This is a genomic window from Mesorhizobium sp. WSM4810 (genome assembly GCF_055811235.1).
Map to the genome: position 1 here is coordinate 194,862 of NZ_JBVVQV010000006.1, position 51,512 is coordinate 246,373.

The 51,512-nt window shown below is 63.9% G+C and carries 47 protein-coding genes, 1 tRNA gene and 1 pseudogene; 25 read left to right on the top strand and 24 right to left on the bottom strand.

Features of this window, described 5'->3' with window-relative positions:
• Nucleotides 1-973 (bottom strand): saccharopine dehydrogenase family protein (locus AC0L3O_RS11860; RefSeq protein WP_473615649.1); only part of this gene is annotated, 973 nt, incomplete at its 3' end.
• A gap of 126 nt (nt 974-1,099) precedes the next feature.
• On the opposite strand from AC0L3O_RS11860, the gene AC0L3O_RS11865 reads away from it, so the two are divergent.
• Together AC0L3O_RS11865 and AC0L3O_RS11870 are read left to right on the top strand one after the other, a co-directional pair.
• Nucleotides 1,100-1,528, top strand: coding sequence for an Lrp/AsnC family transcriptional regulator (locus tag AC0L3O_RS11865; RefSeq protein ID WP_473615650.1), 429 nt, complete (start codon nt 1,100-1,102; stop codon nt 1,526-1,528).
• 236 nt (nt 1,529-1,764) lie between these two features.
• Nucleotides 1,765-2,994 carry an amidohydrolase/deacetylase family metallohydrolase gene (locus AC0L3O_RS11870; protein WP_473530395.1) on the top strand — a complete coding sequence of 410 codons (1,230 nt, stop codon included), beginning with the start codon at nt 1,765-1,767 and terminating at the stop codon, nt 2,992-2,994.
• 175 nt (nt 2,995-3,169) lie between these two features.
• Here the strand turns inward: AC0L3O_RS11870 and AC0L3O_RS11875 are convergent, their stop codons facing one another.
• The 7 genes from AC0L3O_RS11875 to AC0L3O_RS11905 form a co-directional block, all read right to left on the bottom strand.
• The gene (locus tag AC0L3O_RS11875) at nt 3,170-4,939 is read right to left on the bottom strand and encodes a flavin-containing monooxygenase (RefSeq protein WP_473615652.1); all 1,770 of its coding nucleotides are present in this window, start codon (nt 4,937-4,939) and stop codon (nt 3,170-3,172) included.
• Between the two features lie 201 nt (nt 4,940-5,140).
• Nucleotides 5,141-6,085: a MurR/RpiR family transcriptional regulator gene (locus AC0L3O_RS11880; RefSeq protein WP_473530393.1), complete on the bottom strand. Its 945-nt coding sequence runs from the start codon at nt 6,083-6,085 to the stop codon at nt 5,141-5,143.
• 362 nt (nt 6,086-6,447) lie between these two features.
• Nucleotides 6,448-8,481: an aldo/keto reductase gene (locus AC0L3O_RS11885; protein ID WP_473615653.1), complete on the bottom strand. Its 2,034-nt coding sequence runs from the start codon at nt 8,479-8,481 to the stop codon at nt 6,448-6,450.
• A gap of 124 nt (nt 8,482-8,605) precedes the next feature.
• On the bottom strand, nt 8,606-9,691 hold the full coding sequence (locus AC0L3O_RS11890) for an ABC transporter ATP-binding protein (RefSeq protein WP_473615654.1): 1,086 nt from the start codon (nt 9,689-9,691) through the stop codon (nt 8,606-8,608).
• Between the two features lie 7 nt (nt 9,692-9,698).
• Nucleotides 9,699-10,565, bottom strand: coding sequence for a carbohydrate ABC transporter permease (locus AC0L3O_RS11895; protein WP_023802708.1), 867 nt, complete (start codon nt 10,563-10,565; stop codon nt 9,699-9,701).
• Entirely contained in the window at nt 10,562-11,422 is an 861-nt protein-coding gene (locus AC0L3O_RS11900; RefSeq protein WP_023802709.1) for a carbohydrate ABC transporter permease, read from the bottom strand. Before AC0L3O_RS11900 ends, AC0L3O_RS11895 begins: the two co-directional genes overlap by 4 nt.
• A gap of 189 nt (nt 11,423-11,611) precedes the next feature.
• Entirely contained in the window at nt 11,612-12,883 is a 1,272-nt protein-coding gene (locus AC0L3O_RS11905; protein ID WP_287377750.1) for an ABC transporter substrate-binding protein, read from the bottom strand.
• A 106-nt stretch (nt 12,884-12,989) separates the two neighbouring features.
• Here AC0L3O_RS11905 and AC0L3O_RS11910 point away from each other — a divergent pair, with 106 nt between their 5' ends.
• Nucleotides 12,990-13,859: a helix-turn-helix domain-containing protein gene (locus AC0L3O_RS11910; RefSeq protein WP_473530389.1), complete on the top strand. Its 870-nt coding sequence runs from the start codon at nt 12,990-12,992 to the stop codon at nt 13,857-13,859.
• A gap of 340 nt (nt 13,860-14,199) precedes the next feature.
• Here the strand turns inward: AC0L3O_RS11910 and AC0L3O_RS11915 are convergent, their stop codons facing one another.
• The 3 genes from AC0L3O_RS11915 to AC0L3O_RS11925 form a co-directional block, all read right to left on the bottom strand.
• Entirely contained in the window at nt 14,200-14,346 is a 147-nt protein-coding gene (locus AC0L3O_RS11915) for a hypothetical protein (RefSeq protein WP_287256380.1), read from the bottom strand.
• A gap of 704 nt (nt 14,347-15,050) precedes the next feature.
• Nucleotides 15,051-15,911, bottom strand: a complete 861-nt coding sequence (locus AC0L3O_RS11920; protein WP_473615656.1) for a DUF2182 domain-containing protein — start codon at nt 15,909-15,911, stop codon at nt 15,051-15,053.
• A gap of 8 nt (nt 15,912-15,919) precedes the next feature.
• Nucleotides 15,920-16,558, bottom strand: a complete 639-nt coding sequence (locus AC0L3O_RS11925; protein ID WP_473615657.1) for a DUF1326 domain-containing protein — start codon at nt 16,556-16,558, stop codon at nt 15,920-15,922.
• A 455-nt stretch (nt 16,559-17,013) separates the two neighbouring features.
• Here AC0L3O_RS11925 and AC0L3O_RS11930 point away from each other — a divergent pair.
• Nucleotides 17,014-17,073 (top strand): annotated as a pseudogene (locus AC0L3O_RS11930) (twin-arginine translocation signal domain-containing protein); the annotation flags it as partial.
• A 626-nt stretch (nt 17,074-17,699) separates the two neighbouring features.
• Nucleotides 17,700-18,983, top strand: coding sequence for a cystathionine gamma-synthase family protein (locus AC0L3O_RS11935; RefSeq protein WP_473615658.1), 1,284 nt, complete (start codon nt 17,700-17,702; stop codon nt 18,981-18,983).
• 205 nt (nt 18,984-19,188) lie between these two features.
• Here AC0L3O_RS11935 and AC0L3O_RS11940 read toward each other — a convergent pair.
• A tRNA-Gly gene (locus tag AC0L3O_RS11940) sits at nt 19,189-19,263 on the bottom strand.
• A 249-nt stretch (nt 19,264-19,512) separates the two neighbouring features.
• Between AC0L3O_RS11940 and AC0L3O_RS11945 the strand changes: the two genes are divergently transcribed.
• The 4 genes from AC0L3O_RS11945 (at nt 19,513) to AC0L3O_RS11960 (ending at nt 22,444) form a co-directional block, all read left to right on the top strand.
• Complete coding sequence (locus tag AC0L3O_RS11945; protein ID WP_023802712.1) at nt 19,513-20,010, top strand: prolyl-tRNA synthetase associated domain-containing protein; 498 nt, start codon at nt 19,513-19,515, stop codon at nt 20,008-20,010.
• 92 nt (nt 20,011-20,102) lie between these two features.
• Nucleotides 20,103-21,101, top strand: a complete 999-nt coding sequence (gene trxA / locus AC0L3O_RS11950; RefSeq protein ID WP_473615660.1) for a thioredoxin — start codon at nt 20,103-20,105, stop codon at nt 21,099-21,101.
• Nucleotides 21,102-21,266: 165 nt separating this feature from the next.
• Nucleotides 21,267-21,938: an LON peptidase substrate-binding domain-containing protein gene (locus AC0L3O_RS11955; RefSeq protein ID WP_128187761.1), complete on the top strand. Its 672-nt coding sequence runs from the start codon at nt 21,267-21,269 to the stop codon at nt 21,936-21,938.
• A gap of 266 nt (nt 21,939-22,204) precedes the next feature.
• Nucleotides 22,205-22,444, top strand: a complete 240-nt coding sequence (locus tag AC0L3O_RS11960; RefSeq protein WP_419695252.1) for a Trm112 family protein — start codon at nt 22,205-22,207, stop codon at nt 22,442-22,444.
• 37 nt (nt 22,445-22,481) lie between these two features.
• On the opposite strand, the gene AC0L3O_RS11965 is transcribed toward AC0L3O_RS11960, so the two are convergent.
• From AC0L3O_RS11965 to AC0L3O_RS11975, 3 genes are read right to left on the bottom strand one after another with little or no spacing between them, the layout of a single operon-like run.
• On the bottom strand, nt 22,482-25,760 hold the full coding sequence (locus AC0L3O_RS11965; protein ID WP_473615661.1) for an error-prone DNA polymerase: 3,279 nt from the start codon (nt 25,758-25,760) through the stop codon (nt 22,482-22,484).
• A complete protein-coding gene (locus AC0L3O_RS11970) occupies nt 25,757-27,226 on the bottom strand; it encodes a DUF6504 family protein (RefSeq protein ID WP_473615662.1) in 1,470 nt (489 codons plus the stop codon). The genes AC0L3O_RS11965 and AC0L3O_RS11970 overlap by 4 nt, the downstream gene beginning before the upstream one ends.
• Nucleotides 27,168-28,235 carry an ImuA family protein gene (locus tag AC0L3O_RS11975; protein ID WP_473615663.1) on the bottom strand — a complete coding sequence of 356 codons (1,068 nt, stop codon included), beginning with the start codon at nt 28,233-28,235 and terminating at the stop codon, nt 27,168-27,170. Before AC0L3O_RS11975 ends, AC0L3O_RS11970 begins: the two co-directional genes overlap by 59 nt.
• A 185-nt stretch (nt 28,236-28,420) precedes the next feature.
• Here AC0L3O_RS11975 and AC0L3O_RS11980 point away from each other — a divergent pair, with 185 nt between their 5' ends.
• Nucleotides 28,421-28,843 carry a metallopeptidase family protein gene (locus tag AC0L3O_RS11980; RefSeq protein ID WP_023802719.1) on the top strand — a complete coding sequence of 141 codons (423 nt, stop codon included), beginning with the start codon at nt 28,421-28,423 and terminating at the stop codon, nt 28,841-28,843.
• 227 nt (nt 28,844-29,070) lie between these two features.
• Here AC0L3O_RS11980 and AC0L3O_RS11985 read toward each other — a convergent pair whose 3' ends face one another.
• Nucleotides 29,071-29,277 carry a DUF1737 domain-containing protein gene (locus AC0L3O_RS11985; RefSeq protein WP_023804277.1) on the bottom strand — a complete coding sequence of 69 codons (207 nt, stop codon included), beginning with the start codon at nt 29,275-29,277 and terminating at the stop codon, nt 29,071-29,073.
• Between the two features lie 25 nt (nt 29,278-29,302).
• Entirely contained in the window at nt 29,303-30,187 is an 885-nt protein-coding gene (locus tag AC0L3O_RS11990; RefSeq protein ID WP_473615665.1) for an HpcH/HpaI aldolase/citrate lyase family protein, read from the bottom strand.
• A 562-nt stretch (nt 30,188-30,749) separates the two neighbouring features.
• Here AC0L3O_RS11990 and AC0L3O_RS11995 point away from each other — a divergent pair.
• From AC0L3O_RS11995 to AC0L3O_RS12010, 4 genes are all read left to right on the top strand, one after another.
• Nucleotides 30,750-32,327, top strand: a complete 1,578-nt coding sequence (locus AC0L3O_RS11995; RefSeq protein ID WP_473615666.1) for a DUF4153 domain-containing protein — start codon at nt 30,750-30,752, stop codon at nt 32,325-32,327.
• Nucleotides 32,309-33,004: a response regulator transcription factor gene (locus AC0L3O_RS12000; RefSeq protein WP_128245785.1), complete on the top strand. Its 696-nt coding sequence runs from the start codon at nt 32,309-32,311 to the stop codon at nt 33,002-33,004. Before AC0L3O_RS11995 ends, AC0L3O_RS12000 begins: the two co-directional genes overlap by 19 nt.
• Nucleotides 33,005-33,063: 59 nt before the next feature.
• A complete protein-coding gene (locus AC0L3O_RS12005; protein WP_288141995.1) occupies nt 33,064-34,560 on the top strand; it encodes an ATP-binding protein in 1,497 nt (498 codons plus the stop codon).
• Nucleotides 34,561-34,626: 66 nt separating this feature from the next.
• Complete coding sequence (locus AC0L3O_RS12010; RefSeq protein WP_128245786.1) at nt 34,627-35,793, top strand: NAD(P)/FAD-dependent oxidoreductase; 1,167 nt, start codon at nt 34,627-34,629, stop codon at nt 35,791-35,793.
• A gap of 42 nt (nt 35,794-35,835) precedes the next feature.
• Here the strand turns inward: AC0L3O_RS12010 and AC0L3O_RS12015 are convergent, their stop codons facing one another.
• Nucleotides 35,836-36,261 carry a GNAT family N-acetyltransferase gene (locus AC0L3O_RS12015; RefSeq protein ID WP_023803775.1) on the bottom strand — a complete coding sequence of 142 codons (426 nt, stop codon included), beginning with the start codon at nt 36,259-36,261 and terminating at the stop codon, nt 35,836-35,838.
• Nucleotides 36,262-36,413: 152 nt separating this feature from the next.
• Between AC0L3O_RS12015 and leuD the strand changes: the two genes are divergently transcribed.
• Together leuD and AC0L3O_RS12025 are read left to right on the top strand one after the other, a co-directional pair.
• Nucleotides 36,414-37,019 (top strand): 3-isopropylmalate dehydratase small subunit, encoded by a 606-nt coding sequence (gene leuD, locus AC0L3O_RS12020; protein ID WP_023803774.1) that lies wholly within the window; start codon nt 36,414-36,416, stop codon nt 37,017-37,019.
• Nucleotides 37,020-37,080: 61 nt separating this feature from the next.
• Nucleotides 37,081-38,010 carry a hypothetical protein gene (locus AC0L3O_RS12025; protein WP_473536344.1) on the top strand — a complete coding sequence of 310 codons (930 nt, stop codon included), beginning with the start codon at nt 37,081-37,083 and terminating at the stop codon, nt 38,008-38,010.
• A 116-nt stretch (nt 38,011-38,126) separates the two neighbouring features.
• Here the strand turns inward: AC0L3O_RS12025 and AC0L3O_RS12030 are convergent, their stop codons facing one another.
• A complete protein-coding gene (locus AC0L3O_RS12030) occupies nt 38,127-38,921 on the bottom strand; it encodes a lytic murein transglycosylase (protein WP_023803772.1) in 795 nt (264 codons plus the stop codon).
• A gap of 265 nt (nt 38,922-39,186) precedes the next feature.
• Between AC0L3O_RS12030 and AC0L3O_RS12035 the strand changes: the two genes are divergently transcribed.
• The 7 genes from AC0L3O_RS12035 to rpsP all read left to right on the top strand — a co-directional run bounded on the left by AC0L3O_RS12035 (nt 39,187) and on the right by rpsP (nt 46,253).
• Nucleotides 39,187-40,434: a flavin monoamine oxidase family protein gene (locus tag AC0L3O_RS12035; protein WP_473530378.1), complete on the top strand. Its 1,248-nt coding sequence runs from the start codon at nt 39,187-39,189 to the stop codon at nt 40,432-40,434.
• Between the two features lie 115 nt (nt 40,435-40,549).
• Nucleotides 40,550-41,644: a zinc-binding metallopeptidase family protein gene (locus AC0L3O_RS12040; protein ID WP_128245790.1), complete on the top strand. Its 1,095-nt coding sequence runs from the start codon at nt 40,550-40,552 to the stop codon at nt 41,642-41,644.
• A gap of 63 nt (nt 41,645-41,707) precedes the next feature.
• The gene (locus tag AC0L3O_RS12045; RefSeq protein WP_473615667.1) at nt 41,708-42,307 is read left to right on the top strand and encodes a DUF1236 domain-containing protein; all 600 of its coding nucleotides are present in this window, start codon (nt 41,708-41,710) and stop codon (nt 42,305-42,307) included.
• Between the two features lie 251 nt (nt 42,308-42,558).
• Nucleotides 42,559-43,521, top strand: coding sequence for a CPBP family intramembrane glutamic endopeptidase (locus AC0L3O_RS12050; RefSeq protein ID WP_128245792.1), 963 nt, complete (start codon nt 42,559-42,561; stop codon nt 43,519-43,521).
• Between the two features lie 323 nt (nt 43,522-43,844).
• Nucleotides 43,845-45,473 carry a signal recognition particle protein gene (gene ffh, locus AC0L3O_RS12055; RefSeq protein ID WP_128245793.1) on the top strand — a complete coding sequence of 543 codons (1,629 nt, stop codon included), beginning with the start codon at nt 43,845-43,847 and terminating at the stop codon, nt 45,471-45,473.
• 7 nt (nt 45,474-45,480) lie between these two features.
• Entirely contained in the window at nt 45,481-45,807 is a 327-nt protein-coding gene (locus AC0L3O_RS12060) for a chorismate mutase (protein ID WP_095495656.1), read from the top strand.
• Nucleotides 45,808-45,851: 44 nt separating this feature from the next.
• Nucleotides 45,852-46,253, top strand: a complete 402-nt coding sequence (rpsP, locus tag AC0L3O_RS12065; RefSeq protein ID WP_027153676.1) for a 30S ribosomal protein S16 — start codon at nt 45,852-45,854, stop codon at nt 46,251-46,253.
• Between the two features lie 76 nt (nt 46,254-46,329).
• Here rpsP and AC0L3O_RS12070 read toward each other — a convergent pair whose 3' ends face one another.
• From AC0L3O_RS12070 to AC0L3O_RS12080, 3 genes are all read right to left on the bottom strand, one after another.
• On the bottom strand, nt 46,330-46,593 hold the full coding sequence (locus tag AC0L3O_RS12070; RefSeq protein WP_128245794.1) for a YMGG-like glycine zipper-containing protein: 264 nt from the start codon (nt 46,591-46,593) through the stop codon (nt 46,330-46,332).
• A gap of 152 nt (nt 46,594-46,745) precedes the next feature.
• Nucleotides 46,746-47,156, bottom strand: coding sequence for a DoxX family protein (locus AC0L3O_RS12075; protein WP_027153678.1), 411 nt, complete (start codon nt 47,154-47,156; stop codon nt 46,746-46,748).
• A 124-nt stretch (nt 47,157-47,280) separates the two neighbouring features.
• Nucleotides 47,281-48,186 carry a bestrophin family protein gene (locus tag AC0L3O_RS12080; protein WP_128245795.1) on the bottom strand — a complete coding sequence of 302 codons (906 nt, stop codon included), beginning with the start codon at nt 48,184-48,186 and terminating at the stop codon, nt 47,281-47,283.
• Between the two features lie 156 nt (nt 48,187-48,342).
• Between AC0L3O_RS12080 and AC0L3O_RS12085 the strand changes: the two genes are divergently transcribed.
• Nucleotides 48,343-48,747, top strand: a complete 405-nt coding sequence (locus tag AC0L3O_RS12085) for an ACT domain-containing protein (protein WP_027153679.1) — start codon at nt 48,343-48,345, stop codon at nt 48,745-48,747.
• Between the two features lie 260 nt (nt 48,748-49,007).
• Here AC0L3O_RS12085 and AC0L3O_RS12090 read toward each other — a convergent pair whose 3' ends face one another.
• Both AC0L3O_RS12090 and AC0L3O_RS12095 read right to left on the bottom strand, forming a co-directional pair.
• Entirely contained in the window at nt 49,008-50,042 is a 1,035-nt protein-coding gene (locus AC0L3O_RS12090; protein ID WP_473615669.1) for an aspartate-semialdehyde dehydrogenase, read from the bottom strand.
• Nucleotides 50,043-50,148: 106 nt separating this feature from the next.
• The gene (locus AC0L3O_RS12095) at nt 50,149-50,298 is read right to left on the bottom strand and encodes a hypothetical protein (protein WP_287057073.1); all 150 of its coding nucleotides are present in this window, start codon (nt 50,296-50,298) and stop codon (nt 50,149-50,151) included.
• A gap of 199 nt (nt 50,299-50,497) precedes the next feature.
• Between AC0L3O_RS12095 and AC0L3O_RS12100 the strand changes: the two genes are divergently transcribed.
• A partial coding sequence (locus tag AC0L3O_RS12100; RefSeq protein WP_473615671.1) for a DEAD/DEAH box helicase occupies nt 50,498-51,512 on the top strand: 1,015 nt, incomplete at its 3' end.

Sequence of the window (51,512 nt, forward strand, 5' to 3'; positions counted from 1 at the left end):
TGCCCCCCCCGGCGGTGTGGGGGGTGGGGGTTGTTTGTTGGTGGGGGGGGCGCTCGTGGCGGCGGCGGGGGTTGTTTTTTTTTTTGTGGGTTTTGTTGCCCTGCCGCGGGGGGGCGGGCGGGCGCCCCCTGACGGTGACGAAGACGATGACCACGTCCTGCAGCGTCGCCGGCAGGGCGCTCTCAAAAATGTCTTTCAGCAGGTCGCGGCGGTGGCGCAGGCCGAGATCGTTGAGCAACGCCTTCATGATCGCGGCGTGGCCGGGGTAGCGGATGGTACGATAGTTCAGCGTGCGCACCTTGCCCTTCAGGGTTTCGGCCAGCGTGCCGAGCCCGCCCGAGGTGTTGAACGCCTCGTAGGTGACGCCGTCGAGCGAGAATTCCTCGCGCTCCTCCAGCGGCGGTACCTCGATCAGTTCGCCTTCGACGATCGCCTCGCAAGGCTCGCAATATTCGTTGATGACGCCGTCCGTGCTCCAGGTCAGATTGTAGTTCAGCGCATTCGACGGGTATTGCGGCAGTGCGCCGACCCGCATGCGCACGCTCTCCAGCGTGTCGAAGCGGCTGGCGAGATCATTGGCGACGATCGAGATGAAGCCCGGCGCCAGCCCGCATTGCGGGATGAAGGCGCTGTCGGCGGTACGCGCCAATTGCCTGACGCGCCGGGTCGCGACGACGTCCTCGGTCAGGTCGAGATAATGCACACCGGCGCTGGCCGCCGCCTCGGCGATGCGCGTGGTCAGGTGGAAGGGCGCGGCGCTGAGCACCGCGAACTTGCCGGCCAGGGCCGCTTCGAGCGTGCCGGCGGCTTCGATGTCGAGTTCCAGCGTCTCGACCGTTTCAGGCAGTTCGGCCGCGCCGAGCTGTGCGGCCAAGCGGTCGACGAGGGTTATGTGATAGTCGCCGGTGGAAGCCAGCATCTCGGCGATGGTCGAGCCGATCTTGCCGGCGCCGACAATTATGATGTCCTTCATGACAGTCCCCTCGCCTTGCCTTTCACAGAGCGGACAGAATTCGCAGCTTGCCTGTCGAAAGGAAAGTGTTGAACTGTTCAAAACGAAGTGCCAAATTGGACAGTATGCCGATGAGGTTCGTCGAAAGTGCTTAGCAACGCGGAACAGGCCCTGCTCTCCCTGCTGCGCGCGAATGCGCGCGCCTCGACGGCCGAACTGGCGCGGCGGCTCGGCGTGTCGCGGACGACGGTGCAGAGCCGGATCGAGCGGCTGGAACAGCGCGGCATCATCACCGGCTATGGCGTCCGACTTTCACCCGACTACGAACAGGGACTGGTGCGGGCGCATGTCCTGCTCACCGTCACGCCCAAGCTTGCCGACAAGGTGGTGCGCAGCCTGCAGGCGCTGCCGCCGGTGCGGACGCTGCATTCGGTGAGCGGCAATTTCGACATGATCGTCGTCGTCGACGCGCCGTCGATCAAGAACCTCGACACGCTTCTCGATGAGATCGGCGCGATGGACGGGGTCGAGCGGACATCGTCGTCGATCATCCTGTCGACGCGGATCGACCGGTGAGTGCTGCCCGCGTTGGCGCGGCCCAGAAACGCTGGCGGGACAGCACCCCCCTCTGCCCTGCCGGGCATCTCCCCCTCAAGGGGGGAGATCGGCAATTTTTGGCGCTACGCTTACGCTTGCGACGCTCCTGTAATAAAGCAACATGAAGTCCGAAAAAATGTTGCTTTCTGACATGGCCTGTATGAGAATTGCGCGGACAGGCCGGTTGAACGAGAACAGACAGGAGCCGGACGCCGATGCAATTTGATCTCCTGCTGAAGGGCGGCCGCCTCATCGATCCGGCATCCGGCCTCGATGCGCAACGCGATCTGGCCATCGCCAACGGCCGCATCACCGCGATCGATCCCGACATTCCCTTCGAGCGCGCCGCGCGCGTCATCGATGCGACGGGGTCCATCGTCGCGCCCGGCCTCATCGACCTGCACAGCCACGTCTATTGGGGCGGCACCTCGCTTGGCGTCGATGCCGACCGCCTCGCTGCAAAAAGCGGCACCACAACCTTCATCGACGCCGGAAGCGCTGGCGCCGGCAACCTCCTCGGCTTTCGCCGCCACGTCATCGAGCGCTCGAAGCTCCGCATCCTGGCCTATGTCAACATTTCCTTTGCCGGCATTTTCGGCTTCTCGCAGACCGTTTCGGTTGGCGAGTGCAGTGATCTGCGGCTCTGCGAACCGCGCGAGACGGTGGCGGCGGTGCGCGAGCACGCAGACGTGGTCGTCGGCGTAAAAGTACGCTCGGGTCGCCATGCCGGCGGCAGCAGCGGCATCGCGCCGGTCGATCTGGCGCTCGAGGCTGCCGACCAGGCCGGCCTGCCGCTGATGGCGCATATCGACGAGCCGCCGCCAGGCCGTTCGGAAGTGCTGCCGCGGCTGCGCAAGGGCGACATCCTCACCCACTGCTTCCGGCCGTTTCCCAACGCGCCGGTCTTCGCCTCGGGCGCGGTCCGGCCCGACATGCGGCTGGCGCGCGAGCGCGGCGTCATCTTCGACATCGGCCACGGCATGGGCTCGTTCGATTTCTCGGTTGCCAGGGCGATGCTCAGCGAAGGGCTGGCGCCTGACGTGATCAGCAGCGACGTGCATCTCTACTGCGTCGACGGCCCCGCCTTCGACATTCTGGTCTGCATGTCGAAATTGATGGCGCTCGGCATGCCGCTGGTCGAGGTGCTGCGCGCGGCGACACAACGGCCGGCCGAGGCGATCGCAAGGCCCGAGCTTGGCACGCTTAAGGTCGGTGCCGTCGGCGACATCGCGGTGCTGCGGCTGCGTCCGGGCCGTTTTACCTTTGTCGACGCGGTCGGTGCCTCGCTGACCGCCGAGCAGAGACTGGTCTCGGACGGCATCGTGGTCGGCGGCACCTGGTGGCCGAACGAGGCGGCTAACGATTTTGGTGACACCGAGTGCTTCGAAGCGCATGCGCATGAGACACATGTCGATGTGGTGAGCCGGCATTTCGGGCGTGGGTGAAGGCTGGGCGGCTCTTCCTTCTCCCCTTGTGGGAGAAGGTGGCCGAGCGAAGCTCGGTCGGATGAGGGGTGCTCCAGAGAACACCAACGCCTCACTCCGTCCAACACCCCTCATTCGTCTTGGCGCTGCGCGCCAATCCACCTTCTCCCACAAGGGGAGAAGGAGAAGAGCGCTGCTACCCATAAACCGGTGTCGCCACGCCTTCCATCCGCGCCTTGATCTGCAGCGCCACATATTTCGAGTAAAAACGCGAGAGCGCCAGATTGCCGCCGTGGAACCATAGCGCTTCCTGCGCCGTCGGCTTCCACATGTTGCGCAATTCGCCTTGCCATGGTCCCGGGTCGCCTTTCACGCCCGAGCCAATCCCCCAGCACGGCCCGACCTCGTCGGCGACGTCGCGCGAGACGATCGCCGCCACGGTTTCGTTCATCGACTGATAGCCGGTGCAGGAGATAATCGCATCGGCCGCCAATTCGCTGCCGTCGTCGAACAGGATTCCGGTCGGCGTCAGCGACTTGATCTCGACACCGCTGCGGATGCCGATCGCGCCGTCGATGATCAGATCGGACGCGCCGACGTCGATATAGTAACCCGAGCCGGTGCGGTAGGCCTTCATCAGCAGCCCCGTCTCGTCGTCGCCGAAATCGATGGCGAATCCGGCGCCGCGCAAGCGGTCGTAGAAGGCCGCGTCGCGCGCCTTGATGATGTCGTACAGCGCCCGCTGGGTTTGCGGCAGCAGCGCGAACGGCGTCGAGGCGACGATCATGTCGGCCTTCTCGGTGGTGATGCCGCGGGCCAGCGCCTTTTCCGAAAAGATCTCGAAGCCGACCTCCATCAGCGTGTCTGACTTCACCACCGTCGTCGGCGAGCGCTGGATCATGGTCACCGCAGCGCCGCTCTCCCAGAGGTCGACGGCGACATCGTGCCCCGAGCTTGCCGCGCCAATGACCGCGACGCGCCTGCCGCGGAATTTCTCGCCGCTAAAATACTGGCTGGAATGCAGGATCTCGCCCTGGAACGCAGCGGCGCCCGGCAGGTCGATCTGCCGCGGCGGGCCATAGGCGCCGGTTGCGAAGACGATGTGCTTTGGCATCAGCGTGATGCGCTCGCCGGCGCGGTCGACCTCGACCGTCCAGATTTTTTTGGCTTCGTCGTAGGACGCGCTGATGCATTCTGTGGAGGTCCAGTAATTGAGCTCCATGACGCGCGTGTACATTTCCAGCCAGTCGCCCATCTTGTCCTTGGGCGTGAACACCGGCCAGTTTTCCGGAAACGGGATGTAGGGCAGATGGTCGTACCAGACCGGATCGTGCAGCACGAGCGAGCGATAGCGGTTGCGCCAGGAATCGCCGGCCTGCGCATTCTTCTCGATGACGATGGCCGGCACGCCGAGTTGCCGCAGCCGCGCGCCCAGCATGATGCCGCCCTGGCCGCCGCCGATGACCAGGCAATAGGGCTGCTCAATGGCACCAAGATCACGCCCCTCGCGCGCCCTCGCCTCGGCCCAGGTCTCGCGGTCCGGGTCGGCCTTGTGGCGGACACCCAGCGGCCGCGCCGGTCCCTTGCGCTCCTCAAAACCCGTGAGGTCGCTCATCGCCGTGAACAGCGTCCGGCATCTGCCGTCCTGCAGGCGCATGATGCCTTGGCCCCAGGCCGACGACATCTCGAAGCTGAACCAGGCCTCTATCATGCCTTCGTGCGAGCTTGCCTCGCCAGTGAGCTGCCAGGCGGTCGGCTTGGTCGCCGCCAGAGTGGCATCCAGCATGTCGCGGATCGCCGCGCGGCCTTCCATCGTCTTGATGTTCCAGGTGAAGGTCAGCAGGTCACGCCAGTAGCAATCCTCGACGAACAGATCGGTCGCGGCCGCGGCGTCGCCCGCCTCGAGGGCGCGGGAGAGAGAGGAAAGCCAACTGGCCGCCTGTTTTGAGGGTGCCATGTCGAGCATTTTTTTCTCCTTCGAGTCGGCGAATCCGGATTGGGTCGTCAATTGTCGGACTCGGCGCTGCCCCTCATCCGCCTGCCGGCACCTTCTCCCCGTGAACAACGGGGAGAAGGGACAAGCTCCAGCGCTGGCGACCCCCTCTCCCCGTTTTTCACGGGGAGAGGGCAAGGGTGAGGGGCAGCGCAAACGCCCCTTAACCAGGCCTCAATCTCCCAGCGGCTCCATCTCCTTGCCCGTCCTGTGGATCTGGGCGTTGTATTTGATGCGGCGGACGGTTTCGCGGGCCGAGCCGTCGAGCTTGTAGGCGGCCGCCACCGCCATCAGGTCGATCGCGGCCAGAAAGGCGAAGCGCGAGGCGGTCGGCTTCAGCGTGTCGGGATATTCGGGCACCGCCACCGTCAGCCTGACGTCGCAGGCGCGGGCAAGCTCGGTGTCGGGCGCGGTCACGCCGATCGCATTGGCGCGGTAATGCTTGGCCAGCTCGACGGCCTCGATCACTTCGCGGGTGCGTCCGGTCGCCGAAATGGCGATCACCAGGTCGCCGGGCTTCAGGGTCGAGGCGGTCATCCGCATCAGATAGGGGTCGCATTGGGCGACGACGGTGATGCCGTAGCGGAACAGCCGGTACTGGGTTTCCTGCGCCAGCGCCGACGAGCTGCCGCCGAGGCCGAACACCGTGACCTGGCGCGCCTTGGCGATGAGCTCGGCGGCCTTCACCAGCTGCGCCGGATCAAGCTGCCGTTCGGCTTCCTGCAGCGCCCGGCGTGCCTCGCCGAATACGGCATTCCAGAACGGCATGCCATTGTCGCCGCTCACTGGCGGCAGCTTGCTCAGATAGAGCGCGCCGACGACCAGGCTCTGCGCCAGCTTCAGCTTGAAATCGCGCACCCCCTCGCAACCGATGGCGCGGCAGAACCGGGTCACCGTGGGTTCGCTGACCTGGGCGCGCTGGGCGAGCACGGCATTGGAGGCCTCGACCGCGAATTTGACGTCGTCGAGCACGACATCGGCGACGCGCCGCTCCGCCGGGCGCAATTCACCGTAAGAGTCCTTCACCAGCGAAATGATGTCGGGGATGCGCCTGACATGATCGCGTCCATCGGCTTCGTCGCCCGAGGTCGGCCGTCCTTGGCCGTCTGCTTCGGTCATGACTCATCCCTGCCGTTCGTGGAACTCGACCTCTACCATGTTTGCGCCGGCAGTTTGCGAAGTATGTAGGAAAGAAACAAGCTTTTCAAGAAATAGAAAAGCTAATTTAAACTACACCGTAGTCGCGGTGCAAACGATCCCGATGATTAGAGCCGTGGTCGCCGTTCGATCGCAAGTCGGAGAGTTACAGGACGCGCTTCCCCTTCTCCCCTTGTGGGAGAAGGTGTCGCCGAAGGCGACGGATGAGGGGTGCTCCAGCTTGGCACTGACGCACTCCGTCCAGCACCCCTCATCCGTCTCGGCGCTGCGCGCCGATCCACCTTCTCCCACAAGGGGAGAAGGAAAGGGCAGCGATGCCCCCCTCAGCCCGTGCGTCGATGCTGATCCGATCCGCCATCCAGCCACGCAATGTCGTCGGGCGAAAGCGCAATGTCGAGCGCCTGCAGGCTGTCCTCCAGTTCGTCGAGCGTGCGTGGTCCGATCAGCGGGACGGACGGGAACGGCTGGGCCAGGACGTAGGCGAGCGCGACATGGATCGGGCTCTTGCCCAGCCTGTTGGCGAGCTCGATCGCCCGGTCGCGACGGCCGAAATTTTTCTCCGAGTACCAGACCCGGACCAGCTCTTCATTGTCACGCTGGTCGCGCCCGGCGCGGCCGGTGAAGAAACCCCTTCCCTGGCTCGACCAGGCGAAATTGGGCATCTGCCGGGCGGTCAGCCAGGCCTTCCATTCGTCGCTGGACGAGGTGACGCAACCCGGCCAGATCGGCACCAGCATCTCGGCCAGCGAAAAATTGTTCGAAAGCGCGCCAGGCTTCTGCTTGCCGGTCCGCTCGGCATAGGCAATCGCCTCGTCCATGCGTTCCCTCGTCCAGTTCGAGCCGCCGAACGGACCGCGGATGCGGCCAGCCCTGACCTCCCGGTCCATCGCATCGACGAATTCCTCGACCGGCACGTCGGGATCGTCGCGGTGCATGAAATAGACGTCGACATGATCGGTCTGCAGCCGGTCGAGCGACTGGGTGAGCTGCTTGCCGATCACATCGGGATAGCAGAGCGGGGTGTGCGCGCCCTTGCCGATGACTACCGCTTGCTCACGCACGCCGCGGTTTTTCAGCCATTGGCCGAGCAGCGTTTCGGTGTAGCCGCTGCCGTAGATGAAGGCGGTGTCGAAGACGTTGCCGCCGGCTTCGAAATAGGCATCGAGCAGGATCATGCCGGAGGAGAAGGTGCGAAAATCCTCGAAGCCGAGCGCCAGGCACGAGGCCGGCCGCGGCAGGCCCGGAATTTCGCGCTTCGCAATGATGGTGCCGCCGGAGCGCAGCCGCCGGCCAGAAATGGTGTCGACGCGTTTTTCGGGTTTTTCGATCTCGTATTCGAGCCCGATGGCGGCGCGCCATTTGTCGAGCACACGCAGATTGCCGAGACTGTCGGCCCAGCCCATGCCCGGCCAGGCAAACTCCTGCTTTCCGGCCAGGATCGCCTCGCCGGCGGCGTCGACCTCGAAAGCGTAGAGCCAGCGGTCTTCCCTGACCTCGACCACCTCCTCACCGCCTGAACGGATGATGCGGATCTTGCCGGTGCCGCCTTCCCTGCCGCTCGCATACCAGAAATCCGCGACCTCAATGCGGCCTTTGGTACCAAGGATGCGCAGGACATTGTCCTGGGCGAGCGAGATCCCGCAGGAGACTTCGGCGACGATGCCGTTGGGAAAATGCAGCAGCGCCGAAGCCCATTCGTCGACGCCGGACTGGCCGAGATGCGCCGCACCCGCGACCTTGTCCGGCTCGGCGAAAGGCTTTCCCGATGCGGCCCCGGCAATCAGCCGCGCCATCGAAACGGGGTAGCCGCCGACGTCGAGAATGCCGCCGCCGGCGAGATCGTTGGCATAAAGCCGGTGCTCCGGCATGAAGCCAGGCATGGCGAAGCCGAAGCTCGATTTCACCATGCGCACCTCGCCGATCGCGCCGGACCTGACGAGGTCGACCAGCTTTGCCGTCTGCGGATGCAGCCGGTACATGAAGGCCTCGCCGAGAAAGGTGCCGGCCCTGCGCGCTGCATGGATCATCGCGTCGGCCTCGAAAGCGGTGAGCCCCATCGGCTTTTCGCAAAGCACATGTTTTCCGGCCTCGGCCGCCCTGATCGCCCATTCGGCGTGGCTGGGATGCGGCGTCGAAATGTAGACTGCGTCGACGTCCGGATCGGTGAGCAGAGCCTCGTAGCCGTCGAGGATGCGGGCACCGGGGAAGTTTTCATTAAGGCCCGATTTGCCGGGATTGCGCGCACCAATGGCGACCAATGTGCCGGTGCGCGAATGGGCGACGCCGCCGGCAAAGGCCTTGGCGATGGTGCCGGGCCCGAGAATGCCCCAGCGGATTTTTTGTGGTTCGGACGTCATTCCTGGATCTCCTTGGGGTCGCCTCGGCGTCGCGAGTTGGTGAAAGAAAAATTGCGTGTCTTGGTGTGCATGGCGTTGTCCCAAACCGCTGCGCGGTTCACGCCCGAGGGCATGCTTTTCGGCACTAGCGAATGCGAGCACCTGACTTGTCGAAGAGGAGCGACCGGCCGGCCTTGATCGACACCACCATGTGGTCGCCAGTCGCCCGCTGCCGCGATGCCTCGCGCTCGATGATCAGTTCCTCTGGTCCGGCATTGGCATAGACGTAGCTCACCGATCCGAGGTGCTCGGCGACATCGGCCTTGACGGCGATGTCGCAATCGCCTTCGCCGGCCTCGAAGAAATGCTCCGGCCGCACACCGAGCACGACCTCGGCGCCGACCGCAGGCGGGGCGCCCGACAGCGGTTTCTGCAGCCGAGCGCCGCCATGGTTGGCGAGTTCGAGGAGCGTTGCATTGCCGTCGTTGCCGACCACTTGTGCCGCCAGAAAATTCATCTTCGGCGAGCCGACGAAACCGGCGACGAAGCGGTTGGCGGGGTCGTCATAGAGATCGAGCGGCGCGCCGATCTGCTCGATATTGCCGGCGTTGAGCACGACAATCCTGTCGGCCAGCGTCATCGCTTCGGTCTGGTCGTGTGTCACATAGATCATGGTGACGCCGAGCTCCTTGTGCAGGCGCGAGATCTCGACCCGCATCTGCACCCTGAGCTCGGCGTCGAGATTGCTCAGCGGCTCGTCGAACAGGAACACTTGCGGCTCGCGCACGATGGCGCGGCCGATGGCGACGCGCTGGCGCTGGCCGCCCGACAATTGCCGCGGGCGCCGCTTCATCAGCTCGGCGATGCGCAGGATCTCGGCGGCCCGCTTCACCCGCCGCTCGGTGTCAGCTTTCGGGTTGCCGTTCATTCTCAGCCCGAAGCTCAGATTCTGCTCGACGCTCATATGCGGATAGAGCGCGTAGGACTGGAACACCATGGCGATGCCGCGGTCCGCCGGCTCGACATCGTTCACTAGCTTGCCGCCGATGGCGATCTCGCCGCCGCTGATGTCCTCGAGCCCCGCGATCATCCTGAGCAGCGTGGACTTGCCGCAGCCGGAGGGGCCGACGAAGACGACGAATTCGCCGTCCTCGACGTCGATGTTCGCGCCGTGAACGATCTCGAAGACGCCGAAGCGCTTGACGACATTTTTGAGTGTGACCGCTGCCATGCTGATCCTATTTGATGGCGCCGGCGGCAATGCCGGCGACGAAATGGCGCTGCAAGAGCACGAACACGACGAGCATCGGCACGGTGAGCATCACGGCGCCCGCCATGATGCCGCCCCACGACACTTTGGTGAGGCCGATCAGCGTGCCGAGCGCCACCGGCGCCGTCATCGCGCCGGGCTTGGAATTGATCAGCAGCGGCCAAAGATAATTGTTCCAGGAGGCAAGGAACAGGATGATGGCGAGCGCCGCCAGCATCGGCCGCGCCAGCGGCAGCGCTACGAACAGGAAGATCCGCCATTCCTTGACCCCCTCGACGCGTGCGGCGTCGAACAGATCGCCCGGCATCATCGAGAAGCTCTGCCGCATGAACAGCACGCCGAGCGAATTGAACAGCGGCGGCACGATCAGCGCCACCCAGGTGTTGGCGAGCTTGAAGTCGCGCGCCACCATGATGAATTGCGGGATCAGCACGACAGCATAGGGCAGCGTGATGGTGCCGAGGATGATCGCGACGACGACGCCCTTGCCGAAGAACTGGTAGCGCGCCAGCGCCCAGCCGGCCATCGAGGTGAGCAGCACCGACAGGAATGTATAGGTCACCGCCACCGAGACGGAGATGCCGATGGCGCCGATGAAATTGGTGTCGCGCTGCAGGTTGTTGACGTTGTCGAGGAAGCTGCCATGCGGCAAAAGCTCGATGCTGGGGCTGAAAATGCCCCTGTCGGGCATGGTCGAGAAGATCACCATCATCCACAGCGGAAACAGCCAGATCAGCGCCAGCGGCGTCAGGAAGAGATGCAGCGCGATGCTGCGTCCCAATCTGGAGGAGGAGCGGCTGGAGGAGGAACGGCTCGAAGCGGAACGTGAGCTCATTTCGGCTCCCTCGTCAGCCACAGTTGCACCAGCGAGATGGCGATCGCCAGCCCGGCCATGGTGTAGGCGATGGCCGAGGCGTAGCCGAAATTGAGCGACCTGAAACCCTGGCGGTAAAGCAGCAGCCCGAGCGTTTCGGTGCCGCCGCCCGGCCCGCCGCGCTCGGTGATCAGGAACGGTTCGGTGAACAGCTGCATGGTGCCGATGATCGACAGCACGGCGCAGAACACGATGATCGGCTTGAGCAGCGGCAGGGTGATGTAGAAGAACTGCTTGAGCTTGCTGACGCGGTCCAGCGTCGCCGCCTCATAGACATCCTGGGGGATGGACTGCAAGCCGGCGAGCAGGATGATGGCGTTGTAGCCGGCCCAGCGCCAGGTCACCGCGATCATGATCACCGCCATCGCCGGGGTGACGTTGGAAAACCAGTCGATACGCGGCAGGCCGACGCTGTTCAGCAGCTTGTTGATGATGCCGTAGTCGAGATTGAACATCAGCCGGAACACCGCCGAATAGGCGACTTCGCCGACCACGACCGGGGCGAAAAAGGCGAAGCGGAACAGGCCACGGGCCTTGAGCAGCGGCGAATTGAGCAGCACCGCCATGACGATCGCCAAAGTGATCATCACCGGCACCTGGATGACGAGGATGAGCAAAGTGTTCTTCAAGGCGTTGAAGAATGCCGGGTCGCCGATCAGCCGGCCCCAGTTGAAGGTCGGCGCGAACCGCCACGGCACGGTGCGCGTCGCCTGGAAGGAGATCAGGAAGGAGTTGATGATCGGCCACAGCCAGAAGATCGAGAAGATCAGCAGATAGGGCGCCAGGAAGCGGTACGCCGTGGCGTTCTGATAGCGCATCGTTGCCTCCTTCGCTTCCCGTTTCTAGGTTTACCGGCCTGCCTTGCCTTCTCCCCTTGTGGGAGAAGGTGGATTGGCGCGCAGCGCCAAGACGGATGAGGGGTGCTGGACGGAATGAGACGTTGGTGTTCCCTGGAACACCCCTCATCCGACCTCGCTTCGCGAGGGGAGAAGGGGGTCGCGTTCAGATCACTCTTCGACCGGCAGGCCGGTCGCCGAGGCGATCTGGCTTGCGGCATCGTCGAGCGCCGCCTTGGCGTCGGGGTAGCCGCCGCCGAGATATTTGGTCTGCACTGCGCGGACGATGATTTCCGCGTCGCTCTGGAACGGCGTGCCGCGGCTGGGGACGACTTTCGGCAAGGTGCCAAGAATGTCCTTCCACACCGCCTGGCCGCCCCAATAGGGCTGGCCTTCGGAGACATAGGGGTCGTCGAGCGCCGAGATCAGCGACGGCACCAGGCCAAAACCCTTCAGCATCGCTATCTGGCCCTCATTGGTCGCGAGCGAATATTTCAGGTAGGCGTAGGCGGCTTCCTTGTTGTTCGACACCGAGGTGATGGCGAGCGAGGAACCGCCGAGATTGGCGGCGCGCGGGCCGTCGGCGGTGAGGCTCGGCATCAGGTAGACGCCCCATTTGCCGCTGCCGTCGGGCGACTCGGTGCGTATGGTGCCCTCGTACCAGCCGCCATACATCTGGCTGGCGACCTTGTCGGCGGTGTTGTTGGTGATCTTGGTGCCCCAATCGGCCGAGGTGATGATGCCGGCGTCCTTCATCTCCTTGATCTTGGTCATCGACGCCACGCAGCCCGGCTGGTTGACGGTGATCGACTGCCCGTCGGCGGCGAAATAGGCGCAGCCCTGTTCGTTGGCGATCATGCGGAAGAATTCGGAGTCGCCGTTGAAATCGGCGTTGGTCATGGTCACGCCGGGATTGGCCTCCTGGATCTTCTTGCCGGCGGCAATGAAATCGTCCCAGGTCTTGATCGAGGTCGGGTCGACGCCGGCCTTCTCATAGAAGTCGCGGCGATAGTACATCGCTACCGGGCCGGAATCCCACGGCATCGCATAGGCCTTGTCTTCCACTTCGAGCTCGGTGCGCTTGAAATCGGGGAATTTTGCCTGGTCTTCGGCGGTATAGCCGAGCGTATGGAGGTCGACGAAGCAGTCCGGGAACTGGCTCCAGTAGTTCTCGGCCTCACCGTTCTCGATCGTCACGATGTCCGGCAGCCCCTCTCCGCCGGCGGCGCAGCCGGCAATCGACTTGTCATAGGTCGGCTGGTTGCCGAGATCCTGGACCGTGACCTTGATGTCAGGGAACTGCTTGTTAAAACCTTCTATGGTGGCCTTCAGCGACGAAGCGGCGACGTTCCAGCTCCAGATCGTGATTTCGCCGGATTGCGCAAAGGCCGGGGCTGAGCCCAGGGCAAGCGCGAACGCGGCGCAGGTCAGTGTGATGCGCATTGAAATCCTCCCATTTCATTTGCTCTCTCTTCGCGAGCATGGCTAGACTAGGCGCTGGCGAAGGCTTGTCCGCGACAAAGGGAATAAAGAATGGGCGGAAAGTAAGATGCCGGAAAGGCCGTTTTACCAGCCCGGCGCCAGCAGCGTGGAGGGTCTGCCGCTGCTGCTGCAGATGTTTCACACCCAGCCCCTGGTGATGCTGAAGCCGCATTGGCATGCCCAGGTCGAGGTGAATTTCATCGTCCGCGGCGCCGTGCACTACCGCATGGACGAGCACGAGATCGCGCTTTCGGCCGGCGACATGTGCCTGTTCTGGGGCGGCCTGCCGCACCAGATGGACGATGCGTCGGACGATGCCGTCTATGCCGGCGCGCATCTGCCGCTGGTGCACTTCTTCCGGCTGCACCTGCCCGCCGACGTCCGCAACCGGCTGATGACCGGCGCGACATTGGTGACCAATGCCACCGACCGGTCCGACAGCGACAATTTCGAGCGCTGGAACCGCTACGTCCGCTCGGGCGATGCGGGCAAGGCCGAGCACGCCGTCAACGAACTCTTGCTGCGGCTGGAGCGGGTGCGCTTCGAACCCTACCGGCTGGTACCCGAAACGCCGATCGAGCAGGAAGCAGGCAGCCCCTTCGACCAGCAATCGCTGCGCAATGTCGGGCGCATGTGCGACTTCATCGCCGAGAATTTCCTCTACGACATCGACTGCGTCGACATCGCGGCGGCGGCCGACATCCATCCCAAATACGCCATGAGCGTTTTCAAGAAGTCGACCGGCATGACGCTCAACGAGTATGTCAATTTGTTGCGGCTCAGCTACGCCCAGGCGCTGCTGATGCACCAGGACGCCAACGTGCTGCGCGTCGCCATGGACTCCGGCTTCGGCTCTCTCAGCGCCTTCAACAAGTCATTCCGCAAGCTGGCCGGCATGTCGCCGTCGGATTTTCGCAAAGGCGCGGGCGCCAGATAGTCGATGCACAGGGCATGGCGGTCGATGCCGGCGCGCGCTCGATCAGGAACATCGCTTGTATTGTAATTTGCACTACGGTCAGCCAACTTTTCTGGCAGGAGATGCACATGGCCACCAACGCCAGTTGAGCGCCCACGCAAAAACGCACCACCGGCCGAAGCCGGTGGTGCTCTCTGGATCAGTCTGTAGGGGCAGGACCGTCCAGGGATCCCTTAGGATCTGGCTCAAATGTCGGCTTTTCCTTGATCCGGGGCATCGGCCGAACAGATGAAGGAGCCCGCCAGCTGGGCAAGAATCTCGATGGTACGTGCGCCACCGCGCAGCGGACGGATTTGCAATTCTATTCGGCAGCGTCGGGAATTTCGGAGGTGTCGTCGGAAGACTCTACCGGATCATCCGCGGCCGTTCTTGCCAGGAACTTGTCCAAGGCTGCCTGCAAGGACAGGGTGGCCTGCGGCGAGGCCGGCGTCGTCGAAACGACAGCCATTGCATGAGCAATTCCCCGAGTGGACTTATCCCTGGCCGCCGCAGACGTTGCGGCTCCGTGTCCCTGCGATCCGGCCGCGGCCGAGTTGCCGCCGTTGCCGTTGCTTGCGCCGTTACCCTTTCCGCCGCCATTGCCGCCGGGTCCGGCGAGGACTGGAGACGCGACAAGGGCGAGAGCAGCGACGGCTGCGAACAGACTGGTTCGAGTTTTCATAATTCCTCCTTCGAGCCGCCCTCCCGCCAGGATGATTCCGGACTATGATATGAGGACTCTCTAATATGATGGTCCACTACTTAGGCAGTTTGGTTTAAATACACTCGTCCGCAAGGGACCTTGGTCCAAAATTGAAAAGCAAAAGTCCTAACTCTATTGGGGGTATGCCGAGCGGCGAACAAAGCGCCTGCAGGCCACAACGCAGCCGGCAAGCGATAAGCTCGCTCCGTCTGCTGGGTGATGCCGTCCAGCCCAAAAAACGAAAAAGCCGCGGCGAACCGCGGCTTTTCGATGCTTGATTCCCTTAGAGACCAAGGTTGGGGTCGAGCGTTCGAATCGCTTCACCATCTCCAGTGGCTATGGTTTGGCGGAAGCCGGAAATAACGGCGCTGCTGCGATACAAAGAGGTTACAAGCGCTCGCCTTCCTTCTGACGAACCCGTCACCCAGCCCACTGTGGGCGCGGTTTGGCGAGAATGGAAGCGAAAGCCGCTAGCCGCCCATCCAAGGCATCTCGATCGCCCCGAACGACACAACGATTCCGAGGGCTATTAGCGCAATGCCCAAAGCACCTTCGAAGCGGCGGCCACGCTGCATCAGCTTCTCGACGAAGACGACCAGCGTCAAAAGCAGCATCCAGGCGACGCTCATGACGCCCGCCGCGACCAGCACAGCAAACAGCGCCCAGCAGCAGCCGAAGCAATAGAGCCCGTGGCGCAGCCCCATCTCGAGCGCGCCAACCCGCCCGTCGCGCCAGCGCTGCGCAACGAAAGCGAGCGGCGAACGGCAATGGCTGAGGCAAATGTGCTTGAGGGTCGTGAATTGGTAGAGTCCGGCGACGCCAAGCGTGACACCGAGCGCGAGCGGCGCCCATTTCGAACGCTGAGGCGGATCGAGGCTCGTCGCGAACTCGCTGCCGAACTGGACCAGGACATACACGAGAAGGCCCGCCGCCGCCCAGACGAGCATATAGCCCGCGACGAACATCCATGTCGGGACGGCCACGTGCTGTTCGTGCCTAGCCTGCGCCGCCGCGAACATAAAGATCATGGGCGCCGCGGCCGGCAGCATCATAGCCGCCATCATCACAGTCCATACAGCGAGAAATGCGGCGGCGCCGGCGAGTGACCAGCCGTCGGCGGCAATTCCGGCCATCGCCATGCCGGCCATGCCTTCCATACCCTCCATCCCGCCGCGCACCGCAATGCCCATGGGCATATCCATGCTGAAGGTCTGGTAGAGGGTGAGCGCCCACGCCGCTGCTGTCAGCACGACGAGCGATGCGAGAAGGCCGAGCGGCATGCCACGCAAATTCCAGAGCCGCCACGATTTCCTGGGGAACGCGTCAGGCATCGGCACGCCTAATTCGGGCCGGTCCAGTCGAACGGAATGTGCTTGCTCGAGCGGGCCGTGCCCGTCCAGTCGAGCCCGAAGCCTTTGGTGCTCACCTCGACAGAACGCCCCCAGGTGGCAACCTGGCCCGGGCCGACCTCCGAGCCCGGCGGGTTGATCGTCTGCACCCGCTTGCCGGGTGGTGTTGTGGGACCGGAAAGCGCTTCCGCGCGCCCGACGACGAGGCCAGGAATCTCGACCCGCCAGGTGGCGAGGTCGCCCGCCACCTCGAAAGTAATCGGCACGAACTCCATGCCACGCATCTCGCCGATATTGGCGGCAAAGCCCGCCGGCCAGCCGCCGGCCTGGCCGCCGAAGATCGCCTGCAGGGCTTCGCGCTGCCGCTCGTTCGCCTTCTCGTCGAGGTACATGCCCATCACGGCCTTTGCCTCGCCGGCCCACAGATTGCCTTCGAACTCGCCGAGCGCCACCAGCGTCAGTCCGTCGAGCTTCACGTCGCCATACTGACCCTCGCGCACATGCCAGGCGAGCACGCCCTGGCAGTGATTGCCGGTCGGCCGCTGGGCGAACTCACAAGGGCAAGGGATGTCGCAGCTGCAGATGTCGAACCAGTCGCCTGCAAGCCGCCATTTAGGCACTGCATTCATGGCACTTCCTCCCCGAAATTTAGGGCAATTATACGTCGAAGGCTGGGGGCACTCCAGTAGTTCGTGCGTCGCTCGCTGATTTCCCCTCCGCTGGTTCCGGAAGCCCGGCCTTGCGATTGCGTGGCACGGTTCTTGCTTCCACAGCTTCAGACATGCCGGGCGCGAAGACCCTGTTCCACATCGATACCGGCGTGTGAGGTTGGGACAATGATGTCGCGTAAGCTTCTGTTCGGCCTTCCCGCAGTGTTCTTGGCCGCCGCCGTGGGGGTAGCCCTCTGGTCGTCAGTCACCTCATGGGAATTTCTGACTGCGACCCAATCCGATTCGGTCTTTTGTTCAAGCGGTCCATCACCCGAGACCGTATCGGCGTCGGCGTCAGCGTCACGGACTTTGCCACCATGTCCGCTGGGCGTCACAAGGTCATAGGGAGCGCCTCGATGGTCGCGAGACTGTGGATGTGGTCGCGTAGAGCATTCCTGAAAGATGCGGCCGCCAGCGGTACGTCCGCGGTCGGCGGAAAAGCCGTCGTAGCGCAGACAAGAATCGGAAACGAACAGTCTCCCGCGGCGGAGTCTTGCGGTTATAGGAATCGGCTAAGAGTGCGCCCAGGGAGAGATTGGGTCATGGAACGTTGGGTTTTGATCACTCGGTTGGCATCAGCCTTTCGCGAATTCGTTGTCCCGCGCTATCGGCCAGAGCTCTACTATATGCGCGGGCCCGGGCCGGCCTCCGCGCGCCGCCAGAACCCGCGCTGAAGGCCGGCCTTCATCCGTCCTGATCTCTTGCAACGTCGCATGGTGCAGCAACCACGCGCCTAGCCTAGCGGACCGTGCACTACGTCTTCCGGCTTGGCGCCCAGGCACTCGGCTCGCCCATTTCTGGTCCGGTCGGTCCGGTATGTTTCCTATTCTCCTACTATCTGCGCCACTATCGGTCTTTGACTGCTGTTCGCGCTTAGAATTGGAAAGAGATCGGACCGACCGGACCGTTTTCGAGTCCAAAAAAGACAGCATCCTCGGGCGCGAGCGTACCATCGCATGCCGGATCCGTCTGATGACCAATGGAACCGTGTGGATTAGCAAGAGACTGGGGTTGTTTCTTCCTCTAATTTTGGTCTGAACAACCTGATCGGAGGATCGTCATGACCGCCCCACGTCCGTCCAAGACGCATATCGGAAATCATCGGCTGCATCCGGAAACGTTGATGCTGAGCTACGGCTTCGACCCTCAGCTGTCGGAAGGTGCGGTCAAGCCGCCGGTGTTCCTCACCTCGACCTTCGTGTTCCGATCTGCCGAAGAGGGGCGCGATTTCTTCGATTTCGTATCCGGCCGCAAGGAACCGCCGAGCGGAACCGGAGCCGGGCTGGTCTATTCCCGTTTCAATCATCCCAACAGCGAAATCGTCGAGGATCGCCTGGCAATCTACGAAGGGGCCGAGGCCTGCATCCTGTTCTCGTCAGGCATGTCGGCCATCGCCACCACCCTGCTTGCCTTTGCCCGTCCGGGTGACGCCATCGTGCATTCGCAACCGCTTTATGGCGGTACTGAAACTTTGCTGGCCAAGACCCTGGCCAATTTTGGCGTCGGCGCTGTGGGTTTCGCCGATGGTGTCGATGAATCAGCCATTCGCGCGGCGGCCGATGAAGGTTGCAGGAATCGTCGCGTATCGGTCATCTTCATCGAGACGCCTTCCAACCCGACCAACTCGTTGGTCGATTTCATGGCCGTCGGCCGCATCGCCGACGAGATCGCCGCCAAACAGGGCGAGCGGCCGGTCGTTGTGTGCGACAATACTTTGCTCGGACCGGTGTTTCAGAATCCGCTTGACCACGGCGTCGACGTTTCCGTCTATTCCCTGACCAAATATGTCGGTGGTCATTCCGATCTGATCGCTGGCGCGGCACTTGGCAGCAAGGCCGTCACAAAATCGATCAAGGCGCTCAGGGGGGCGATCGGCACGCAGCTCGATCCGCACTCGTGCTGGATGCTCGGCCGCTCGCTGGAAACGCTTAGCATTCGCATGCAGAAAGCCAACGCCAATGCCCGCATCGTCGCCGAATTCCTGGCCGACCACCCGAAGGTCGCAAGGGTGGCATATCTGCCGTTCCTCGGCGACGACACTCCGGCCGCAGGCGTATTCAGGACGCAATGCACGGGCGCCGGATCGACATTTTCGTTCGATATTCGCGGTGGTCAGGCCGCGGCGTTCGCGTTTCTCAATGCCCTTCAGATATTGAAACTTGCCGTCAGCCTTGGCGGCACGGAATCGCTGGCTAGCCATCCTGCCGCCATGACCCATTCGGGCGTGCCCAAGGACGTTCGGGAACGGATCGGCGTTCTTGAGTCGACAATAAGGCTGTCGATCGGCGTCGAGCACCCCGACGACCTTGTTGCCGATATCACCCAGGCGCTGGCCCTTGCCTGAAAAAATCCCATGACATCTGTTGGGCGGACTGGCGTCCATCTCGTCGCGATTGCCGCGTCCAAGAGTCACCCTGACGCCACCCCCGGGACTGCGCGGTGACCACGGCCTTTTCCCAGGCTTGAAGTAGCTGCGATTTCAACCGCCCCAAAACGAAAAAGCCGCGGCGGACCGCGGCTTTTCGATGCTTGATTCCCTTAGAGGAAACTGGAGCGGGTGAAGCGATTCGAACGCTCGACCCCAACCTTGGCAAGGTTGTGCTCTACCCCTGAGCTACACCCGCTCGCGCGGCTTTTGGGCCGCAAGCCGAGCCTATATGGCTGAAGGGCGCGGCGATTGCAACAGGGAAATCGCAGGTTTTTTGGCCGCACCCGGCGACGTAAACGAGCCTTCCCCAGCGCGGACAGGAACGCAATCGGCAGCCTTGCTGCGCAACGGTCTTGTCTCGGCCGCGTCATTGGCCGTAAACGGCATGATCCAAACCGCGACAACAAGCCAAACCGCAACAACAGAAGGTCCGACAAGAAACGACATGCCGAAAACCGAAGCCGAGCTTTTCGCCTTTCTCGCCGATCTCGGGATCGAGGTCTCGACCCTGCGCCATCCGCCGCTGTTCACGGTCGCCGATTCGCAGGCGCTGCGCGGGGAAATCGCCGGCGGGCACACCAAGAACCTGTTCCTCAAGGACAGGAAGGACAATTTCTTCCTGGTCAGCGTCGATGAGGAGGCGGTGGTCGATCTCAAGCAGATCCACCAAATCATCGGCGCCGCCGGGCGCGTGTCCTTCGGCAAGCCGGAGATGCTGATGGAGCTTCTCGGCGTCGTTCCGGGGGCGGTCACCGTGTTCGGCTTGATCAACGATACGCAGTTACGGGTCAAGGTCGTTCTCGACCACGAGTTGATGCGCCATGCCGTCATCAACGCCCATCCGCTGACCAACGAGGCAACGACATCGATCGCCGCCGCCGACCTGGTCAAATTCGTCGAGGCAACCGGGCATGATGCTGTTATCTTGAAAGTCACGGCATGATCGCCACATGGATGACGATAAACCGACTTCTGAGTGAGAATTAAGGATGTTGCGCCGGGCTGGCGGCCGGGCGGCGACCGAAAGGGCACGAGATGAGCGACAACAATCAATTTGGCGGCCCGTTTGGCAGCAATGCCGGACAGTATGCCACCACTGTGCAGTATGGCGGCACTGACGCCACCCCCGCGAAAGTCGCGCTTGGCGACCCGCCTGTCGCTGCCGACGTCATCAAGGAGACGACGACCGCCACATTTGCCGCCGACGTCATCCAGGAATCGCGACGTCAGCCGGTGCTGGTCGATTTCTGGGCGCCATGGTGCGGGCCCTGCAAGCAACTGACGCCGCTGCTGGAAAAGGCGGTCACCGCCGCCGGCGGCAAGGTCAAGCTGGTCAAGATGAACATCGACGACCATCCTTCGATCGCCGGACAGCTCGGCATCCAGTCGATACCGGCAGTCATCGCATTCAAGGACGGCCAGCCGGTCGACGGCTTCATGGGGGCCATTCCCGAGAGCCAGATCGCCGCCTTCATCCAGAAGGTCGGCGGCAAGGGCAATGGTGCGCCGCAGGTGGCCGAGGCGCTTGCCGCGGCCGCGGAGGCGCGCGCCGCCGGCGATGTGCATACCGCGGCGGACATTTTCGACGCGATCCTGGAACAGGCGCCGGAGACGATCGAAGCGATTGCCGGGCTGGGCGATCTGCTGTTCGAGGCCGGCGATGCCGAGGGTGCCGAAGCCGTGCTGGCGCGGGCGCCGGAAGCAAAAAAGGATGCGCCGCCGCTCGCCGCGGTGCGCGCCAAGATGGCGCTCGCCGCGCAGGCACAAGCACTTGGCAATCCGGCCGAGCTCGAGCGCCGCCTGGCTGAGAACCCCGGGGATCATCAGGCACGTTTCGAGCTTGCCATGATCCAGAACGCCAACGGCGAGCGCATGGCCGCAGCCGACAATCTGCTGGCGATCGTCAAAGCCGATCGCTCGTGGAACGACGACGGCGCCAAGACGCAGTTGCTGCAGTTCTTCGAGGCCTGGGGCATGACCGACGAGGCAACGCTGGCGGCACGGCGCAAATTGTCGTCGCTGCTGTTTTCCTGAGCCCGCCTCAAGCTGTTTTTGCCTGATGGCCTTGCGGTCGACAATGGCTGCGCCAGATTAGGAGGCCTGACCGATCCGTTCTTCGCCTGGTGACGATTTTGGGTCAGGTTGCGAAGGGATGGGCGGGCTTGATGCGCTTCTTGAGGGAGCGAGCGGAGGTTTGAAGTGCAGGCGGGAAACGCGCATTACCGGCTCGATACGGATTTGCCGCCGACGGTGCCGATCTTCCCGCTTGAAGGCGCCTTGCTGCTGCCGGGCGGCCGCATGCCGCTCAACATTTTCGAGCCGCGCTATCTGGAGATGGTCGATGAGGCGATCGCCGGATCGCGGCTGATCGGCGTCATACAGCCCAGCCTCGACGGCGCGCGGCGTCCCGACGGCGAGCCGGCGCTTTGCAATGTCGGCTGCGCCGGCCGTATCATCGCGCTTTCCGAGAGCGGCGACGGCCGCTACCTGATTTCGCTGCAAGGTGTGTGCCGGTTCCGCATCGTGCAGGAGCTTGTGGTCAAGACGCCCTTCCGCCAGTGCCGGTTTGCACCCTTTCTCACCGATCTCGACGAAGATCAAGCCGAGGCCGAGATCGACCGGCCGGCGCTGCTCAAGGCATTTCGCGCCTATTTGCAGGCCAACGATCTTGAAGCCGACTGGGAAAGCGTCAGCCGCGCCGAAAACGCCATGCTGGTCAATGCGCTGTCGATGATGGCGCCCTACGGGCCGGCCGAGAAACAGGCGCTGCTCGAAGCGGCGGACCTGAAGACACGCGCCGAAACGCTGATCGCCATCACCGAAATGGCGCTGGCACGCGAAAACGAGGATTTCGGCTCGAGTTTGCAGTAGGCAAAGTAAAAGGAACGCAGGGACTAAGCCAATTGCGGAAGTCGGCGCCGCCCCTCATCGCCCTGCCGGGCACTTCTCCCCGTATAGGGACGGGGAGAAGGGGCTGTCGGCAGCCTTGGCGGACGTTCTGCAACGCGGGTGATTGGCGAAACCATCGATGAGAGCGTCCCTCTCCCCGTCACTATACGGGGAGAGGGATGCCGGCAGGCAGGTGAGGGGCAGCGTCAACGCACGAAGACTGAGGACGAACGAGAGGACTGGCAAAAATGGTGGATGGGCGTGAGGGAAAGAAGGCCAATGTCGACCCCAAGCTGCTGGAATTGCTGGCCTGCCCGCTGACCAAGGGTCCGCTTAGCTGGGATCCGGAGCGCAGCGAGCTCATCTCGAGGGTCGCACGGCTTGCCTATCCGGTGCGTGACGGCATCCCGATCATGCTGCCTTCTGAGGCGCGCTCGCTCCCCTTCGACGACGGATTGCCGCCATCGCGGTTGGGTGGGCCGTCCTGAAGCGTGGTGATCCTTCGCTGTCCCGCCGACACATCCCCTATTGAAAATTGCGCCCCTTGGGCATGACCCTTTCTGCCTTCCCCGCGATGTCCTGCCGGTCGTTTTGCACGACAGGGACATCGGGCTTCTCCTGCAAAAGCACGGACAGCCAGGGTGTCAGGTCCTCGACCTTGTCGGCGACGATATGGATGACGTCCGATTCCGACTGCAGTTTGCCGGTGACGCGGACCAGCCGCGCGCCCATGACAATGGACCGGTAGCGGTTGAAGGTCCTTTCCCAAAAAATGACGTTGGCGACCGCCTGCTCGTCTTCCAGCGTCAGGAAAATCGCTTTGGCGTTGCCCGGCCGCTGCCGCACCAGGACAAGGCCGGCGACCGAAACGCGCTTGCCGTCCCGAACCTGGCCGAGGCGCGCATTGGGGGTGACGCCGGAACGGTCGAGCCGCTGGCGCAGAAAGGCCAACGGATGCGCCTTCAGCGACAGGCCGAGCGAACGGTAGTCGTGGACGACGTGCTCGCCGAGCGGCATTGTCGGCAGCCTGGTCTCGGGCTCGAGATCGCGCAAGCGAATCGCCGGCCGGTCGAACAGCTGCAGGGTCTCCGTGGCACTCCTGCCGTCGAGCGCGCGGACCGCCCACAGGGCGTCGCGGCGGTCGAGGCCGAGCGAACGGAAAGCGTCGGCTTGCGCCAGCTTCTCGATCTCATCGACATAGAGGCCCGAGCGCAGCCAGACATCGCGAACGGATGCGTAGCCGTCGCCGCGTCTGGCGACAAACACCTCCATGCGCTCCTTCGACAGGCCCTTGACCTGGCGAAAACCCAGCCGGACGGCATGGCTGGTCCGGATGACGCCGCGCATCTGGGCATGGCGGTCGAGGAGGCGGGTTGGATCGAAAGGCACTTCCTCCAGCGCGCAGTCCCAACCGGAAAAATTGACGTCGACCTCGCGGATTTCAACGCCATGGTCGCGCGCGTCGCGGACAAGCTGAGCCGGCTGATAAAACCCCATCGGCTGGGAATTCAGGATCGCGGCGCAGAACACGTCGGGATAGAAGGTCTTGAACCAGCAGGAGGCATAGACCAGCAGGGCGAAGGAGGCGGCATGGCTTTCGGGAAAGCCATATTCGCCAAAACCCTCGATCTGCTTGAAGCAGCGCTCGGCGAAGTCCTTTTCGTAACCCCGCAAAATCATGCCCTCGACCATCCGCTTGCGATAATTGCCGATCGTGCCGGTGCGCTTGAAAGTGGCCATGGCGCGGCGCAGTTCATCGGCCTCGCCCGGCCTGAAGCCGCCGGCGACAATGGCGATCTTCATCGCCTGTTCCTGGAACAGCGGCACGCCCAGCGTCCTGCCGAGTATCTCTTCCAGTTCCGGCTTGGGATATTCGGGCTTTTCCTTGCCCTGCCGGCGGCGCAGATAGGGGTGGACCATGTCGCCCTGGATCGGGCCGGGCCGCACGATCGCCACCTCGATGACGAGGTCATAGAATGTTTTCGGCCTGAGCCGCGGCAGCATCGACATCTGGGCGCGCGATTCGATCTGGAAGACGCCGATCGTGTCGGCACGGCAGATCATGTCGTAGACATGTTTGTCCTCGGCAGGGAGGGTGGCCAGCACATAGGGCCGGCCAAAGTCATCCCGCGCGTCGGGATAATGATCTTCAAGCAGAGTGAAGGCGCGCTGCAGGCAGGTCAGCATGCCGAGCGCCAGCACGTCGACTTTGAGGATTTTCACCGCGTCGAGATCGTCCTTGTCCCACTCGACCATCTTGCGCTCGTCCATCGCCGTCTTGATGATGGGCACGATCTCGTCGAGCCGGTCCCTGGTGATGACGAAGCCGCCGACATGCTGCGACAGATGACGGGGAAAGCCCATGATCTCGTTGGCGCATTCGATCACCTGCCTTGTCGACGGATCGGTCTGATCGAGGCCGCCGGCGCTGGTCTCCTTTTCGCCGAGCTCCGAGGTCGACCAGCCCCAGATCGAGCTGGACAGCGCGCTCCTGACATCGTCCGACAGGCCCATCGCCTTGGCCACTTCGCGCATCGCCGAGCGGCCCCGGTAGCTGACGACGGCCGCGGCAAGCGCGGTGCGCTTGGCGCTGTATTTCGAGTAGATATACTGGATGACCTCCTCGCGCTTTTCATGCTCGAAATCGACATCGATGTCGGGCGGCTCGTTTCTTTCCTCGGAAATGAAACGCTCGAAAAGCGAATCGATCCGCTCGGGCCCCACTTCGGTGATGCCGATGCAATAGCAGACCACCGAGTTGGCCGCGGAGCCACGTCCCTGGCAGAGTATGCCCTGGCTGCGGGCAAATTTGACGATGTCGTAGACTGTCAGGAAATAGCGCGCGTAATTCAGGCGCTCGATCAAAGCGAGTTCTTCGCGGATGCGCCTGGTCACATCGGCGGGAACGCCCGAGGGGTAGCGTATCGCGGCTCCCTCCAGAGCCAGCCTTTCCAGTTCGGCCTGGGGCCCAAGGCCCGATTCCGTCGGTTCGTCGGGATAGTTGTATTGGAGGTCACTGAGCGAGAAGCTCAATTCGCCGGCAAAGTGCTGCGTTTGCGCCAGTGCCTGCGGATGCCGCCGGAACAGCCGCGCCATCTCCATTGGCGGCTTCAAATGGCGCTCGGCATTGGCCGCCAGTTCCAGCCCGGCTTCGGCAACAGGCAGGTTGAGGCGGATCGCCGTCAGCACGTCCTGCAACCGGCGCCGTTCGGACGTATGGTAAAGAACGTCGTTGGTCGCCATCAGCGGAATGCCTGATGCCTCGGCCATGGCAGCCGCCTGCTCGACACGGTAGCGGTCGTTGCCGTGATAATCCGGCGAAACGGCAAGCCGCAGGGTCTTGCCGAAGCGATCTTTTAGGCGGCTGATCAGCCTGAGATCATCCTCGGCCGGCATCGACAGATCCGGCAGGATCGCCAGCGACATGAGATCGCCCCATTCGAAAAGGTCGTCGCGATAGAGCAGCGGTGCGCCCTTTTCGCTGTCGTCGCGCATATTGGCCTGCGTCAGCATGCGGCACAGATGGCCCCAGCCCTTGCGGTCCTGCGGATAGGCGAGAACGTCGGGCGTGCCATCGCAAAAAACCAGGCGGCAGCCGGGATGATAGGAAAGACCTTCCACCTTGGCCTGCTGCCAGGCGCGCACGACGCCGGCCACCGTGTTGTGGTCGGCAAGCCCGATCGACGAAAAGCCGAGGAACTTTGCCGCAACCACCAGCTCCTCCGGTTTCGAGGCGCCGCGCAGGAACGAGAAATTCGACTGGATGCCGAATTCGGCGTAGGGGACGGCCGCTAGCGCGTTCATGCGAAGACCCCATGCATGAACCAGCGCGGCGCCGCCTGCGAGGCGCCGTAGAGACCCTGGCGATAAAGCCAGTAACGGCGGCCGTCGCTATCCTCGATGCGGAAATAATCCCGGGTCGCTTCCTGCCCCGCTGCCTCCCGCCACCATTCCGGGGCGATGCGTTCCGGCCCTTCGGCGCGCGCCACCCGGTAGAGCGCGCGCCGCCAGCGGAAGTTCATCGGCGGTCCTTCTGGCATTTCGGTGGCCGGCACCTCGATCGGCTCGGGCGAACGGAACAGCCGGATCGGCCGTTCTGGCCGCAAGACAGGCCTGGTGTCTTGTATCTTGTCCGGCTGCTTCGGCGCAGAGAGCCTTTGCGGCGCCTCCGCATAGGGATGCGTGGCGACGGCGCGCTCGGGCAGATGACTCTCGACGGCAACCGGTTTCAAAACCGCGCTGTCGCCGAGCCGGGCGCGGATGCGGTCGGCGAAAAGGGCGATGTCGGCGCCGTCATCGCGCGTCTCGCCGGTCAGATCCGCCTGCTGCATGTCGAAGGCCGCGGCCGACAGCACCGAGAGGCGCACGAGATCGAAGCCATAGCCGGCATCGATGTCCTGTTCGAGCGCGGCAAGCCTTTCGTGGAACAATTTCTGGATCAGCAGCGGCTCGCGCAACGGCCGCGAGGTGCCGACGGCGATGCGGCTGACGGCACCGTCGACGCGGAAAAGCAGCAGCGCCAGCCTTCTTGCGCCCTCGCCGCGGCGCTCGAGGTCCGCTTTCAATGTCGTCGCCAGCATTTTCACCAGCCGCTCTATTTCGTCGGTCAGCATGATCGGTTCTGCGAGATGGCGTTCGACCGAAAGCGGCGCCACCGGCAGGCGCGGCGACACCGCCTCGTCGAGGCGGCCGAGCGCCTGGTCGAGACGCAAAAGCAGCGATCTGCCGAAGCGGCGGGCGAGCGGCGCGCGCGGTGCTGCCATGACGGCGCCCGCCGTGCGCAGGCCGACGCTTTCCAGGCTGGCGCGGATCTCAGGCTCGATGCGCAGCGCCGCCAGCGGCAAGGGTGCGAGAAGCGCTTCCTCCTCGCCACCGGGGACGATGCGGTCACCAGAAAACCGCGCTGCCGCCCAGGCTGCACCTGGTGTGGCGGCAAGGCCGGCGCGGACATCGAAACCCTGATGGAAAAAGCGCGACAGGATGTCGTCCAGCATCGCCCGTTCGCCGCCGAAAAGATGGGTGCAGCCGGTGACGTCGAGGAACAGGCCGTCGGCTGCGTCGATCGCCACCAGCGGGGTGTAGCGGTCGCACCAGTCGGCGAGGCTTTCGAGCAGGCGGCGGTCGGCCTCGGGATCGGCTTCCACGACGTCGATCGACGGATGCATGGCGCGCGCGTCGGCTATGCCCATGCCGCGCTTCAGGTGAAGCGCCTCAGCCCGCTCGTCGAGGGCGGCGATGCGCTGCGCGTTCGCCTGGCGATGGCTGATCACCAGCGGCAGGTGATCCGACGGCCGCGAACGCCAGGACCGTCCCAGACGCTGGCGCAGGATCCTTTCCGCGGCGAGATGCGGAAACCACAGGGACAGGATTCGCTGCCGGTTCTTGCCGTCCTTCCCTGGTCCTTCTTTCCTCGAAACTGCATTCATCGGGGTTCCACTCCAGTGTGAATTGTCCTGGCAAGGCGGTGCGGCTCTTGCCGATGCTGACGGTGAAGGCGGGGCGGCCGATCGAGCCGGCGAGCGGCCCGGCGATCGTCTGGCGCGGTGCCGACGGCGCCGCCGACAGGACGAGGCGGACGGGCGCCGCCGTCGGCTCGGGTTCGCCGGCCTGGCGCAGCAGGAACACCGGCCGGCCGGCGCTCTGCGCCCGGGCGTGCAGCCGCCGCGTCGCGGTGAGGTCCAGCCGCTGCGGACTGCCGCGGATTTCGAGGATGACGGCGGCGAGCGCCGTCATCCGGACGGCCTCCTCGGCGGTCCACAGCGCGTCGAGGAGCCTTGGCGCCTCGGAAAACAGCAATTGCTCCGGCTCGATGCCGAAAAGGCGATGAAGCCCTGTGGCATAGGGGAAGCCGGCCTCGCGGAAGATTTCCGCGGTGCCGATCCACAGGACCGGCAGTCGCGGCCCCTTTTTGAGGATCAGGCCGACGAGCGACAGGGCGAAGCCGGCGACGGCTCCGGCATCGCGGGTCGCGGCGCCATGGATCTCGCTCAGCGCCGCCTTCGGCAGGCCGCCGCCGAGCGCAGTATCGAGACCTTCGGCGCCGGTGCGCAGAAACGCATCGGGCGGCGCCACGGCGAGGCCGCGGCGGACAATTGTCAGATTTTTGGGCGGGATGTCCGCTGTTGGATCTTGGGGCGTGACATCAGCTGTTGGATTCCGGGGCGCATCAACGGGAGCGCCGGCCGGCGCCTGCAGGCGCTCGGGCAGCGTTCCCTCGATCTTCGCGATCTGGCGGCGCAGGGCAAAAACAGTCTCCCGCGCCACGGCGCTTGTCGCCATGACGGTCAGCTTCCACTCACAATTGTTCCTGTTATGTTCTAATAGATTCCAGAGGGCGGCCGAAGAGTCAAGCGGAGTCATGGGCGCAGTCATGGGGAATTAATTCCTGCCGTACGTGGACGGCTACCCGGCCATTTGCCGAGTCCGGCGCGAAAGCCTATATGCCGGGATCAGAAGGACAACGCATGGCCCGCATCTACAAAACCCGTACCTGGCACGACGAGCTTTCGCCGTCGATGGAGGAAATGGAGTTCCTGGCGCTAGAAGCTTACGCCCATCTGCCGGAGGAGTTTCGCAAGCTGACCGGCGAGATCGTCATCCAGATCGCCGAATTCCCGACCGACGAGATCATGGACGATTTGTCGCTGGAAACGCCTTTCGACCTGCTCGGCCTGTTCGAGGGGCGCGGCATCGCCGAGCGCTGGAATCCGCAGACCGGCGAGGGGCCGAACCGCGTCACGCTCTACCGCCGCGCCATCCTCGACTACTGGGCCGAGAACGAGGAGACGCTGGGCGACATCGTCACCCATGTGCTGATCCACGAGATCGGCCACCATTTCGGCCTGTCGGACGATGATATGGAGCGGATCGAAGAGGCAGCCGAGTAAAGGGATCGACGTCTCATTCCTTCGCGGCCCCCCTCTGTCCTGCCGGACATCTCCCCCTCAAGGGGGGAGACTGGCAGCTTTGGCCCGCACCGCACACGCTGCAACTCTGAAGATTGGCGAAAGCCGATGCGACATCCGATCTCCCCCCTTGAGGGGGAGATGTCCGGCAGGACAGAGGGGGGTGCTGGCCCGCCGACATCTGGAAGATGTTTATGCTCGATGCGATGTCACCAATCGCTGAGCTTGGTGCCAGGGCCGTATTCCTGGCCCTCGACATCCTTCACCACGGCCTGGCCGCAGCGCATGACCTTGGTCTGCTTGTCGTAGGAATAGGTTGGCGAGCCGAACAGGTGCCAGCCCTTGTTCAGCGCCGCCGTCACCTTGTGGCAGAAGCTGGAATCGTCCGGGCCGGACAGAAAGCGGTAGAGTTTCATTTTTCATTCCTGTGGTGGGTTGCGATCATGTCCCGCTGGCGCTGGCGGCCGCCTTCGCCAGCAGTTTCTCGGCCTGCGCCAGATGCAGCCGCTCGAGCATTTTTCCGTTCAGCGCAATGACTTGCCTGCCGGCATTTTCGGCAAGCGCGAAGGCCTCCTTGACCGCACGCGCCTCGGCCACGCCTTCGGCAGATGGTGCAAAGGCGCGGTTTGCGGCATCGATCTGGGCCGGGTGAATCAGCGATTTGCCGTCGAACCCCATGGCGGCTGCTTCCGTGCATTCGCGCGCAAAAGCGTCCAGATCACGAAAATCGTTGAAGACACCGTCAAGCAGGTCGAGGCCACCGGCGCGTGCTGCGAGCACCATCTGCATCAGCCATGGCGTGAGATAGCGCCGGTCGGGCGTAGCGAGAATGCCGGTGTCCTTGACCAGGTCGTTCGTTCCGGCAACGAAACAGACCAGCCGCGAGGCCGGATCGCGGCCAAGCTCGGCAATCGGGCCGATGTTGAGCAGCGCCTTGGGCGTCTCGATCATCGCCCACAGCTTCACCGCGTCGGGTGAAAAATTGTCGTCGAGGACGTCGCCGGCTTCCAGGACGTCGCGCGGCGTGTCGACCTTGGGCAGCAGGATGGCGTCGGGCTCGCAGCTTGCCGCCGCCAGCAAGTCCTTGGCGCCCCATTCGCTGGAGAGCGAGTTGATGCGCACGATCATTTCGCAGCGCAGGTTTGCGCGGTGAGCGAAAATATCAGCCAGTTTTTCGCGCGCAAAAACCTTGTCGGCCGGGGCGACGGCATCTTCGAGATCGATGATCACGGCATCGCAGGCCAGCGACGAGATCTTGGCCAGCGCCTTGTCGTTCGAGGCCGGGACGTAAAGCACCGAGCGGCGCGGGCGGCAGGTTTCAGTCATGCCTGATCTATGCCGCCTGGAGGCGATCGAAGCAAGCACACAGGGCAATCGCTTCGGGCAGTCATAGCTTGCATTGGATGCAAGCCAATCATCGAAGTTGGCGCCGCCCCTCATCGCCCTGCCGGGCACTTCTCCCCGTATAGGGACGGGGAGAAGTGGGTGGCGCAGCCTCGACGCCATTCTTGCAACGCTGGTGATTGGCGAAACCGGCGATGAGAGCACCCTCTCCCCGTCACTATACGGGGAGAGGATGCCGGCAGGCAGGTGAGGGGCAGCGCAAGAGCCCGGAAAGGGGTGACGGGGCGGATTCAAAGCTGAAGTGATTCCTGACCCTGCACAAAAACTGCACAACATTGCGGAAAATCTCCTCGGACCCGCCTCGCTGCCTGCATTTCGGCCGGCGAAAAGGGCGCATGCAAGAGCGCGAAAAGCCCCGTTGGTTCCTGCCCCTCCGCGATGACGGTTGCTGGCTCATCGATCCGCCGCGTTCGGCGACTCTCTTTCCCTTCATCCGCAAATCTCCGCCCCCCGGCCGGATCAAAGCCGCTGAGAAAACCCGATCATGACATCGCTGCTTACCGCCGCGCCGGGCACTTGCGCGCGCTTCGGCGTTGCCGTCCTGCTTGCCGCGCTGGCCGATTTCTTCTTCTATGGGCAGCCGGTCGGCATCACGCTCTTCCTGTTCGGCATGACGCTGGCCGCCGCGGCCGCGGCGCTCCAGCCGTCGGCGCTCGGCGCCGGCCGGGCCTGGTTCAAACCCGTTGGCCTGCTTGTCGGGCTACTGCCGTTCCTTGAAAATGTCAGCGCGCTGTCCGTCGCGATCGGGCTTGCGGCGCTGGCCGTCTTTACGCTTTCGCTGGTCGGGCGGCTGCGGCGCGGATTTGGCCGCATTGCCGGCCAGGTCGCGCTGTTCCTGCTCGCAGCGCCGTTTCGGTTCGTCCACGATTTCGTCCGCTGGCGCAAGGCGGCGCAGCGGCTTGGCCGGCGGCGCATCGGCTTTGCGGCGATCGCCGTCTGGATCATGCCGCTGACCCTGGGCGCAGTTTTTCTGGCGCTGTTCGGCGCCGCCAATCCGGTTATCGAGAACTGGCTGTCGCTGATCGATCTCCACGCACTGCTCGACCTCATCCAGCTGCCGCGGCTGGCCTTCTGGCTGCTCGTGCTTGCCGGCGTCTGGGCTTTTTTGCGGCCGCGCCTGCCGCGCTTCTTGCGCCGCATTGCGCATCGGGGGACACCTGTCCCTGTCAGCGGGGTGACGACAACGACAAAACCCGCCAGGGCGATCGAGGACATCATCTTCGGCAAGGCCGCCATCCTTCGCGCGCTGGTGGTCTTCAACATCCTGTTCGCGATGCAGACGGCGCTCGACGCCACCTATCTGTGGGGCGGCATCGCCCTGCCCGACGGGCTGACCTACGCCGCCTATGCGCATCGCGGCGCCTATCCGCTGATCGTCACGGCGCTGCTCGCCGCCGGTTTCGTGCTGGCGGCGCTCAGGCCGGGAAGTGCCACTTCCAGCGATCCGTTCATCCGCCGGCTGGTCTATGTCTGGGTGGCGCAGAACATCGTGCTGGTCATCTCGTCGATCCTGCGGCTTGAACTCTATGTCGGCATTTATGCGCTGACCTACTGGCGCGTCGCCGCCTTCGTCTGGATGGGGCTGGTGGCGGCGGGCCTTACCCTGATCATCGCCCGCATCGCGCTCGGAAAATCCAATGAATGGCTGCTTTCCGCCAATCTTCTGACGCTATCGGCGACGCTTTATGCCTGCTCGTTCATCAATTTTGCCGCCCTGATCGCCAACTACAATGTCGAGCACTCATTCGAAATGACCGGCCATGGAACCGAGCTCGATTTCTGGTACCTGCGTTCGCTCGGTCCCAGCGCCCGGCCGGCACTCGATCGCTTCCTCGAGCAGCAGGCCAGGACGAATGCGGCCAGCTTTTCCCCCTACCGCGAACTCGCCCGTTTGCTGGGACAGGACGAGGCCCGCTACCGCGCGGCCCAGGAAACTGGCGCGCCTGGAGCTTTCGCGACTGGCGGCTCCTTCGCACTCTCGACACGTCTATCCCGTTCGTGGTTCCTCAGGGCTCCGAACCCTTCGTGCCGGGCCGCTGATCGATGCCGCATCACATCCTGATCGCCGACGATGATCCGCACATCCGCGAGATCATCTGTTTCGCGCTTGAAAAGGCCGGCATGAAAACGGTTGCGGTAGCCGACGGCGCCGCCGCATTGCAGGCGATCGAGCGCCGCGCGCCCGACCTTGTCGTGCTCGACATCGGCATGCCGGAGATGGACGGGCTGGAGGTCTGCCGGCGGCTGCGGCACACATCCGATGTACCGGTGCTGTTCCTGTCGGCGCGTGATGAAGAAATCGATCGCATCCTCGGGCTCGAAATGGGTGGCGACGACTATGTCACCAAGCCGTTCAGCCCGCGCGAGCTGGTCGCCCGCGTCAACGTCATCCTGCGGCGTGCCCGCCCGGCAAAAGCCGAACCGGCCGACGACAGGCAATTTTTGCACGGCCGTCTGGCTTTGCTGCCGGCCAGCCACGCCGCCAGCTTCGACGGCAGGCCGCTGGTGTTGACCTCGATCGAATTCGCCATCCTGAAAGGGTTTCTGGCGCGCCCGGCGCATGTGCTTGGGCGCGACATGGTGATGGCCAATGCCTATGCCGGCAACATCCATGTCGCCGACCGCACCGTCGACAGCCATATCCGCAACATCCGCGCCAAGCTGGCGGCGGCCGGCTGCACGGATGCGATCGAGACCGTGCATGGCGTCGGCTTCCGGCTCGGCCGGTGCGGCGCGTGACCGCGCATAAATGGCGGCCGCGCCTCGCCACCATCGTTGTCGCCATCCTGATCATGGTGATGGCGCTGCCGCTGGTCGGCCTGTTCTTCTTCAGGCTCTACGAGAACCAGCTGATCCGCCAGACCGAGGCCGAGCTGATTGCGCAAGGTGCCGCCCTTGCCGCCATCCATGCGCAAGAGGTCCGCGACGCCGGCATCGCGGCTGAAAAGCTCGGCGCGGCCGTGCCTGCCGACAGCGACAATCCGGACTCTCCCTACCGGCCGATCGAGCCGCGTCTCGATCTCGCCTCCGACAGGGTTCTGGCGACACGGCCCGCGGCGACGGTCGCCACCGTCGATCCCGCCTTCACGGCGATCGGCGCGCGGCTGTCGGGTATTCTTGCCGAGACGCAGAAAACCACGCTTGCCGGCTTTCGGCTGCTCGATCCCAAAGGCGTCGTCATCGCCGGACGCGAGGAGATCGGCCTGTCGCTCGGCGCCGTCGGCGAGGTTCGCGCAGCACTTGCCGGCCGCTATGCCAGCGCGCTCAGGCAGAGGATATCAGACGAGCCGCCACCTTCGCTCTATTCGGTCAGCCGCGGCACGAGAGTCCGCGTCTTCGTCGCAATGCCGGTCGCCGTCGCCGGCAAGGTCGCCGGCGTCGTCTATCTGTCGCGGACGCCGAACAACATCGTCAAGCATCTTTATGGCGAGCGCGGCAAGGTGGTGCTGGCGGCGATCGCCATCCTCGGCGGCACGCTGCTCATCGGCCTGATCTTCCTTCGCACCGTCAGCCGGCCGATCTACGCGCTGATGGAGCGGACAAAGCGCATCGCCGCCGGTGATCGAGCAGCGATCAGGCCACTCGACCATCATGGCACGCGCGAGATGGCAGCGCTGTCCGACGCTTTCCTCGAGATGGCCGAAAAGCTGCATGCGCGCTCCGACAGTATCCAGACCTTCGCCACCCATGTCTCGCACGAGCTCAAATCGCCGCTGACGGCGATCCAGGGGGCGGCCGAACTGCTGCGCGATTCAGGTAGCGCAATGGACGAGGCCGAGCGGCGGCGGTTTTCAGACAATATCGTCACCGACGCCGGGCGGCTCAATCTGCTGGTGCGTCGTCTGCTCGACCTGGCGCGCGCCGAAAATCTTGCGCCCAGCGGCGAAAGCACGTCGCTCACTGCGGCCCTGGCGCTGTTGCCGACCGGGGACAGGCTGGCGCTTCGGGTCGAGGCGGGCGGCGAGACCGGCCTGCGCATCTCGGCCGAGAACGCAGCGATCGTGCTCGCCAATCTCATCGACAATTCGGCAAGGCATGGCGCGACGATGGTTTCGATCACGGCGGCGAGCGCAGGCGGCAAGGCGACGATCCAGGTGAGCGACGACGGCGCCGGCATTTCGCCGAGCAACCGCGCGCGTATTTTCGAGCCATTCTTCACCACACGCCGCGATTGCGGCGGCACCGGCATGGGCCTCGGCATCGTTCTGGCCCTGCTGAAAGCGCATGATGGCACGATCCGCCTGGTTGACTCCGAGCGCGGCACGCGCTTCGAGATCATCTTGCCGGCTGTATGAATTGCAGCATGATCGTTTCAGAAAACCGGCTTCGGGATCATGCTTCAGAACTGGAGAAGCGAAAAAGTGCGCTACGACGTCATCATCATCGGCGGAGCCATCGTCGGCTCCTCGATCGCCTATTATTTGCGCGCGGAAGGGTTTTCGGGCTCGATCGCGCTGGTCGAGCGCGACCCGCAGTTTGCCCATGCGGCGACGACGCTGTCCTGCGCTTCGATCCGCCAGCAGTTTTCGATTCCGCAAAACATCCGGCTGTCGCAGTTCACGCTGAAACTGTTCCGGCGGCTGACGGAAGAGTTCGGGGCCGACGCCGATATAGGTTTTCGCGAAGGCGGCTACCTCATCCTTGCCGGCGAGAACGGGTTGCCGATCCTTGAGGCCAACCACCAGACGCAGTTGGCCGAGGGCGCCGACATCGTGCTTGAGGATGCGGAGGCGCTCGTCCGCCGGTTTGCATGGCTGTCGGCCGAGGGCATCACCGCCGGCGCCTATGGCCGCAGCGGCGAGGGCTGGTTCGACGCGCATGCCATGCTGATGCTGTTCCGCAAGGCGCTGCGCGACAAAAAGATCGATTTCATCACCGCCGACGTGACCGGCATCGAACGGCAGGGCGACCGTGTCACCGGCGTCAGCCTCGACAATGGCGAAAGGCTCGACGCCGGCATCGTCGTCAACGCCGCCGGGCCGAATGCCGGAAAAGTCTCGGCAATGGCCGGACTGGTGCTGCCGGTGGAACCGCGCAAGCGCAATGTCTTCATCTTCGAGGCGCGCGAGAAATATGACGACATGCCGCTGCTGGTCGATCCCTCAGGCATCTATGTCCGGCCAGAAGGCTCGATCTACATCACCGGCGGCGCCGAACCGGAAGACGGCGACGGCCCCGCCGATCCCAGCGATTTCGAGCCCGACTGGCCGCTGTTCGAAGAGGTAATCTGGCCAGTGCTGGCGACCCGCATTCCGGCCTTCGAGGCGATCAAGGCGACGCGCGCCTGGGCCGGCCATTACGATTACAACACGCTCGACCAAAACGCGGTGATCGGCCCGCATCCGCAGGTGCAGAATTTTCTCTTCGCCAATGGTTTTTCCGGCCACGGCCTGCAGCAGGCGCCGGCGGTCGGCAAGGCGCTGGCCGAGCTGATCGTGCATGGCGGCTACCGCACGGTGGACTGCTCGGCGTTTGGGTACAGCCGTGTCGCTGAGGGGCGGGCTTTCAGGGAGTTGAATGTGATCTGACGCTGGCGGGCATCAAAGGGTTCCGCACCGCAAGGCCAGCCGTCAGCGCTCGCGGCCAAACCAGAACGCGTCCGCCATCCGCGTCATGCCGATCCGTTCGTAGAAGCCGACGGCGTCGGGCACGGAGATCAGTGACATGGCGACGGATGGCCCGAGCTGCCGCCGCGCTTCGTCGAGCAGGCCCTTGCCGATGCCGAGCCCTTGCGCCGATTTGCAGACGGCGAGCTCGGAAATATAGCACACCCACGAGAAGTCGGTGATGCCTCGGGCGAGGCCAATCAGCGGCTTGCCAGGCGCATCGAGGCGCGCCGTCAACACCAGATCTGCATTGGCAAGCATCGCCTTCAGACGGACGTCGTCATCGATGGGCCGAGTGACGCCGAGGCCGGATTCCACCAGCACGCGGCGGAACTCGGCTGCGTCGAGGTTCGGTTCGGTGGCGTAGAGTACTTTGGGACGTGTTGTCATGCCGGCCAAGGTGCACCATAGGGCGGCAACTTTGAAGCCGTCCGTGCTCTAGGACCAAAGCTTGCGAAAACAGCCGCCTTTTATTTGCCTGCAGCTTTGTATAAACCGGGCGCCAATACATCCCCGCAGCGAAAAGAAGACGGGCAAGACCTATGGAAAAATTCACCAAGCTCACCGGCGTTGCCGCGCCGATGCCGATCGTCAATGTTGACACCGACATGATCATTCCCAAGGATTATCTCAAGACGATCAAGCGCACCGGGCTCGGCAGCGGACTGTTTGCCGAAATGCGCTACACGGACGACGGCTCGGAAAACCCCGACTTCGTGCTCAACAAGCCGGCCTACCGCAAGGCGCAGATCTTGGTCGCCGGCGACAATTTCGGCTGCGGCTCGTCGCGCGAGCATGCGCCGTGGGCGCTGCTCGACTTCGGCATACGCTGCGTCATTTCGACCTCGTTCGCCGACATTTTCTACAACAACTGCTTCAAGAACGGCATCCTGCCGATCACCGTCAGCCCGGAGGATCTGGACAAGCTGATGGACGACGCCTCGCGCGGCTCCAACGCAACGCTGTCGATCGACCTCGAAGCCAAGGAAATCCGCGGACCGGACGGCGGCGTGGTCAAGTTCGACCTCGACGACTTCAAGCGGCACTGCCTCTTGAACGGGCTCGACGATATCGGCCTGACCATGGAGAAGGCCGACGCCATCGCCTCGTTCGAGAAGAAGAACGCCGAGCTGCGGCCCTGGGCCTGAACGGTAGGATGACCCCGGCCGCGACAGGCCGGGTTCGTGGCGGCTGAACGGAGGGACAGGCATGACACGTTCGCTGCTTGCCGGCGCCTGGGCGCTGGCGTGGATTCTGATGCCGGTGGCTGGCGCGCATGCACAGACCGACACGGTGCTCGTGCCGGCTGACGATGCGTCCGGCGGGGCCGCCGACCTGGGCGCGTCGAGCAATGCGGCCCTGGCCGAGGATGACGGCCAAGCACCGGTCCCGTTCGAGAATGGGCAGCTGACCATCACCCAGCAGGAAGACTATGGCGAGAAGGTGCTGGCTTATGACGGCAAGCAGCTGGCGCGCAATTACGATGTCTTCTTCGACAGGATTGTCGAGGTCGGCGGCGTTACGGTGGCGCTGGTCGATGTCGGCGACGGCGGCAATCAATGCGGTCCGGCCAAGGTGATCGTGTGGAAGCCGGAAGGCGGCACGATCCAGACGACCACCGTCGAGCAGGACGAATGCGGCGCACCGCCGGCCGCGCTATCCGACGGCGCCATCTATTTCGTGCCCAATCTCTTGCCGGGCGAATCGAAGCCGGCGCTGCAATGGTCGCCGACCGGCGGGTTGTCGACCTCGGGCAACCTCGCCTACATGCCGGAGCCGGGTACAGGCTGGAAAGATGTCGACCCGGAGAAATACGACAGCATCGTCGATGCCTTCCATAACGAGGCCGTCTACAGGCAAGCCGCGTCGCTGCTCGGCAAGGAGATGCCCGACATGGCGACCAGCCTGCTGGTCGGCGGCGGCACCGAGAAAACCACCTCGGGCGTCTTCCACGCCAGCGGCTGCATCCCGCATGATTGCGGCGGCGACGACGGCTTCATGGCGATCGATTCGGCCAACCACAAGCTCTATTTCGCGCGCCGCGGCGACAAGACCGAGCCGGATGCGTGGCCGGCTGTGAACACGTGGCCCCCGGACGTGAGGGAAGCGATGGACAAGGCGCTCGGCTCGCCGAATTAGCTTCTCTGCTTCATGCCTTCGTTCCCAAGGCGGGGCCGAGCGGCGGCAGTCGTACTCAGACCATCGACAAAAAAGCCCGGCGCATCGCCGGGCTTTCCGTCGAATAGAGACTTGTATCACTCGCCGTCGATCGCCGTGGCGATGCGGGCGATGGCCTGTTGATAGTTGCTCGCGTCATTCCAGCCGGCAATTGCACCGAGATTCGCCTGTGCGCTGGCACCCGCCTGCCAACCATGAGCCTTGAGGAAGTTGGCGGTGGAAGCCAACGCAGTGGCCTTGTCGCGCAGATTTCCGCTGCCGACCCCGTATTTCAAGACATTTCCGGGCAGGAACTGTGTATGGCCAATCTCGCCATGCATGGCGCCGACCGACGAGGCGCTCAACGCGCCGCGATCAACCAGTTTCAGGGCTGCAACAGCATGCGGGTAGAAGAACTCCGGGCGGCGGCAATCATAGGCGAGCGTTACAATGGCAGAGACCGTATTCTGCTTGCCCAAGAAGGAACCGAAGCCGGTCTCCATCCCCCAGATGGCGAGCAACACACCCGGCGTCACGCCGTAGGTCCGTTCGATCTTGTCGAACAGCGCCGCGTTCGACTTCTTCAGTGAACGGCCCTTGGAAATGATCGTGGACGCGCCACGGCGCTTCATGAAAGCATCCACCGAGCCACCGAAAGCCTTGTGGATAGCGCGGTCGGCGGCGATCGTCCTTTTTGCGTAGGTCGCACTAGCCAGAGCGGCCAGACCCTTCGAGCCTACACCGCTGGCCCTTGCTTCCTGCGCGAACTCCGCCTTCCACGCTTCGAAGCCCGCGCCCGTTTTGCCGCATTGGGCGGCCTGTGCCGCTGTTGCCGCCGCAAGCATCATCGATGCCGCCGCCGCTAAAATCTTTGCCTTGGCAAAAAATGCCATGTTGCTCTCCTGGTTGCCTGGATCTTGTCCCAAATACGAATTTGCCAGCGAAACGCCCGCTTGTCACCGTTGGAGCGATTTGCGCCCACTTGGACGCAGACGCTCCAACACTTTACAATCTGCGCATCGTGCTTTCCGAAAATCGGCACCGATTTTCGAGCCGATGCGCTAAGAACTCGTTTACGCATCCTCGCCGCAGCGCTGGCGAATGCCGGACAACTTGCTTACGATCAAGTAATTATTGTGGCGGGGGGCTAGAATATTCATGGAAGACGTTGACGTCGTGGTCATCGGCGCCGGTTCGGCGGGACTTTCCGCCGCCAGGACCCTGCGTACGGCCGGCCTTTCCTTCAAGCTGGTCGAAGCGATGAACCGTATCGGCGGCCGCGCCTGGACCAGCGACCAGCATTTCGGTGTTCCTTTCGACATCGGCTGCGCCTGGCTGCACGCGGCCGACCGCAATCCCTACTTTCCCGAGGCGCAAGCCGCTCGCTGGACGCTCCATCATCACGACATGAATGTCGATCATCTCTACTATCGCAACCGAAAGGCGAGCGAGGACGAAGAGGCCGCGATGAAGGCGGCCGATATCAGGCTGTTCGAGCTGCTGGCGGCGCATGAGGTCAAGGTTGGTGACGACGACCGTCTTTCGGCCCTGCTCGCCAAAGGCCATGCGCCGCGCGCCGCCGCCACCTTTGCCGGGCCGATGGACTTTGGCGCCGACGAGGACGAGATATCGATCCGCGACTTTCAGGCTGCCGCCGATCTCGATCCGAACTACTTCACCAAGGAGGGGTTCGGCGCGCTGGTCGCCCGTTTCGGCGCCGACGTGCCGGTCGAGCTGTCGACGCCGGTGCGGAAAATCCTCTGGGACGTGCCCGGCGTCGCCTGCGTCACCGATCGCGGCATCATCCGCGCCAAAGCGGTCATCGTCACCGCCTCGCCGGCGGTGCTCGCCTTCGAGGAGATCGAATTCGCGCCGGCGCTGCCAGACAGGCATTTCGCTGCCTTCTTCGACCTGCCGATGGGCATGCTGACCAAGCTGCCGGTTGAGATCAGGGGCACAAGGCTCGGGCTGGCGCCGTTCGACGACCTGCTGATCGAGCGGCTGGCCAGGCACGACATCTACTTCCTTTGCTTTCCCTTCGACCTCGACCTGATGGTCGGCTTCGTTGGCGGCGATTTCGCCTGGGAGATGTCGGCGGCGGGCGAGGCGGCAGGCGTCGACTTCGTCGTCGACCGGCTGTGCGCCATCTTCGGCGGCGACGTCAGAAAACATGTCGGGCGCGCCATGATGACCAATTGGGGCGGCGAGCGGTTCGTGCGCGGCGCCTATGCGGCGGCCCGACCCGGCCGTTCGCAGGCGCGCGCCACGCTGATGCAACCAGTGGCGGAAAAAATCTTCTTCGCCGGCGAGCATCTGGCCGGTCCGCTGATGCAGACCTGCGGTGGCGCCAGGCTGTCGGGCGAGGCGGTGGCGAAAACGGTCGCCGCCCAGCTTGCGGCAAAATAGCAACAGCAGGAACGCCGGCCGCCGACAGGCGTTTGGGCGATATGCCGCTGCGCACTATATCCGGGCCTGATGATTTGAGACTTGGTGATTTGAGATCTGGTGATTCGAGATCGGTATGAAGCTCTTCGATTGCCCGCATTGCGGCCACCGCCTCTATTTCGAGAACGCCCAGTGCCTGAACTGCGCCAGCTCCGTGCTCTACGATCCCGGGCATGCGCGCTTCGTGCTGTCTGGCGCCGGCGGCGTTTTCCAGTGCACCAATGCCGACGAGTGCGCCTGCAACTGGATGGCGGAACCTGGCCATGCCTTCTGCGGCGCCTGCGCGCTGAACCAGCTGATCCCGGACCTTTCGGTCGATGGCAACCGCCGTCGCTGGATCCGCGTCGAAGCGGCAAAGAAGCGGGCCATCTATTCGCTGCTCGCCGCCGGACTGCCGGTCGCGCCCAAGCGGAACGCCGGCGACGAGGCCGGCCTCGCTTTCGATTTCCTTGCCGATCCGATCGGCGGTCCGGGTGGCGCGCGCATCCTGACCGGCCATGACAACGGCCTGATCACACTCAATGTCGCCGAGGCGGATTCGGCCGAGCGCGAAAGACGGCGCGTCGAGATGGGCGAGAACTATCGCACTTTGCTCGGCCATTTCCGCCATGAACTCGGCCACTATTACTGGGACCGCCTGATCCGCGACGACCCGCAACGGCTTGCCGCCTTCCGCACATTGTTCGGCGACGAGCGCGCCGATTACGAGCAGGCGCTGAAGGCCTACCATGCCAATGGCGCGCCGCCCGACTGGCAGCAGGACCACATTTCCGCCTATGCCACGTCCCATCCCTGGGAGGACTGGGCCGAGACATGGGCACACCATCTGCACATCACCGATACGCTGGAGATGGTGCATGCGCTGAATTTCCCGCTCGGCCGGCTGGAAACCATGGAGGCCAACGACCTGTCGCGGGGCGACACCGGCGGCGAGCTCCAGCCGGCGCCGTCGGAACCTGCCGCCGTTCCCGAACCGTTCGAAAAGGTCCTAGCCCGCTGGCTGGTGCTGTCGGAAGCGTCCAACTCGATCAACCGCTGCATGGGCCTGCCGGACCTCTATCCCTTCGTCATCTCGGAGCTGACGGCACAGAAGCTGGCCTTCGTCCATGAACTCCTGACCGGAGTCGTGAAAGAAACCGGAACAAAACGTGAGCCGGCCGAGGCGTTTTAGCCGGAACGCATGAGGTTTTGTTTCGTTTTCGTTCGCGAGGGACCATCAACACGGAGCGAAACCATGAAGCGCATACTGTTTCCTGCTGTCGCCGGAGCGCTTGCCGCCATGTCCGGCACAGCCTTGGCCGATACCGCCGTTTCGGCGGTCGCCGATCTCAACATTCGCGCCGGCCCAGGGCCGCAATACCCGGTGATCGGCGTGCTCGCCGCCGGCCAGTCGGCAACGCTCGATGGCTGCATCCAAAACAGCAAATGGTGCACCATAGCCGAGGCCAATGGCCAAGGCTGGATCTATTCCGACTATGTGACGGCCGATTTCGGCGGCAACAAGGTCGTCCTGACCCGGCGCCCGGCCGACGCAGACATTACCATCGTCGAAGCCCCCGCCGATGTCGACGATCCCGACATCTATACCGGAGCGATCGTCGCTGGCGAGCCGATCGAGCCGATCAGGCGGCCGCCGGCCGAAGTCCGCACCTACATCGAGACCAACCGGGTCGACCCGGTTTATCTCGAGGGCGAGGTGGTTACCGGCGCGACCTTGCCCGATACCGTCGAGTTGCGCGAGATTCCGGACTATGACTACCGCTATGTCTATGTGAACGGTCAGCCGGCACTGGTCGACCCCGGCACCCGACGCATCATGTACGTCGAGCGCTGACGGTGCCGAACAGGGCAATCGCCTCAGACAATTGACGGAATCCATGCTCGTTGGAGACCACCAATTGTTGAGATTGGCGCCGCCCCTCATCGTCCTGCCCGTCCTCCGCAGCAGCTGCGGAGGGTGGACCGGGCACTTCTCCCCGTATCGTGACGGGGAGGAGTGACCTTGCAATGCTGGCGGCTAGCGATTGCGCGGCACGACCCGATCGAATAGATCATGCGACCCGAAGCACCAGCCTGTGAGCCCGCGTGATAGACCCTGCCGCCTTCGAGCGCTATCGGCATACTCCCAACGCCAAGACGACCCTGCCGCGGCTCCTGCTCGGAACGGCGATCGTCGTCCTGTTCTGGGTCGCGACGACCGTCGCCGTGCTGTTCGGCGGCGCCTATTTCTTCGTCGTCTGGCAAGCATCGTCCGGCGCCCCGATGGAAGGAGGGGCGGTGCAGAATTTCATGGCCTCGTCCACCGGGATCCTCGCCGCGCTCGCCTCCTTTGCCGGAATCTGGCTCGGCCTGTGGGCTGCCATGCGCTGGGTCCATCGCGAGCCGCTGATGGCGCTGATCGGCACCAGCCGCCGCGTTTCGCGCTCGGGATTTTTTAGGGGATTGGCCGCGGTGCTGGTCACATCGCTGCTCTCCGAGATACTGCTCTATCTCTTGCAGCCCGACATTGCGCGCGGTGCGATCGGCCTGTCGTCCTGGCTGCTGTTCCTGATCCCGATCGCCGCGCTGACCCTGCTGCAGACCTCGTCCGAAGAGGTGCTGTTTCGCGGCTATCTCCTCAGGGGCCTGGCCAACCGCTTTCAAAACCCCTTCATCTGGGCGCTGCTGCCAGGACTTCTGTTCACTGCGATGCATTGGAACCCAGGCTCGACGACCGCCATCAACGCCTGCGTGCTGGCCTCGATCGCCGCTTTTGCGCTGCTCCTGACGCTTGTGGTATATGCCACGGGCAATCTCGGCGCGGCCTTCGGCGCCCACCTCGGCAACAATCTGACCGGCTTCCTGCTGATTTCGCACCAGCAAAGCTACAATTCCTTCGCCCTGCTCAACGCCAAGCCGCTCGAAGGCCCCGGCTGGACGACGCTTGATGCCGTCCTCATCGCGGCGATCGGCATCGTCTGCAGCCTGTTGACCGTTCTGCTGCTCCTGCACCCGCGCTCGCCGCTGAAGGTCGAGCCGGATTTTTCGCACCCCGGCGGCCCAAGCTGATGCGCATCACGCTGGTGGTGCTGCCATAAACCAAACCGGCCCGGTTCAGCGTATTCGGCCCGTACCTTGACTCCGCGGCCGATTTCCTGTCTACAGCCCGCGAATTCCGCGACGAGTATCCCTCCGAGCAAGCCGACCGGGACGCCGAAGCCTGTTTGAGGCGACGTGCTGTAAATCGATCCTGGAGGCCAACATCCGGCAGCGCTGTGCGCCCCCGGGTGCTTTTTGGCTTTTGGCTTTTGCCTGGACAGCTTGGGTTGGATACTGGGCGCGAACGCATTACCTCTCGGGCATCATCCGGGTGCCAGGGAAAAGGAAGAAGAATGTTTGAATCGCTACAGGAACGTCTTGGTTCGATCCTGAACGGCCTCACCGGCCGCGGCGCCCTGTCCGAGGCCGATGTCTCGGCGGCGCTGCGCGAGGTGCGCCGTGCGCTGCTTGAGGCCGACGTTGCGCTGGAAGTGGTGCGTTCCTTCACCGACAAGGTGCGCGAGAAGGCCGTCGGCGCCGCCGTGCTGAAGTCGATCAAGCCCGGGCAGATGGTCGTCAAGATCGTCCATGACGAGCTGGTCGGGATGCTGGGCGCCGAGGGCGTCGCCATCGACCTCAATGCACCGGCTCCAGTCGTCATCATGATGGTCGGCCTGCAGGGTTCCGGCAAGACCACGACATCGGCCAAGATCGCCAAGCGCCTCACCGAGCGTCAGAACAAGAAGGTCCTGATGGCCTCGCTCGACACGCGGCGTCCCGCCGCGCAGGAGCAGCTCCGTCAGCTCGGCGAGCAGGTCAAGGTCGCCACGCTGCCGATCGTCGAGGGCCAGACGCCGGTCGACATCGCCCGCCGCGCCGTGCAGGCGGCAAAGCTCGGCGGCCATGACGTCGTCATCCTCGACACCGCCGGCCGCACCCATATAGACGAGCCGCTGATGGTCGAGATGGCCGACATCAAGAAGGTCTCGTCGCCGCACGAAATCCTTTTGGTCGCCGATTCGCTGACGGGCCAAGATGCCGTCAATCTGGCAAAAAGCTTCGATGAGCGCGTCGGCATCACCGGCCTGGTGCTGACCCGTATGGATGGCGACGGCCGTGGTGGTGCGGCACTTTCCATGCGCGCCGTCACCGGCAAGCCGATCAAGCTGATCGGCACCGGCGAGAAAATGGACGGGCTGGAGGAATTCCATCCCAAGCGCATCGCCGACCGCATTCTCGGCATGGGCGACATCATCAGCCTCGTCGAAAAGGCTGCCGAAAACATCGACGCCGAGCAGGCGGCGGCGATGGCCAGGAAGATGCAGTCGGGCAAGTTCGACCTGAACGATCTTGCCGGCCAGCTTCAGCAGATGTCGAAGATGGGCGGCATGGGCGGCATCATGGGCATGATGCCGGGCATGGGCAAGATGAAGGACCAGATGGCTGCCGCCGGTCTCGACGACAAGATGTTCGGCCGCCAGCTCGCCATCATCTCGTCGATGACCAAGGCCGAGCGCGCCAACCCCGATATTCTGAAGCACTCGCGCAAGAAGCGCATCGCCGCAGGCTCCGGCACCGATGCGGCCGAGATCAACAAGCTCCTGAAGATGCACCGCGGCATGGCCGACATGATGAAAGCGATGGGCGGCAAGGGCAAAGGCGGTGGCCTGATGCGTGGCATGATGGGCGGTCTGGCCCAGAAGATGGGACTCGGCGGCATGATGCCAGGGGGCATGGGTGGCCCGGGCGGCATGATGGGCGGCGGCATGCCGGACCTGTCCAAGATGGACCCCAAGCAGCTCGAAGCCTTGCAGAAGCAAGCACAGGCAGCCGGTCTCGGCGGCATGAAGGGTCTTCCCGGTGGCCTCCCAGGTGGCGGTGGTCTGCCTGGGCTGCCCGGCGGCATGAAGCTTCCTGGTTTGCCAGGATCCGGCGGCGGTCTGCCAATGCTCGGGAAGAACGCCCCTGGCAAGAAGAAGTGAGGGCGCGATGAACGAAGAGAAGGACATGGCCGACGCACGCGCGGCGCTGGTCGACTACCGCGCCTCGATCGACAACATCGACGCAGCGCTCATCCACATGCTGGCCGAGCGTTTCCGCTGCACCAAGGCGGTCGGCGAGCTGAAGGCATCGCATGGCCTGCCGCCGGCCGATCCGGCGCGCGAGCAGCAGCAGATCGCCCGCCTTCGCCAACTGGCGAAGGACGCCCATCTCGACCCGGATTTCGCGGAGAAATTCCTGAACTTCGTCGTCCGCGAAGTGATCCGCCATCACGAGCATATCGCCGCATCCAACGGCGTAACGAAAACCGGCTGAGGACCAGCCGTAAACCCGAAAATCAGCGTTTTAGGAGAAAAGAAATGCCCTTGAAAATCCGACTGGCCCGTGCGGGCTCGAAAAAGCGTCCCTATTACCACGTCGTCGTCGCCGACGCCCGTTCGCCGCGCGACGGCCGTTTCATCGAGTCGCTCGGCTCGTGGAACCCGCTGCTGCCCAAGGACGGCGAGCGGGTCAAGGTCGACGCCGACCGCGTCAAGCATTGGCTCTCGCACGGCGCCCAGCCGACCGACCGCGTGCTGCGCTTCCTCGACGAGGCCGGCATCGCCAAGCGTGAAGCCCGCTCCAATCCGAAGAAGGCCGAGCCCGGCAAGAAGGCGCAGGAGCGCGCCGCACTTCTGAAGAAGGCGCAGGACGATGCAGCCGCCGCTGTTGCCGCCGCGGCAGCCGCGCCGGCCGAGGCGGAAGCCGCGACCGCCGAATAATCCGCTTTTTATGGCTTACGGAACGGCGGGCGCTTTGCCCGCCGTTTTATTTCGTCGGAGCTAAACGCGGGCACGATCAATAGCCTGCCGGGCAGCGGGCGATGTAGACGCGTCCATAGCGATCGCGATAGCGGCACCGGCCGGGTTCGGTAGCACGACCGATCAGTGCGCCGGCGACGGCGCCGACAGCACCACCAACAACAGCTCCCTCCACCGGGTCATTTGCAACGGCAGCGCCGACAGCAGCGCCACCCAGGCCACCGACCGCGGCGCCCTGTTCTGTCCGGGAACAGGCTGCGAGCGAAGTTGCCAATACCATCAGGACTACCAGTTTCTTCATCGTCGCTCCTCCCAAATGGGGTTTTCCGTCCTCGCCCCACATCGTCTAACTCACAACCGGGCGATTTGATCCAATGACAAGGAAGAAGGGTGGCGGCAGACAGCCGCCTCTCTGGCGGCGCGACCGCCATCGAAAGGCTTTTGACGCCGCCGCTATCGGCTGAACGGGATCAGCGAGCGCACCCCGGGATTGCGCAGGAAAAGGCCGCCCCACAGAATGAGGCCGAGATAGACGCCGAACAATGTGTGCGAGAACAGCGGGCTGCCAAGACGCGCGTGGGTCGCGATGGCGCCGCCGAGATAGGCGGTGAGCAGGACGGCGCCGAGCACCGAGGTGCGCGGCACCGCATAGAGCGCAGTCGAGACCAGCCCGACGATGCCGAGCATGCGCGAGACATCGGGATCGGCCGGCCAGCCGAGTTGCACCATGGTCTGGGTGACGATATCGAGCGGCGGCAGCTTGATGACGCCGTCGAAAATCATGAACAGCACGATGAGTGCGCTGAGCCCGCGGCCGGTCCACAGCGCGCTCGGCGTGACGGATGCTGTTTGAGACATGGTCATTGGTCCTCCGGTTGTTTCGAGCCCTCTTGGCGAGGGTCGAACCAAGGACGCGGCGTGAGGCGGCGATCCGACACGCCTATGATTTTTCCAGCGCACGGTGCTTCGGTGAGCGCTGGAACAAACCCTAGGAAAAATAGTATTTTTTGGCGGGGATCATTTTTGGCGGCGCTTCGCCGAGCGCCTCGAACACCGAGATTTCACAGACGCGGCACAGACCGTCGAGGGCGAGATCGTTGGCCTCGGTGCCGAACGGGTCCTCGAGTTCCTCCGAAAGCGCGTCGAGGCCGAAAAAGGTGTAAGCAATCAGCGCCGTGAACAGCGGCGTCGCCCAACCGGCAGTCGAGGCCAGCCCAAACGGCAGCAGCAGGCAGAAGATATAGGCGGTGCGCTGCAACAGCAGCGTGTAGGCAAACGGAAGCGGTGTTCCCATGATGCGCTCGCAGCCGGCCTGTGCTGCGGCGATTTGCGACAGGCGCTCGTCGAGAATACGGTAGCCCATGACATCGATTGCGCCGGCCCTGTACAACGCCGCGGCTCGCTCGCCCATCCGCCGCAGCATGGCGTCTGGCGGGTTGGCCAGCTTGGCAGCACTTTCGGCCGCTTCATCGATGAACGCGCGTGCTTCGGTCGTGGCATCGACCCGCCGAAGCAGGCCGCGCAGGAAGTGACAGAAGGCGATCGCCTCCATCAGCAGCCCGCGCAGTTCGACCCGATCCTCGATCAACCCGGTGCTGGCGCGCGCCAGATTGCGAATGTCGAACACAAGCTGGCCCCACAGCTTGCGCGCCTCCCACCAGCGGTCATAGGCGGCATTGTTACGGAAGCCGAGATAGATCGACAGCGCCACACCGAGCAAGGCGAGCGGCGCGGGTCCGGCATTGCCGAGGTCAAGCTGCAGGCCCCTGACCGCCAGCACCACCAGTGCGCCATAAACGCCGAAGCCGAAGATCTGCGGCAGGATGCGCGGCACCACCGAGCCGCGCATGATGAAGAACAGATGCAAAAATCCCGGGCGCGGGCGAACGATCATCGAAACCCCTTTCACGGACCGGCAATGATCCTGATCGGTTCCATTGTGCGACGCAATACACGCACAAGCCCAGCCGCCAGCGACATGGCGATGTCGTCTTGCCGGCCTGGGGCCGAGCACGTTATCGAAAGTCTGCAAGACATTCGGGAGCAATCGATGGCCGGCGAGACCGATCTGAACAAACTGCTGGCAACGATGACGCCGGAATTGCGTCCCGGCATCCACGTCTTCGCCACACTGCCGCCCGATGCGCCCGTACCGGACAGCCTCGAGCCGGTGATGCTGTTTCGCGAGCGCGAGGGGACGACGGTGATCGCGCTAGAGGAGGAAGCCGAGGCCGCTGGCCTGGAGATCGTGTTTCGCTGCCGCATGGTGACGCTGAACATCCATTCGTCGCTGGAGGCGGTAGGCTTCCTTGCCGCCATCACCATGCGTCTTGCCGCCGTCGGCATGGGCGTCAATCCAGTCTCGGCCTTCTATCACGACCATCTGTTCGTCCCCGCCGACCGGGCGGTGGAGGCGATGGCCATACTGACGAAGCTGGCGGAAGAGAATCGTTAACTGAGCAGAATTTGAGACGCCGTGCCGCCCCTCATCCCCCTGCCGGGACCCCGGCCCTTCGCTGTCGCTGCGGGCGTTCGTCGTTCGGAAAGCCAAGCAATTGGCTTTCCGTCCGCTTCGCGGACCACTTCTCACCCCCGTGAACGGGGAGAAGGGAGCTAACCGGCCGAAGGCCGAGCCCGCGACTGCCGGCCGCCGGTCGTCCGGCGCGCCCGCGGGGGGCCCGCCGCGGCAGCGGCGATACGGCCCGTGAGCGAAAACTACGCCGCCTTCTTCTTCGGTTGGATCAGCCCGCGCTCGATCAGCAATTCGGCGATCTGCACTGCGTTGAGTGCCGCGCCCTTGCGAAGATTGTCGGAGACGATCCACATCGACAGCCCGTTGTCGACGGTCGAATCCTCGCGGATGCGCGAGATGAAGGTCGCGTCCTCGCCGGCCGAGTCCAGCGGCGTGATGTAGCCACCGTCCTCGCGCTTGTCGAGAACCTGGCAGCCCGGCGCTTCGCGCAGGATCTCACGTGCTTCCTCGGCGGTGATCGGCTTTTCGAACTCGATATTGACCGCTTCCGAATGGCCGATGAAGACCGGCACGCGCACGCAGGTCGCCGTCAGCTTGATCTTGGCGTCGAGCATCTTCTTGGTCTCGGCGACCATCTTCCACTCTTCCTTGGTGAAGCCGTCGTCGAGGAAGACGTCGATGTGCGGGATGACGTTGAAGGCGATGCGCTTGGTAAACTTCTTGACGTCGACCTGGTCGGCGACGAACACCGCGCGGGTCTGCGTGAACAGTTCGTCCATGCCTTCCTTGCCGGCGCCGGATACCGATTGATAGGTGGCGACCACGACACGCTTGATGGTGGCGAGGTCATGCAGCGGCTTCAGCGCCACGACCAGCTGCGCCGTCGAACAGTTCGGGTTGGCGATGATGTTCTTGCGCGTGAACAGCGAAATCGCGTCCGGGTTCACTTCCGGCACGATCAGCGGCACGTCCTGGTCATATCGGAAGGCCGACGAATTATCGATGACGACGCAGCCCTGCTTGCCGATCTTCGGCGACCATTCCTTCGAAACGTTGCCGCCGGCCGACATGATGCAGATGTCGGTATCGGAAAAATCATATTGGTCGAGCGCCCTGACCTTCAGCGTGCGATCGCCGAACGACACTTCCGTGCCCTGGCTGCGCCGCGAGGCCAGCGCCACCACCTCGCTCACCGGAAAGCCGCGCTCTTCCAGTATGTTGAGCATTTCCCGACCCACATTGCCCGTGGCGCCGACGATTGCAACCTTGAAACTCATCGAAATCTCCTGTCCTCTCCGCTCGGTTTTTTGGAGAAAACCCGCCGGCCGATGCGGGTTTCAACCCCCGGGCCGGACCCGGGAGAGGGTGGTTAGGCCAAGGGAATCAGACCGTTTTAGTGGTCGTTTTACCGGTTTTTTTGGCCAAGAACGTGGTTTTGCTGGAACGAGCAGACGCGCCGAAACGCCCGGCCCAATGGTTCGCATTGCGGCCCGGGACGTCGAAGGCAAGAAGCGCCATCAAAAGGCCGCGCATCGAAACTACCCCATTCGGTGCCGGCTTTTACGCGGTTTGCGTAAAGAGTCAATCGCGACGCAGCCAGGCGGCTTGCCCTGTACAATGGCGGCGGCGCGAAGTACGAACGATTGGATCGTTTGGCTCGTGGCGCTCCTGGCGCTCGCCGACGGATGACCCATTGCCGGGCATAAAAGAATCCGAATTCCGAAAGAGTGAAATGTCCAATTTCGAAGCACTTGTCCCCGCGCTGGCAAAGGCGCTGGAAAAACGCGGCTATGTCGAGCTGACGCCGGTGCAGAAGGCGGTACTCGAGCTCGGACAGGCCGATGCGCTGGTTTCCGCCCAGACCGGCTCCGGCAAGACCGTCGCCTTCGGGCTGGCTCTGGCGCCGACCCTTCTCGACGGCGCCGAGCGCTTTTCCCAAGCCGCAGCACCGCTGGCGCTGGCCGTGGCACCGACGCGGGAGCTCGCTTTGCAGGTGACGCGCGAGCTCGAATGGCTCTACGAACTGACCGGCGCAGCGATAGCGTCCTGCGTCGGCGGCATGGACATGCGCACCGAGCGCCGCACGTTGGGGCGCGGCGCCCATATCGTCGTCGGCACCCCCGGCCGGCTGCGCGACCACATTACCCGCAATTCGCTCGACATGTCCGAGCTGAAGGCAGTCGTGCTCGACGAGGCCGACGAGATGCTCGATCTCGGCTTTCGCGAGGATCTGGAATTCATCCTCGACGCCGCTCCGGCCGAGCGCCGTACCTTGATGTTTTCGGCCACCGTGCCGCGCTCCATCGCGACGCTGGCCAAGGGCTACCAGCGCGATGCGGTGCGCATCTCGGCCGCCGGCGAGGAGAAGCAGCATCTCGACATCGAATACCGGGCGCTGAGCGTAGCCCAGGCCGACCGGGAAAATGCCATCGTCAACGTGCTGCGCTATTACGAGGCGAAGAACGCACTGGTGTTCTGCAACACGCGCGCTGCCGTCAATCACCTGACCGCGCGCTTCAACAACCGCAACTTTTCCGTCGTCGCGCTTTCGGGCGAGCTGAGCCAGAACGAGCGCAGCCACGCGCTGCAGGCGATGCGCGACGGCCGCGCCAAAGTCTGCATCGCCACCGATGTGGCGGCGCGCGGCATCGACCTGCCCAACCTCGAACTGGTTATCCACGCCGACCTGCCGACCAATCCGGAGACGCTTCTGCACCGAAGCGGGCGGACGGGGCGGGCGGGACGCA

Excerpts from the sequence above, each read along its gene's own strand:
- AC0L3O_RS11870 (WP_473530395.1), top strand. The coding sequence starts at position 1,765 with ATGCAATTTGATCTCCTGCTGAAGGGCGGCCGCCTCATCGATCCGGCA.
- AC0L3O_RS11875 (WP_473615652.1), bottom strand. The coding sequence starts at position 4,939 with ATGCTCGACATGGCACCCTCAAAACAGGCGGCCAGTTGGCTTTCCTCT.
- AC0L3O_RS11880 (WP_473530393.1), bottom strand. The coding sequence starts at position 6,085 with ATGACCGAAGCAGACGGCCAAGGACGGCCGACCTCGGGCGACGAAGCC.
- AC0L3O_RS11885 (WP_473615653.1), bottom strand. The coding sequence starts at position 8,481 with ATGACGTCCGAACCACAAAAAATCCGCTGGGGCATTCTCGGGCCCGGC.
- AC0L3O_RS11890 (WP_473615654.1), bottom strand. The coding sequence starts at position 9,691 with ATGGCAGCGGTCACACTCAAAAATGTCGTCAAGCGCTTCGGCGTCTTC.
- AC0L3O_RS11895 (WP_023802708.1), bottom strand. The coding sequence starts at position 10,565 with ATGAGCTCACGTTCCGCTTCGAGCCGTTCCTCCTCCAGCCGCTCCTCC.
- AC0L3O_RS11900 (WP_023802709.1), bottom strand. The coding sequence starts at position 11,422 with ATGCGCTATCAGAACGCCACGGCGTACCGCTTCCTGGCGCCCTATCTG.
- AC0L3O_RS11905 (WP_287377750.1), bottom strand. The coding sequence starts at position 12,883 with ATGCGCATCACACTGACCTGCGCCGCGTTCGCGCTTGCCCTGGGCTCA.
- AC0L3O_RS11910 (WP_473530389.1), top strand. The coding sequence starts at position 12,990 with ATGCCGGAAAGGCCGTTTTACCAGCCCGGCGCCAGCAGCGTGGAGGGT.
- AC0L3O_RS11915 (WP_287256380.1), bottom strand. The coding sequence starts at position 14,346 with ATGGCTGTCGTTTCGACGACGCCGGCCTCGCCGCAGGCCACCCTGTCC.
- AC0L3O_RS11920 (WP_473615656.1), bottom strand. The coding sequence starts at position 15,911 with ATGCCTGACGCGTTCCCCAGGAAATCGTGGCGGCTCTGGAATTTGCGT.
- AC0L3O_RS11925 (WP_473615657.1), bottom strand. The coding sequence starts at position 16,558 with ATGAATGCAGTGCCTAAATGGCGGCTTGCAGGCGACTGGTTCGACATC.
- AC0L3O_RS11935 (WP_473615658.1), top strand. The coding sequence starts at position 17,700 with ATGACCGCCCCACGTCCGTCCAAGACGCATATCGGAAATCATCGGCTG.
- AC0L3O_RS11945 (WP_023802712.1), top strand. The coding sequence starts at position 19,513 with ATGCCGAAAACCGAAGCCGAGCTTTTCGCCTTTCTCGCCGATCTCGGG.
- trxA (WP_473615660.1), top strand. The coding sequence starts at position 20,103 with ATGAGCGACAACAATCAATTTGGCGGCCCGTTTGGCAGCAATGCCGGA.
- AC0L3O_RS11960 (WP_419695252.1), top strand. The coding sequence starts at position 22,205 with ATGGTGGATGGGCGTGAGGGAAAGAAGGCCAATGTCGACCCCAAGCTG.
- AC0L3O_RS11965 (WP_473615661.1), bottom strand. The coding sequence starts at position 25,760 with ATGAACGCGCTAGCGGCCGTCCCCTACGCCGAATTCGGCATCCAGTCG.
- AC0L3O_RS11975 (WP_473615663.1), bottom strand. The coding sequence starts at position 28,235 with ATGGCGACAAGCGCCGTGGCGCGGGAGACTGTTTTTGCCCTGCGCCGC.
- AC0L3O_RS11980 (WP_023802719.1), top strand. The coding sequence starts at position 28,421 with ATGGCCCGCATCTACAAAACCCGTACCTGGCACGACGAGCTTTCGCCG.
- AC0L3O_RS11985 (WP_023804277.1), bottom strand. The coding sequence starts at position 29,277 with ATGAAACTCTACCGCTTTCTGTCCGGCCCGGACGATTCCAGCTTCTGC.
- AC0L3O_RS11990 (WP_473615665.1), bottom strand. The coding sequence starts at position 30,187 with ATGACTGAAACCTGCCGCCCGCGCCGCTCGGTGCTTTACGTCCCGGCC.
- AC0L3O_RS11995 (WP_473615666.1), top strand. The coding sequence starts at position 30,750 with ATGACATCGCTGCTTACCGCCGCGCCGGGCACTTGCGCGCGCTTCGGC.
- AC0L3O_RS12000 (WP_128245785.1), top strand. The coding sequence starts at position 32,309 with ATGCCGCATCACATCCTGATCGCCGACGATGATCCGCACATCCGCGAG.
- AC0L3O_RS12005 (WP_288141995.1), top strand. The coding sequence starts at position 33,064 with ATGGCGCTGCCGCTGGTCGGCCTGTTCTTCTTCAGGCTCTACGAGAAC.
- AC0L3O_RS12015 (WP_023803775.1), bottom strand. The coding sequence starts at position 36,261 with ATGACAACACGTCCCAAAGTACTCTACGCCACCGAACCGAACCTCGAC.
- leuD (WP_023803774.1), top strand. The coding sequence starts at position 36,414 with ATGGAAAAATTCACCAAGCTCACCGGCGTTGCCGCGCCGATGCCGATC.
- AC0L3O_RS12025 (WP_473536344.1), top strand. The coding sequence starts at position 37,081 with ATGACACGTTCGCTGCTTGCCGGCGCCTGGGCGCTGGCGTGGATTCTG.
- AC0L3O_RS12030 (WP_023803772.1), bottom strand. The coding sequence starts at position 38,921 with ATGGCATTTTTTGCCAAGGCAAAGATTTTAGCGGCGGCGGCATCGATG.
- AC0L3O_RS12035 (WP_473530378.1), top strand. The coding sequence starts at position 39,187 with ATGGAAGACGTTGACGTCGTGGTCATCGGCGCCGGTTCGGCGGGACTT.
- AC0L3O_RS12040 (WP_128245790.1), top strand. The coding sequence starts at position 40,550 with ATGAAGCTCTTCGATTGCCCGCATTGCGGCCACCGCCTCTATTTCGAG.
- AC0L3O_RS12045 (WP_473615667.1), top strand. The coding sequence starts at position 41,708 with ATGAAGCGCATACTGTTTCCTGCTGTCGCCGGAGCGCTTGCCGCCATG.
- ffh (WP_128245793.1), top strand. The coding sequence starts at position 43,845 with ATGTTTGAATCGCTACAGGAACGTCTTGGTTCGATCCTGAACGGCCTC.
- AC0L3O_RS12060 (WP_095495656.1), top strand. The coding sequence starts at position 45,481 with ATGAACGAAGAGAAGGACATGGCCGACGCACGCGCGGCGCTGGTCGAC.
- rpsP (WP_027153676.1), top strand. The coding sequence starts at position 45,852 with ATGCCCTTGAAAATCCGACTGGCCCGTGCGGGCTCGAAAAAGCGTCCC.
- AC0L3O_RS12070 (WP_128245794.1), bottom strand. The coding sequence starts at position 46,593 with ATGAAGAAACTGGTAGTCCTGATGGTATTGGCAACTTCGCTCGCAGCC.
- AC0L3O_RS12075 (WP_027153678.1), bottom strand. The coding sequence starts at position 47,156 with ATGACCATGTCTCAAACAGCATCCGTCACGCCGAGCGCGCTGTGGACC.
- AC0L3O_RS12080 (WP_128245795.1), bottom strand. The coding sequence starts at position 48,186 with ATGATCGTTCGCCCGCGCCCGGGATTTTTGCATCTGTTCTTCATCATG.
- AC0L3O_RS12085 (WP_027153679.1), top strand. The coding sequence starts at position 48,343 with ATGGCCGGCGAGACCGATCTGAACAAACTGCTGGCAACGATGACGCCG.
- AC0L3O_RS12090 (WP_473615669.1), bottom strand. The coding sequence starts at position 50,042 with ATGAGTTTCAAGGTTGCAATCGTCGGCGCCACGGGCAATGTGGGTCGG.
- AC0L3O_RS12095 (WP_287057073.1), bottom strand. The coding sequence starts at position 50,298 with ATGCGCGGCCTTTTGATGGCGCTTCTTGCCTTCGACGTCCCGGGCCGC.